The organism is Hymenobacter sp. 15J16-1T3B (genome assembly GCF_020711235.1).
GTDB lineage: Bacteria > Bacteroidota > Bacteroidia > Cytophagales > Hymenobacteraceae > Solirubrum.
Genome location: NZ_JAJFAV010000009.1, coordinates 171,496 through 229,166, shown reverse-complemented (window position 1 = coordinate 229,166; position 57,671 = coordinate 171,496). Strand labels below are relative to the sequence as shown.

Sequence of the window (57,671 nt, the reverse complement as noted above, 5' to 3'; positions counted from 1 at the left end):
ACTCACCCCGCTGGCCAGAATGGCCACCACCTCGGTGCGCGCCGCCAGCCGCGCCGTCACCAGCACCGTGGCAATGAACACGGTGATGGGGGAGAGCAGGTTGGCGTAGTACGGGAACAGGTTCAGGTAGTAGTCCCGGATAATCATCCAGGCGCCCAGGTCGTGCTTGATGAAGTCGTCGTTTTTCTCCGTGAAGTCAATCACGCAGATAACCATCACCAGCACCACCACCGTGAAGAAGAAGGTGGTGAGCAGCTTGCCGAGGACGTATTTATCGAGGAGACGAAGCATTGGCTTAAGCAGCTTCCTTTCTCAGAAAGGCGAATCCGCTGAAAGGATTGAGCATATTGTTTTTACTGTTTGAAAACAGACACTCTGCCTGAGCTGTGTCGAAGTCTTTGAAAGAGAAGGAGGCAAGGAACTCGGTCATAACGTTTGTAGCCCATTCCTCATCTTCTTCATTAGGCATTCTATCTAAATAGAAATACAGCTTTATGTACTTAATGGACGCACTGTAATCAAAGGCTACGGCACGTAAGTGCTGTTCTACTTCGCCTAACAGCGCGTTTTGGATGGCAAGCAAAATATCTGTTCGCAGCGGGCTCATGTCCGAAGTGAATGGTTCAGCGACGAGCGGCACCAAGCGAGGGTAACGCAGCAACGCGGACTATGCTTACAAACGTACCATCAGCTGCTTCACCATCTTTTCCTTCCACTCGCGGAAGGTGCCGGCCAGGATTTGCTCCCGGGCGTTGCGCACCAGCCAGAGGTAGAAGGTGAGATTGTGCACCGAAGCCGCCATGCCGGCCAGGTATTCGCTGGCGTGGAAGAGGTGGCGCAGGTAGGACTTGGAGTAGAACGTGCTGGCGTAGCCGCCGAGTTCTGCGTCGATGGGGGAGAAGTCCTGCTCCCACTTCTTGTTCTTGATGTTGATGATGCCCTGCGTGGTGAAGAGCATGCCGTTGCGGGCGTTGCGGGTGGGCAGCACGCAGTCGAACATGTCCACGCCCAGCGCAATGTTTTCCAGGATGTTGGCCGGCGTGCCCACGCCCATCAGGTAGCGCGGCTTGTCCTTGGGCAGGATGTCGCAGCAGAGTTCGGTCATTTCGTACATCAGCTCGGCCGGCTCGCCCACGCTCAGGCCGCCGATGGCGTTGCCCGCCCGGCCCTGCTCGGCAATAAACTCCGCCGACTTCACCCGCAGGTCCTTGAAGGTGGAGCCCTGCACGATGGGGAAGAGCTGCTGCTCGTAGCCGTAGAGCGGCTCGGTCTCGTCGATGCGCTGAATGCAGCGCTTCAGCCAGCGGTGCGTCATGTCCAAGGACTTGCGGGCGTATTCGTACTCGCAGGGCCAGGGCGTGCACTCGTCGAAGGCCATGATGATGTCGGCCCCGATGACGCGCTGAATGTCCATCACGCCCTCCGGCGTGAACAGGTGCTGCGAACCGTCGATGTGGGAGCGGAACTTGACGCCCTCCTCCTTGATCTTGCGCGTGTTGCTCAGCGAGTACACCTGGTAGCCGCCCGAGTCGGTGAGGATGGGCCGGTCCCAGCCGTTGAACTTGTGCAGGCCACCGGCTTTGCGCAGCGTGTCGAGGCCGGGGCGCAGGTATAGGTGGTACGTGTTGCCGAGAATGATCTGGGCCTGCACGTCGTCTTTCAGCTCGCGCTGGTGCACGGCTTTCACCGAGCCCGCCGTGCCCACCGGCATAAAAATGGGCGTCTGAATGCTGCCGTGGTCGGTGGTGAGCACGCCGGCGCGGGCCTTGCTCTGCGGGTCGTGGGCGACGAGGTCGAATTTCATCGGGAAAGTAGCGCGGCGGACGCAGCCGCACCTGAAGCTCAGGGCACCGGCCGCCAAAGAAGCCGCAAAGATAACCCGCCGCAGGTCTTAGGCGGGTTGTTATCTACAACAACGAGGCCGGTTTACCCCGCCGTCATTGCGAGGAGCCACGACGAAGCAATCCTGCCGCCCGCGGCACAACGGGCCCACTGGCACAAGCCGAAAACAGCACCGCTTGAAACTGGTATATCTGGTTTTGGGCGGCGCCATTTTCAGGTCGTGCTTCCCGTACCCTCGTGCCGCGAGCGGCAGGATTACTGCGCTTCGCTTGCAATGGCGGCTAGTGCCACCGATTGCCTCATATTTCTTCCCGTACCAGTTATACCCAGTCCGCCGTGGGCTACCTTTGCGGGCCGAATAAAAGCCGTCTTTGCCTTGCCCTTCCACCTCTCGCCCGTCTCCTGGCTGCTCGTGCTCAGCGTGCTGGTGCAGCTAGTGTACGCCGCGTATTACTTCTGGCCGTTTGCCCTGCGGCGCGTCGCCGAGGAGGTGGAGCCGGCGCCGGCCCACGAACAGGCGCACCCGGTGTCCATCATCGTAGCCGCCCGCAACGCCCTGGAGCAGCTGCGCTACCTCATGCCCGAGCTGCTGCAGCAGGACTACGCCCAGTTCGAAGTCGTGCTCATCGACGACCGCAGCGACGACGACACCGGCCTCTACACCCAGCAGCTGACCCAGTACTACCCCAATGTGCGCTTGGTCACCATCGGCAGCACCCCCGAGGGCATTGCGCCCAAGAAGTACGCCCTCACGCTCGGCATCAAAGTCGCCCGCTACCCCTACCTCCTCTTTACCGACGCCGACTGCCAGCCGGCCGGCAACCAGTGGCTGCGCCACATGGCCCGCGGCTTTGACGGCGGGGCCGATCTGGTGCTCGGCTACAGCCCCTACGCCGAAGCCGAAGGCTTTTTGAACAAGCTCATTCGCTTCGAAACGCTGCTTACCGGCCTGCAGTACCTCAGCTACGCCGAGCGCGGGCAGCCCTACATGGGCGTGGGCCGCAACCTGGCCTACACCAAGGCCACGTTCATGGCCACCAAGGGGTTTGCCTCCCACATTCGCCGCCTCAGCGGCGACGACGACCTGCTGGTGCAGGACGCGGTGCAACTCGGCAAGACGGCCCGCGTCGTTACCGCAGCCGCGGCCCAGACCATCAGCTACGCCCCCGACAGCTGGGGCCAGTGGTGGCGGCAGAAGCGCCGGCACCTTTCGGCCGGCACTCGTTACCGGTTTTCTGACCGGGTTCGGCTTGGAACCTTTATCTTAGCTAACGGCTTGTTTTATGTTGGAACTCTGGCGGCATTTGTAGTGCCTGAGCCTGAGTGGGTAGCACTGGCGGCGGTATGGGGAGTCCGAACCTCAGCCGTAGTTGCTACGTACGCGCAGGCCAGCCGCCGCCTCCACGACCGGCAACCTTGGTGGTTGATACCGGTTCTGGATGCGGGGTATTTTTTTGCCTACTCTCTCCTGACAGCCTCGTTAGTGCTCAACCGCAACCCCTCCCGATGGAAGTAAATAATCAGGACCTCCAGAAGCAGTTCTCGGCCAAGGCCAAGCACGACTTCAAGCTTATTCGCTCCGCCGTAGAAAAGGGCGACGAAAAAGCGTACGCCGAACTGATGCAGATTTACAAGAAGCCCGTGTACCACGTGGTCTTGAAAATGGTGCGCAACCCCGACGACGCCGAAGACCTCACCATCGAGGCCTTCGCCAAGGCGTTTCGCAACCTGCACAAATTCAACCCCGAGTACGCCTTCAGCACCTGGCTGTTTCGCATCGCCACCAACAACTGCATCGACTTTATTCGCAAGAATAAAATCAAAACGATGTCCATCGACTCGGCCATCAAGATTGACAACGGCGACGAAATCACCATTGATTTCCGCGACAACAACCTAAACCCGGCGGAGTCGGCCATCAAAAACCAGAAAATCGAAATCATGCAGCACGTCGTGTCGCGGCTGCCCGATAAGTACCAGCGCCTCGTGACTTTGCGCTACTTCGACGAGCTGAGCTACGAAGAAATTGCCCAGGAGCTGAAAGCCCCGCTCGGCACCGTGAAAGCCCAGCTGCACCGCGCCCGCGAGCTGCTCTACGACATGGTGAAAAACAAAAAAGAAATCATCTAGCCTTTGGGCTGATGCTGATTCCGACCAACGCCCCGCTCTGCAGAGCGGGGCGTTGCTGTTTAGAGCCGGTACACCGGTCGTCCTTGCAAAACGGCCTGACGGTTCACCGGCTGTCATTGCGAGCGAAGCGCGGCAATCGTTCCGCTCGCGGCACGACGGCCCAATGGGCAGCAGCAAAAACTGGTATCAGCGGCTTTGAGCAGGACCGGTTTCGGTTGGTAAGCATTGCCTCGGCGGTGCTACTATGAGGACCGATTGCCGCGCTTCGCTCGCAATGACGTGCTAGTGCAGCCGTCTGCCGGGGCGCCGCTGCTGGTCTTCCCGAGTAACTCCCAAGTGCCGCCGATACGGTGGGCGCTACCAGCGTCCCTTGCTTAGCGTACCTTTGCTAGCACGATGGAAATCCTCTTCCGCTACTTCCCCGACCTCACCCCGCGCCAGCGCGAACAGTTTCAGCAGCTCGACCACGAATTCCGCGGCTGGAACGAGCGCGTCAACCTCATTGCCCGCACCGACGTCGACAACCTCGCCGAGCGCCACTTCCTGCACTCCGCCGGCATTGCCAAGGTAGTGCAGTTCCCCAGCGGGTCCTCCGTGCTCGACGTAGGCACCGGCGGCGGCCTGCCCGGCCTGCCGCTGGCCATCCTGTTTCCGGAAGTGGAGTTTCTCCTCATCGACAGCATCGGCAAGAAGATCAAGGCGGTGCAGGACATGGCCCACGCCCTGAAGCTGCACAACGTGACGGCCGAGCAGATCCGCGCCGAGCAGGTGCGGCAGAAGTTCGACTTCGTGGTAAGCCGCGCCGTGACGCGCTTGGCCAACTTCCACCCCTGGATTGCCCAGCGCTACACCAACACCGCCGGCGCCAGCGAAACCCACGGCCTGTACTACCTCAAAGGCGGCGACTTGACCGAGGAAATCGAGGAATCGGGCCTGGTAGCGCAGGTGACCAACCTCAGCGACTTTTTCAGCGAGGAATTCTTCGAAACTAAGAAGGTCGTGTTCGTGCCCGCCAACAAAGCCCTGGCCCGCGGCAAGCGCACCAACAACGTATAGCACCCCGCCTGCGAACCGCGCCCTTTAGAAGCCCACAAGGCCCGCCCGGTTTCGGGCGGGCCTTGTTCTTTTTGCGAAGTCGGCTGCGCTCGGAGAGTCGCGCCGCGCGCAGTGGCCCAAGCTGGCTAAGCCGGTACCGTGGCCGTCAAAAACTCCACGGCGCGCCGCTCCGAGTAGTATTGCCCGTCGGAGGGCAGCCCTTCGGCAAAGCCCACGTGGCCGCCGGCCTCGGGCGTTTCCAGGAACACGTAGGGGCTGCGCTCGGCCGCATCCCGCGGAAAGCAGGCCGGCGGCAAAAACGGGTCGTTCTGGGCGTTGACGATGAGCGTCGGAATGCGGATGCCGTCGAGGTAACGGCCCGAGGAGCTCCGCTCGTAGTACTCGTCGGCCGACTTGAAGCCGTGCAGCGGAGCCGTGTACCGGTCGTCGAACTGCGGAAAGTCGCTGAGCTCTTCCAAGCCTTCCACGCTCAGCTGCCCGGGCAGCAGCTCGGCCTTGCGGCGGATTTTTTCGCGCAGGGTTTTCAGGAAGCGGTTTAGGTAGATGCGGTTTTCCAACCGGGAAATGTGCATGGAACCCGCTTTCAGGTCCGTGGGCACCGAAAACACGGCCGCGCGCTCCACTTGCGCGGGCACCCGCGCCGCGTCTTCGCCGAGGTACTTCAGCGTCATGTTTCCGCCGGCCGAGAAGCCCGTCAGAAACACGCGGCGGTAGCGGCCGGTGCGCAGCGCCTGCTGCACCACGAAGTGCAGGTCGTCGGTGTCGCCGAGGTGGTAGGCGCGCAGCAGGCGGTTCGGCTCGCCGCTGCAGCTGCGGTAGTTCCAGGCCAGCGCATCGATGCCGGCTTTGTTCAGGGCCCGGGCCATGCCACGCACGTAGGGCCGGCCGGCGTCGCCTTCGAGGCCGTGCGAGATGATGCCCAGCGTGTCGGCCAAATGCTCCGTGCGGGCCCAGTCGAGGTCGAGGAAGTCGCCGTCGGCCGTTTCCACGCGCTGGCGTTGGTAGTGCACCTCGGGTACTTCGCGCAGCAGGCTAGGCACAATGGTTTGCAGGTGGCCGTTGAAGAGGTAGAACGGCGGCCGGTAGCGGGATTCGGTGACGAGGGGCATGGCGGCGGGGTAGGGGAGGAAGAAAGTCCCGAAGCAGCAAAGGAAGATACGCAATTCTTTCGGCATGCATACCATTTTCGCGGCGGTTGTGCTAAATACTCCCTGCTGGATAAACGGCTGCTGCGTCGCGAAAGTGCCAGCTCTGCCGGGGCAGTTTCGCTAGCCAAAGGACGCACGGAATAGCAATAGTCGAGTTAGAAAAATACAAACAAGTAATGGCTGGGTGCCGTATCAAGCAGCTGTTGTTCACTCTATTGATTAAGACCCATGAAACGCACCGCGCCTTTTCTGTTGATTCTGCCCCTGCTGGTTAGTGCCTGCAGTTCGTCTTCTTCCACCACGGGCACGGCGGGCGCCAGCACGGCCGGCAGCTCCATCACCAGCACGTCTTCGTCCAACGACGCCACCTCGGGCGCCGCGGCCACCCCGCCCATCGTCGGCGGGTCGGGCGGCGTCATCATCGGCAGCGGCACCAACACGGGCACCGACGTCAGCTCCGGCCGCAGCGCCGCCGACGTGGCCAGCGACGTGAACCTATTTGCCGGCACTTTCGCCACCATGGACGACCCGACGTTCATGCTCACGGCCGCCAGCAGCAACATGCTGGAGGTGCAGATGGGGCAACTGGCCGCCCAGAAAGCCAGCAGCGCCGAAGTGCGCAAGTACGGACAGATGATGGTCGACCACCACACCAAAGCCACCCAGGATTGGCAGAGCGTGGCCTCCGCGTTGAGCGTGACCAAGCCGGCCGCGCTGATGCCGGTGCACCAAGCCATGCTGGACCGCGTGGCGGCTAAATCGGGCAAGGATTTCGACGAGGCCTACATGGACGCGATGGAAACGGCCCACAAGCTGGACGTGGCCATGTTCGAGGTGAAGAGCAAAGGCGCCCAGAACGCGGCCGTGCAGTCCTTCGCCTCCCGTACCTTGCCCATGCTTCGCTCGCACGGCACCATGGCCAATAGCCTGGAAAAGAAGGTGGACTAAGCCGCCATCGGGGCCCGGGCGCGGGCTGCGCCCGGGATAAGCGAAGCGCCCACGCCACCAACTACGGTTGAGCAAACGGCGTATGCACTTCCGACCACAACCACTTGATACCCATGAAACGCGCCTTTCTGCCGCTGCTCGCGGCCGGCCTGCTGCTAAGCTCCGCCTGCACCAGCACCAACCCCGAAACCGAACAGGCCTCGGCCGCCCGGGCCGATGCGGCCACCAACCGCCCACCCGGCAGCTCGGAAGTGCTCGGGGCCTACGACCCCGGCACGCCGGAGGCCATGAACCCGACCACCGCCGACGCGCTGCGCGGCTTTACCGATCCGGAGTTTCTGCTGACCGTCGCCAGCAGCAACGAAATGGAAATTCAGCTCGGGACGCTGGCCGCCCAGCAGGGCAGCACCGACGCCGTGAAGCAGTACGGGCAGATGATGGTGGACCACCACACCACCGCCAGCCAGGAGCTGAGCTCGGTGGCTACCCAGCTCGACGTGAAGCCCTCGGTGGCCATCATGCCCATGCACCAGCAGCTCATCGACCGGCTCAAAAACAAATCGGGCCGCGCCTTCGACGAGCGGTACCTGGACGTGATGGAAACGGCCCACAAGCTCGACATCGTCATGTTCGAGGCCAAGGAGAAGAAGGCGGAAACCCCGGCCGTGCAGGCCTTCGCCGCCAAAACCTTGCCCATGCTGCGCACCCACCTAGCCGAAGCCAACACCCTCGAAAAGCAGGTCGACTGAGGAGTTGCCGGTGCCGGCAAGGCAATTCTTCGTCAACGGGTTTGCTATTTCCGAGCCGACTTCCTACCTTTGCCAACCCAATTGACTAGGAACCTCGACAGAACCTCTGTTTTCTCGCTTTTCAAAACATGGCAAATCATAAGTCGGCTCTGAAGCGCATCCGCTCGAACGAAGCCAAGCGCGTGTTGAACCGTTACCAGCACAAATCGACCCGCACGGCCGTTAAGAAACTGCGTGCTACCACCGACGCCTCGGAAGCTCAAGAGCTGCTGAAGAAAGTGTCGTCGATGCTCGACCGTCTGGCCAAGAAGAACATCATCCACAAGAACAAGGCTGCCAACAACAAGTCCAGCCTGACCAAGTACGTAAACTCGCTGGCTGCCTAAGCAGCCGAGAGTTTAGTCGAGTTCTTGACGAAGGCCCCGCGCTACCGGCGCGGGGCCTTCGTGCGTTTGTGGCGGGGTTGGGCGGAGTAAGTATATATTGCTGCTGAATTATTTCCGTTGCATCCTATGAAATACCTGTACCGTTTACTGGTCCTGACGGGCCTTACCGCTTTGTCCTTTTCGGCCGCGCAAGGCCAGGACTGGCGCCCCTTCCGCCCCGGGCTGATTTACTCCTACAGCTGGAGCACCACCAACGCCACGCACACGCTGCGGCTGGACTCGGCCTACGTAGCCGGTACCGACTCGGTGTATGCCTTCAACCGGGTGCTGCGGCCCACCGCCACCAGCGCGTACCAGTTCCGGTCCTCGCGCAACAACATCATGGGCGCCCGCCTGATCTGCCGCCCGGCTCAGCGCGAGTACGCCCTGGAAACCCTGGCCGAATCTGGCTTGGCCGCCCAAACGCTGGTGCTGCGGCCCCGCGTGGCCATCGGCAGCAGCTGGGCCGCCACGCCCACGCTCACGGCCACGCTGACCAGCCGCGTGCAGCGCACCTGGGGCCTGGCCCCCAACGTGGTTACCGACTCGGTGGCCACCATCACGCTCAGCAACGGGCGCATCATCGAGCTGAGCCGGGCGCACGGCCTGCTGCGCGGCCCTTCCAACTGGACGACCACCGCGGTCGACTTGTTGCAGGGCAATACCCTGCCCGTGCCGTATCAGGAGTCGGTTTACAGCCCCTTGGTGCACTTTGACTTCCAGCCCGGCGACGAGTTCGGCTACATCAGCGAAGACTCCAACCCGCTGCCCTGCTTCCGCAACTTCGAATTGCGGCGCATCCTAACGCGCCAGCAAACGGCCGACAGCCTGATTTATACCTATCAGTCGCAAAAGGAATTCAACCGCTACGGCGGCCCCGGTCACCCCTGCGGTTTCACGGCTTCCTACACGCTGCAGCCGATGGTGGTCGGGCGCATGGCCGTGCCGCTGCGCCGGCCCCAGTGGAGCAACCTGAACTACTACTACACCCACAGCGCCCTGGGGCTGCTCACCTACGAGTACGCGCGCCTCTCGCCGGCGGCCGCCAATTCCCTGCTGATGGGCGAGGCCCTGACCACCGGCAGCGGCGGTTGCCCGCGCAACGGCCGCCAGCTGGTGTCCTACGCCCGCATGTACCTCAACGGCAGCGGCAGCACCAGCTTCTACACCTACGGCGTGGATGCGGCCGGTGGCACGCATACTTACGCCAGCGGCGTGGGCGAAGTGAACAATTTCGAATGGTACTTGCAGTACTACCGCAAGCTGCAGCCCGGCGGCACCTACGCCACCTGCGGCACGCGCACCAATTTCAACGCCCTGCTGCCCAGCCGCGAGGCCCAAAGTGCCGCCCGCCTGCAGCTCTACCCCAATCCCGCCGCCCACGAGGCCACCCTGCAGCTGCAGCAGCCCGCCCCGGCGGCTGCCCGCCTGAGCCTGCTCGACGCGCTGGGTCGGGAAGTACGCCGGCAAGCCCTTGGCCGCGGCGAAACCAAGGCCACGGTGCCGCTGACCGGCCTGCCCGCGGGCCTGTACGTGGTGCAACTGCAGCTGCCCGGCGAAGCGCCGCTGGTGCTGCGCTTGCAGCACATAGACTAGGCAAGTAGACTCGTAAAAAAGCCCGCGCTGCAACAGCAGCGCGGGCTTTTTGCTTGCCGGTCGGGAGTGATTAAGCCACGCTCAGCTTGATCATGTTGGTCTTGCCCTTCTCGCCGATGGGCATGGAGGCGGTGTTGATGAACACGTCGCCTTTTTCCAGGTTGCCGGTGGTCGTCAGGATGTACTTGATGTCCGACACCGAGCTGTCGGTGCTCACCATGCGGTCGTAGTAGAAGCCGCGCACGCCCCAGATCAGGCTCAGCGTCGTGAGCAGGTTGCGGTTGTCGGTGAAGATGAAAATGCTGGCTTTGGGGCGGTACTTGGCAATCTGGAAAGCCGTGTAGCCGCGGTGCGTCATGCCGGTAATTGCCTTGGCGCCGGTGTTCTTGGCCATGTGGCAGGCCGCCGACAGCACGCTGTCGACCATGAACGTGGGCGACTCCGGCGTGATAGAGTGCCAGCGGTGATACAGCGACTCGCGGCGCGATTCCACGCTCTGAATCGTACCCACCATCGAGCGAATCACCTCGGCGGGGTAGGCGCCCACGGCGGTTTCGGCCGAGAGCATCACCGCGTCGGCCCCGTCGATGACGGCGTTGGCCACGTCGCTGGTTTCGGCGCGCGTCGGGCGCGGGGCCGTGATCATGCTCTCCATCATCTGCGTGGCCACAATCACCGGCTTGCCGGCCTTGTTGCACTTCTCGATGATCATCTTCTGGGCCATCGGCACCTCTTCCATCTTCACCTCTACGCCCAGGTCGCCGCGGGCCACCATCACCGCGTCGGTCAGGGCAATGATGTCGTCGAGGTTCTTCAGGCCTTCGGGCGTCTCGATCTTGGCCACTACCTTGGCCTGCTTGCCGCTTTCGGCAATAATTTGCTTGATAAAGCGGATGTCCTCGCCGCGGCGGGCAAACGAGAGGGCAATCCAGTCCACGTCGTTTTCCAGGCCGAACTTGAGGTCCTCAATGTCCTTTTCGGTCATCGACGGGGCCGACACTTCCGAGTCGGGCAGGTTGATGCCCTTGCGCGGCTTCACCAGCCCGCCGTAAATCACCTCGCACACCACTTCCTTTTCGCGGTCGGTGCTGATGACGCGCAGCTCAATCTTGCCGTCGTCGATCAGAATCATGTCGCCGGCTTTCACGTCGCGGGCCAAACCCAGGTAGATAGTGCTGATGCGGCCGGGGCGGCTGATTTCCTTTTCGCCGCACACCAAGGTGATTTGCTCGCCGGCTTTGATTTCGAACGAGCCGCCTTCCACCTCGCCCAGGCGGATTTTGGGGCCCTGCAAGTCCTGCAGCAGACCCACGTGCGTGCGCAGGTCCTTGTTGAGGCGGCGCACGAGATTAATCACGTTCTGGTGCTCCTCGTGGGCGCCGTGGGAGAAGTTGAGGCGAAACACGTCCACGCCCTCGCGGATGAGCATGCCGAGCTTCTCGTAGGTGTTGGAAGCCGGCCCGACGGTGGCGACAATCTTGGTTTTGTTGAAGGTGGGACGATTTTCCATGTATTGATGGGTCTTGTACTGCAGAAGCAAAGCAACGATTAGTTGCGGAGTTTTTTTATGAAGCTGGGCGAGGCGCAGCCGAAGGACCTTAGTACGCGAAACGAGCGGCTGACGCCGTCATGCTGAGCGCGCGTGGGCTTCCCTCGACGGCGGCATCGGCGCCGGCCCCGCGTCCCGGAGTGAGCGGGGCGAGAAGCGGCCGGCGGATGGCGGCGCAGGGGAGGCCTAAGCAGCGCTCGGAATGACGGTGGGAGCGTCGTTCGGGCGTACTAAGGTCCTTCGGTTGGGCCGGCCGTGCGGGGAACACGGCCGGTTTGCGGCCCTAAAAGAGCAAGTTTTCTTTGAACTTAAGCGTATTCGGGTCGAAGCGGCAGGCGTATTGCACCTCCGGCAGGGCTGTGAGCTGCTCCAGTAACTGGTCGGCGTCGAGCGCGCCGGTGCCGTTTTGTACCTGAATCAGGTAGTCGTACTCCTTGATATCGGGCGCCAGAAACGGCTTTTTCAGCGGCGAGGGGTCCACCGAGCGGTTGCGCAGCAGGCGCAGCGTGGCCGTTTCGGTGGCGTGCAGATAGTTGCTGATGACCAGCCGCCCGCGGGTAAGCAAATCGTAGATCAGATCCTGCTGCTTGACCAGGCGCAGGCGCAGGGCGCGGTTCAGCGTCCAGGCCAGCTTATGGTCCCGGCTCGACGACACCACGCCGAACAGGTCGAAGTCACAATCGTAGTCGCAGTCGAGCGTGAGGGTTTTCATAGCGCAGCACGGAATCGGGTCCAACGGCCGTAAAACTACGCGTTTGCGGGGGCAAGACCAGCGCCCGCGGCGGGGCAAATGCAACCGTCCGGTTTGATAATGTTGAGGAAGATGGTGTTATTTGTGCCCGAGTTTTCTTTAAACCCCACGGAAATGTCTGAAATCGCAGAAAAAGTAAAAAGCATCATCGTTGACAAGCTGGGCGTAGAGCCGTCGGAAGTGACCCCGGAGGCAAGCTTCACCAACGACCTCGGCGCTGACTCGCTGGACACGGTTGAGCTCATCATGGAGTTCGAAAAAGAGTTCAACGTAAGCATCCCCGACGACCAAGCTGAAAACATCGGCACCGTGGGTCAAGCCATTGCCTACCTCGAAGAGCACGCCAAATAAGGCATCTTTACTTAGCTAAAGCAGAACCGCTTTGCCGGCCGGCTCGTGCCGGCCGTTTTCTTTTTCCCCGTTTTACCCCTTCGCACCTCTTTTATGGCGCTACGGAGAGTTGTTGTTACTGGTCTCGGAGCCATCACCCCGCTCGGCAAAACGGTTGCCGAATACTGGGACGGTTTGTCACGCGGCGTGAGTGGGGCCGCCCCCATCACCCGGTTCGACGCCAGCAAGTTCAAAACCCGCTTTGCCTGCGAAGTGAAGGGCTACAATCCCGACGACTACTTCGAACGCAAGGAAGGCCGCAAGATGGACCTGTTCACGCAGTTTGCCATCATCGCCAGCGACCAGGCCATTGCCGACGCCGGCCTGCAGGAAGGCGTGAACAAGGACCGCGTGGGCGTTATCTGGGGCTCGGGCATCGGCGGGCTGCGCACCTTCCAGGAGGAGTGCATTGCCTTCGGCCGCGGCGACGGAACCCCCCGCTTCAACCCCTTCTTCATTCCGAAGATGATTGCCGACTCGTCGTCGGGCAACATCTCGATCAAGCACGGCTTCCGCGGCCCGAACTTCGTCACGACCTCGGCCTGCGCCTCGTCGTCCGACTCCATCATCGCCGCCTTCAACTACATCCGCCTGAACATGGCCGATGTGATTGTGACCGGCGGTTCGGAAGCGGCCATTACCGAAGCGGGCGTGGGCGGCTTTAACGCCATCAAGGCCATGAGCGAGCGGAACGACGCGCCCGAGCTGGCCTCGCGCCCCTACGACAAGGAGCGCGACGGATTCGTGCTCGGCGAGGGAGCCGGCGCGCTGGTGCTCGAGGAGTACGAGCACGCCAAGGCCCGCGGCGCCAAGATTTACGCCGAGCTGCTCGGCGGCGGCCTCTCGTCCGACGCCTACCACATCACCGCCCCGGACCCCGACGGCAACGGCGTGGTGCTGGTGATGCAGAACGCACTGCGCGACGCGGGCATCACCCCGGCCGACGTGGACTACATCAACACCCACGGCACCAGCACCCCGCTGGGTGACGGGGCCGAGGTGAAGGCCATTCAGAAGGTGTTCGGCGAAGATGCCTACAACCTGAACATCAGCTCGACCAAGAGCATGACCGGTCACTTGCTGGGCGGCGCGGGCGGCATCGAGGCGCTGGCCAGCATTCTGGCCATTCAGCACGGCGTGGTGCCCCCGACCATCAACCACTTCACCGACGACCCGGAGCTGGACGCGCGGCTGAACTTCACGTTCAACCAAGCCCAGCAGCGCGAGGTGAACGTGGCGCTGAGCAATACCTTCGGCTTTGGCGGACACAACACGTCGGTGGTGTTCGGCAAGTTTCGCGACTAACGCCGCCAACCGAGCCAGCGGATACGCCAAGAACGTCATGCTGCGCCGGGTGGGAGTCGAAAACGATTGTCATGCTGAGCCCCGTCGAAGCATCTTTCCCGCTTCGCTGAAGCGCGGTAGGAGAGAGGCTTCGACGGGGCTCAGCATGCTGCTTTTTTAGCCGCCCGCAACCCTGCGGAGCGGCGGTTGGGTGGTCTCCGCCCGGCGTTTTACCAGTACCAACCCTTTCGCTTATGCCTCACCGCGGCGGGCGCACGTTACCGTTGTTCGGAATTTTTCGCCGCTTGCTGGGTCACGACCGGCAGTTTCGGCAGGCCATTGCCTCCGTGACGGGCCGCACCCCGGACAACGTGCGCCTCTACCGGCTGGCTTTCACCCACGCTTCGCTGGTGCGCCAGCAGGGCCAGACGCGCCACCTCTCCAACGAGCGGCTGGAGTTCCTGGGCGACGCCGTGCTCGGCGCGGTGGTGGCCGAGTACCTGTTTCTGAAATACCCCTACGAGCCGGAGGGCTTCCTGACGGAAATCCGCTCGCGCATCGTGAACCGGGAAAGCATGAACCAGCTGGCCCTGAAGCTCGGCCTCGACGCGCTGGTGCAGCTCGACCCCGGGCAGAGCCGCTCGGCCCGTTCGCGCTCCGTCAACGGCAACGCGCTGGAGGCTCTGGTGGGCGCGGTGTACCTCGACCACGGCTACGAGCAGGCCCGGCAGTTCGTGCTCAAGCGCCTGATTCGGCCCTACGTGGACGTGAAGGCGCTGACCTCGACCACGGCCAACTTCAAGAGCAAGCTCATCGAGTGGGCCCAGCGCCACGGCAAAGCGGTGCGCTACGAGCTCAACGGGGAACAGCGCAGCGGCGGGGTGATGGAGTTTTCGGCCACGGTGATGATTGACGAGGAAGCCGTGGCCACGGGCATGGGTCTCTCCAAGAAGCAGGCCGAGCAGCAGGCCGCCGAACGGGCCCTGGCGGCGCTGGGGGTCTAACGCCTACCCAACTACGCGCCCGTAATTTTGGGCCGCAACAACCCGATTAGTGCCTCCGGCGGCTAGCTTTGGGCCTTTCGTTTATTTCTCTTCTGTAATCTACTCGCAGTTGAAAACCATTATGACCGCGGCCGCACTGGCCGTAGCCGGCTTGTGGCCGCAACAAACTATGGCGGCTCCAGGGCCCGCAGCCGACTCGCTCCGCCACCGCTGGACCGTCGGGCTGCGTTACGCCGGCGAACCGAACTTCTACGGCTTCGGCAAGTTCTTGCCAACAGTGGGCTACCAATGGCGACCCCGCTGGGAGGTGGAAGTGGGCGGTGCGTACCGGAACAACCGGTACGAAGGCTCCGCAACCGGCTTCACGGTGGACGGCAAGCAACTGGACTACCAGTACCACGGGCAAACCCGGTGGACGGTGGTGCCCGTGCGGGTGCGCTACACGCTGACGCGCCGAGCCGAGCGGCGGCTGCAATTCGACGCGCTCGGGGGCGTGGCCCTTTCCTTCGGGCGCAACAGTTGGGAGCAAATTGAGCTGGAAAATGCGGTCGAAACCTACCGTTACCAAGCCCAAGCTCGCTCCTTCTACGGCCTGGTCGGCTTGGGCCTGGGCGGGCGTTACGGTCTGGGCCCAAGCCGCCGGCTGGAACTGGCGGCCGAATGGACCCTGCACCAGCAACTCGTCCACCGGTTTCGCCCGGATTACGGAACCAACCGGTCGCGCTTCGGCCCGGTGGGCTACTGGGGGCTGGGCCTGCGCTACAAGCTATAAAGCAACGGGCTTAAAGCACCGGCCGCCTCCCTTGGAGCGGCCGGTGTTTCGCTGGCAGTAACCCGACTCCGCCATTTGGAGTTACTTGCAGGACGAATTCCAACCACCCTGCCCCTAGCTTATGCGACTTGCCGGCGCCGCCCTGAACCAGACTCCGATTGATTGGGAAAACAACCTGCGCACCATCTGCGAGGCCATTCAGCAGGCCAAAGACGCGCAGGTAGAGCTGCTGTGCCTGCCCGAGCTGTGCCTGACGGGCTACGGCTGCGAGGATTTGTTTTTGCACGACTGGCTGAGCGAAACCGCCCTGCAGCACCTGCAGACGGTACGCCAGTGCTGCACCGACCCCAACATGGTGGTGTGCGTGGGCGTGCCCGTGCGCCTCGACGGGCGCACCTACAACACGGCCTGCGTTATCCGCAACCAGCAAATTCTGGGCTTCGCGGCCAAGCAGTGGCTGGCCAACGACGGGGTGCACTACGAGCCGCGCTTTTTCACCTCCTGGAAGGCCGGCAATGTGCAAGAATTCGACTTCGGGGGCGAAACCTACCTCATCGGCGACCTGACCTTTGAGCACCAGGGCGTCACCTTTGGCTTTGAAATCTGCGAGGATGCCTGGCGCCCGGCCCAGGACCGGCCCGCCGGCCGCCTGAAGGCACGGGGCGTGCAGCTCATCGTGAATCCTTCGGCCTCGCACTTCGCCATGAGCAAGACCGACGTGCGCTACCAGCTGGTGCTCAAGGCCTCGCGCGACTACCAGGTGACCTACCTCTACGCCAATCTGCTCGGCAACGAAGCCGGCCGTATTACCTACGACGGCGAAATTCTCATTGCCCGCAACGGGGAGCTGCTCAAGCGCAACCAGCTGCTCAGCTACAAGGACGTGGACCTGGAGTTTGCCGACGTGGACTTCAGCCAAGAGCCGCCCGTCACCGAGCACATCACCCCGCTGCCCACGCCCGACGAGTACCGCGAGCTGAACCAGGCCCTGAGCCTGGCCCTGTTTGATTACCTGCGCAAGGCCCGCAGCAAGGGCTTCGTGCTGAGTCTCTCGGGCGGGGCCGACTCCTGCATGTGCGCCGTGGGCGTGGCCGAATTGGTGCGCCTGGGCGTGCTGGAACTGGGCGTGGAAGGCTTCATGCGCAAGGCCGGCGCCTACACCGAGGACGAAATCCGCTTCGCCGTGGACTACCAGCAGCTGCCCGGCGGCCCGGTGCAGGAGCCGCGCAAGGAAACCGATGCCGGCCGCGTGCAGGGCGCCTCGCACCCCGGCCTGCAAACCACCGGCAACGAGCGGCGCACCCTGAATCAGCAGCTCACCCGCCGCCTGCTCACCTGCGCCTACCAAGGCACCGTCAACTCCTCGGACGACACCTACCTCTCGGCCAAGGAGCTGGCCGACGACACCGGGGCGGTGTTCTTTAGCTGGGACATCGACCAGGAAGTGAAGGGCTACACCGGCAAGATCGAGCACGCGCTGGGGCGGGAGCTGAGCTGGAAAACCGACGACCTGACGCTGCAAAACATCCAGGCCCGGGTGCGCGCCCCCAGCATCTGGATGCTGGCCAACGTGCTCAACTGCCTGCTCATCACCACCTCCAACCGCTCGGAGGCCGCCGTGGGCTACTGCACCATGGACGGCGACACGGCCGGCTCCATCTCGCCCATTGCCGGCGTCGACAAGGCCTTCGTGAAGCAGTGGCTGGTGTGGGCCGAAGCGGAACTGAACTACCCCGGCCTGCACCGCGTCAACAACCTGCAGCCCACCGCCGAGCTGCGCCCCCTGGAAGACAAGCAGACCGACGAGCGGGATTTGATGCCCTACCCGCTGCTCAACCGCATCGAGCGGCTGGCTTTCTACGAGCGGCTGAGCCCGCAGCAGGTGCTGGCCCGGCTGGAAGGCGAGCTGGAAGACGCGGACGTGGAGCAGCTGAAAGTGTACGTGAAGCGCTTCTACTCGCTCTGGAGCCGCAACCAGTGGAAGCGCGAGCGGTACGCGCCCTCCTTCCACCTCGACGATTACAACCTCGACCCGCGCTCCTGGCTGCGCTTCCCCATCCTGAGCGGGGGCTTCGCGGCCGAGCTCGGGGCGCTGTAAACGCGCTGGCTTCCGTGTGGGCGCCGCCGGTGCTGGCGTTTGCAAATAATTGCGCTGTAAGCCAAGTGTTTGCAAACTGCTGGGGCCGGCGGCGCAAGTTTTAGCTGCGGACAGGGCCTAAGTCATGGCAAGCCCGGTAGCATCACCCCGCCCGCCGGCAGCGTCTCTACTTTTCCAGCTCTTCAGCCCTTCAGTCCCTTGGTGTGTCCACTGCCGTTATCCGCTGTTTCGGAGCTCCGGGCTGAGGCGGCGCCGCCAACCGCCGATGCCGAGCTGCTGCGGCAGTTGCAACAGGGCAGCGAGGCGGCGTTTCGCACCTTGGTCGAGCGGTACCAGCACCGGGTATACCGCACGGTGCTGGCCTTGCTCCGCTCCCCCGAAGAGGCCGAGGACGTGGCGCAGGAGGTGTTCGTGGAAGTCTACCAAACCGTCGGGCGCTTTCGGGGCGAGGCCGCGCTGAGCACCTGGCTGTACCGGCTGGCCACCTCGCGGGCTCTGAAGCACCGCCGGCGGGCCCAGGCAAAAAAGCGCTTTGCCTACTTCACCCGCTTGCTGGGCTTCGGCAACCACGTGCTGCACGACCCGGCCGACCACCTGCACCCGCAGGCCCAACTGGAAGGGGAGCAGCAGCTGCAGCTGCTGCTGGCCCACATTGCCCGCTTGCCCGACAAACAGCAAGTGGCTTTTACGCTGCGCCACGAGCAGGAACTCAGCTACGAGGAAATAGCGGCCGTGCTGCAAACCACCGTCCCGGCCGTGGAGTCCCTGCTGTTCCGGGCCCGCCAAACCCTGCGCACCCACCTTCAACCCTCGTTTCGCCATGCCTGATCCGGCCCCTCGCCCCAGCGCCGATGAACAGTGGGAGCAGCTAGTGCACCGCTGGCGCCCGCCGGCTGCGGCCCAGCCGCGGCCTTACTTCTACCAGCGGGTGCGGGCCCGGCTCGACGACGCGTCGGCCGCGCGGCCCGTGTGGCCGGCCTGGCTGCGCCGGCCGGCCTACGCGGCCCTGCTGGGCCTGCTCGGCGTGGCGCTCAGCGGCGACTGTGCCGCCCTGCCGTCGGCCGCCGCCGACGCTGGGCCGCAACCCGAAGCCTCGGGCCGCCCGCTACCAGCGGCGCCGGGGCGCTAAACGGCCGCCTGCCGCCCCCGATAACGGCCCCGCTGCCTCGCAGCATTCGGCAAGCCGAATGTCTCAGTACCTTTGACTCCCCTCACCGCGCCTTTGCTCTATGCTCGCTTTCATCACCTGGGACGTTTCGCCCATCATTGCCCAACTCGGCCCGCTGACGCTGCGCTGGTACGGCCTGCTGTTCGCCGCCGGCTTCATCATCGGCTCGTTCATCCTGACGCACATCTACAAGTCGGAGAAAGTGTCGCCGCGCTGGGTCGACGTGATTACCGTGTACATGCTTATCGGTACGGTGCTGGGCGCCCGCCTGGGCCACGTCCTGTTCTACGACCCGGACTACTACCTCACCTCCGAGCACTTCCTCGACATCTTCAAGATCTGGGAGGGCGGCCTGGCCAGCCACGGCGCTACGCTCGGCATCTTGCTGGCCACTTGGCTGTTTGCGCGCAACAACAAGTTCGACTACCTCTGGGTCCTGGACCGCATCGTCATCGTGGTGGCTACCGGGGGCATGTGCATCCGCCTGGGCAACCTGATGAACTCGGAAATCATCGGCAAGCAGACCGACGTGCCCTGGGCCTTTAAATTCGTGCGCTACAACGAGATTCACCACGAAATGACCAACGTGCCCAACGAGCTGCACCACCCCACGCAGATCTACGAGGCGCTGTTCTGCGTGTTCCTCTTCGTGCTGCTCTACTCGCTTTGGAACCGCTGGAAGGCCACGGCGCCCCGCGGCTACCTTTTCGGGCTGTTCGTCACGCTGCTCTTCACCTTCCGCTTCCTGGTGGAGTTCCTGAAGGAAAACCAGGAAGGCTTCGAAAGCACCTGGGCACTGGCGCCGCTAAACATGGGCCAGGTACTGAGCATTCCGCTGGTGTTCGTAGGCCTCTGGGTGCTGCTGACCGCTGGCCGCCGCCCCGGCCGCCCCGAAGACGCCCCGCGCGACCTGGGCTTGGAAGACCTGCCCAAGCAGCCCCTGCCGGTGCAGATGAAGCGTTAGAAATAACCGCCAACAAAAAGGCCCGCTGGATAACTCCAGCGGGCCTTTTTGTTGGCGGTTATTTCTAATACGTCCTGTCGAGCGCAGTCGAGACGTCTCGCGGGCTGATGTGGGATAGTGACGCAACGATTGATATTACTATCCAGCGAGATACCTCGGCTTCGCTCGGAATGACGTTCTGGGTGAGTCGTGCTGACTACTCGGCCGAAGGGCGACGGTTCACGGCGTTCAGGTCTTCGAAGGCCTGCTTCAGGCGGGTGACGAAGGTCTTCTCGCCTTCGCGCAGCCACACGCGCGGGTCGTAGTACTTCTTGTTCGGCGAATCTTCGCCGGTGGGGTTGCCGATCTGGCCCTGCAGGTAAGCTTCGTTCTTCTTGTAGAAGTTCTTGATGCCGTCCCAGAACGCCCACTGCAGGTCGGTGTCGATGTTCATCTTGATAGCGCCGTAGCTGATGGCCTCGCGGATTTCCTCCTGCGACGAGCCCGAGCCACCGTGGAACACGAAGTTGATGGGGCGCTCCTCCGTCAGGTTGTACTTCTCGCGCACGTATTCCTGCGAGTTTTTCAGGATGACGGGCTGCAGCTTCACGTTACCGGGCTTGTACACGCCGTGCACGTTGCCGAAAGCCGCGGCGATGGTGAAGCGCGGGCTCACCTTCAGCAGTTCCTCGTAGGCGTAAGCCACTTCCGAGGGCTGGGTGTAGAGCTTGGAGGAATCCACGCCGGAGTTGTCGACGCCGTCTTCCTCGCCGCCGGTCACGCCCAGCTCGATTTCCAGCGTCATGCCGATTTTGTCCATGCGCGCCAGGTACTCCTTGCAAATCTCGATGTTCTCCTCGATGGGCTCCTCGGAGAGGTCAATCATGTGCGAGGAGAACAGCGGGCGGCCGTACTGGGCGAAGTGCTTTTCGCCGGCTTCGAGCAGGCCGTCGATCCACGGCAGCAGCTTTTTGGCGGCGTGGTCGGTGTGCAGAATGACGGGCACGCCGTAGAGCTCGGCCATCAGGTGCACGTGCTGGGCACCCGAAATGGCGCCGGCAATGCTGGCCTGCTGCTTGTCGTTCGGCACGCCTTTGCCGGCGAAGAACTGGGCACCACCGTTCGAGAACTGAATGATGACGGGCGAGTTCAGCTCGCGGGCGGCTTCGAGCACGCCGTTCACCGTATCGGTGCCGGTGACGTTGACGGCGGGCAGGGCGAAGCCTTGCTCCTTGGCGTAGTCAAACAGTTGTTGTACCTCGTCGCCGAAGAGGACGCCGGCGCGCAAAGTGGAAACGGCAGTGCTGCTCATACTGTGAAAAAGGGAAAGTCGCCGCGGGGCGGCGGGGGTCAAGGGATAAACAAAAGTAAGCGGCGAACGGTGCCGCTCCCAACGAAATCGGGATACGGTACCGTTCGCCGCCCACAATAGGGCAGGTCGGAGCTACCAGCTGCCATCCTCGCACCCATCATGCTCTATCTGGCGTCCGCAGAGCGAAGGACCTTGCTCGCACCCTGCTCCGCCGCTGATACCAACGAACTGACGCTTTTTAAACGTCGAAGCGCAGCCACCGCGGCCCGAGCTGGGCGTTGGTAGCTGCGCTTCGTAGTGAGTACAAGGAGCGAGGAAGTTTCTTCGCTGCGCGTAGGCCGGATCAGGATGACCGTTTCTGGTTCCCTCACTGAGCCAGCTCGTAGCGGTACACGTTGCCTTGCTCGGTGCTGATGATAAGCGTGTTGTTGCCCTGGAACACGGCGCCCTCGGTCTGGCCCGCGCCGGGCAGGCGCACCGCGCGCGGGGTGGTCTGGGTGAAGTTGCCGCCCGACACGGGGCAGAGAAACAGCTCCTCGCGGCCCAGCAGGGCCAACGTGCGGCCATCGGGGCTCAGGGCTGCGTCGGTTACTTCGCCGGCCACGGCAATCTTGCCCAGCAGCTTGGCTTGCTGCTTGGCCGGGCCGTCGGCCTGCAGGCGGTACACCTTGCAGGTGCTGCCCTGGCCGCGGTCCTTGGTAAACAGGTAAATGCCGCCGTCGTACCAGAGCGAGGCCTCGCAGTCGAAGTTGCGCTCCTTTTTGCCCGGCGGAAATTCCTGCTGGTCGGGGTAGGTGAAGCGGATGCTGCGCGGCACGGCGTCGGGCTGGCGCGGATCGTAGCGGTAAATGGTCAGGTCGCGCCGGTCGTTGTTGTTGTTGCCGCAGTCGCCGATATAGAGCACGCCCTGCGGGTCCTGGGCCAGAGACTCCCAGTCGACCTGCCGCACGCCGGGCACGGGCAACGACTTCACCAGGCTGCCGTCTTCGCGGATGAGGTAGAGGGTAGGCTCGGCGCCGTCGTCGCCGTGGGTGTAGTAGGTGCCGGCTTCGGGGCCCAGGGCCAAGCCGGAGCTTTCCTTGACCTCGCCGCCCATGTGGCCCACCTTGGTCAGGCCGGCAACGGGGTTGAGCAGGGTGGTTTTGTCCTTTTTCTTCCCGCCTTTTTTGCCGCCGCCCTTCTTGCCGTCGTTTTGCGCCTCCGAGCAGGCCGCCGAGGTCAGCAACGCCAGGCTCAGCAGCAGTGCGCTGATTGTTCTCATAACTGCACGCGTCCAGTGAAAAAAAGCCCGGCCGCAGCCAGAGGTGCGGTCGGGTAGTGGGATTTATACGGAACACCGGCCGTTGGGGTATCCCCGGGGCGGCATTACGGTAATTTGTCCGGCACCGGGTCGTAGCCAAAGCCGCCCCAGGGGTGGCAGCGGGCTATGCGGCGCAGGGCCAGCCAGCCGCCGCGCCAGGGGCCGTGGCGGCGCAGCGCCTCGGTGGCGTAGGCCGAGCAGGTGGGCTGGTAGCGGCAGGTGGCCGGCTTGAGCGGCGAAATCAGGTGCCGATACACCCACACCAGGGCCAGAAAGAAGTACTTGAACAGCGCGGACACGGCAAGGTAGGAGCGGGGGAAGCGGGCAAAGTTCCGAACGAGCGTTAGGCAAACAACGCCGGTCTTAGTAAGTTTGGTTCGGCGTTGCCCGCGGGCAAGTTGCGCCGTTTCACTCACTTATTTCCCCTTCGATGTTCAAATTCAACTGGCTGAAAGGCCTCGTGCTGGCGCTGCTGCTGCCGGCCGTGGCCCGCGCCGACGAAGGCATGTGGCTGCCGCTGCTGGTGAAGCGGCTCAACCAGGCCGACATGCAGAAGAAAGGCCTGCGGCTCACCGCCGAGGAAATCTACGACGTCAACAACGCCTCGCTCAAGGACGCCATCGGCCAGCTCGGCGGATTCTGCACCGGCGAGTTTGTGTCGGGCCAGGGCCTGCTGCTCACCAACCACCACTGCGGCTACGACGCCATTCAGAGCCACAGCACCCCGCAGAACAACCTGCTGCAAAACGGCTTCTTCGCCGCCACCAAAACCGACGAGCTGAAAAACCCCGGCCTCTACGTGGATGTGCTCGTGCGCATGGAAGACGTGACCGGCAAGGTGCTCGAAGGCATTACGCCGCAGACGCCCGAGGCCACGCGCGTGGCCACCGTGCAGCAGCGGCAGCGCGAACTGGCCGCCGCGGCCAAGGACAACGGGCAGTACGTGGCCTACGTGCGCGACTTTTTCGGCGGCAACGAGTACTACCTCTTCGTGTACCAGCGCTTCGGCGACGTGCGCCTGGTGGGCGCCCCGCCCGAGGCCGTGGGCAAGTTCGGCGGCGACACCGACAACTGGATGTGGCCCCGCCACACCGGCGACTTTTCCATGTTCCGGGTGTACGCCGACCAAAACAACAAGCCCACCGCCGGCTATCAGGAAGGCAACCAGCCCTACGTGCCCAAAAAGCACCTGCCCGTGAGCTTGCAGGGCGTGAGCGAGGGCGACTTTTCGATGGTGTTCGGCTTTCCGGGCCGCACCCAGCGCTTCTTGCCCGCCGCCGGCCTGCAGATGACCCTGGAGCAGAGCAACCCGGCCCGCATCAAGCTGCGCGACACCCGGCTCAAGCTCTGGAAAGAGGACATGGACCGCGACCCGGCCCTGCGCCTGCAGTACGCCTCGAAGTACGCCAACATTGCCAACTACTGGAAGTACTACATCGGGCAGAACGAGGGCATGAAGCGCCTCAAGACGGTGGACCAGAAGAAAGCCGAGGAAGCCGCCCTGCAGCAGTGGATTGCCCAGGACGCCACCCGCACCGAGCAGTACGGCAAGGTGCTCACCGACATCGACCAGGCCTACGCCGGCCTGCGCGAGTACAACCTGAGCAGCCAGTACGTGAACGAGGCCGCTTTCGGCACCGAAATCATTACCCTGGCCGCCCGCATGCTGCCGCTCTACAATGCGCTGAAAGGGGACGGCAAAACGCCCGCCGACCCGGCCGCGGCCAAGAAAGCCGCCGAGGACCTGCGCGAGCCGGTGGCTGAATACTTCAAGGACTACAGCGCCGCCACCGACAAGAAGGTCTTCGCCGCGCTCATGGGCCTCTACATGCAGGACGTGCCCAAGGAGCAGCTGCCGGAGGTGTTTCAGCTGGTGCAGAAGCAGTACGGCGGCTCGATGCAGAAGTACGCCGACTACGTGTTTGCGGGCTCCTTCCTGACTTCGAAAGCGAAAGTCGATGCCTTCCTGGCCGCGCCCACCCTGGCCAAGCTGGAGGCCGACCCGGGCTTCAAGACCTACCAGTCGGTGTACCAGAACTACGTGCAGAACATCCTGCCGAAAATGCAGGGCCTGCAGGCCGGGCTGCTGCGCGCCAACCGCCTCTACGTGGCCGCGCTGCGCGAGAAAAACGCCCCGAAAGTGTACTCGCCCGACGCCAACTCCACCCTGCGCCTGAGCTACGGCACGGTGCGCGCCTATAAGGGGCGCGACGCGGTGAACTACAACTACTTCACCACCGCCCAGGGCATCCTGGAAAAGCAGGACAACTCGAACCCGGAGTTTGTGGTGCCCGCCAAGGAGGAGCAGTTGCTCGCGGGCAAGGACTACGGCCGCTACGCCGACAAGGACGGCACGCTGCACGTGGGCTTCATCACCGACAACGACATCACCGGCGGCAACTCCGGCTCCCCGGTCATCAACGGCCGCGGGGAGCTGATCGGCCTGGCCTTCGACGGCAACTGGGAAGCCATGACCGGCGACCTGGCCTACGACCCGGAGCTGAAGCGCTGCATCAACGCCGACATCCGCTACGTGCTCTGGTGCATCGACAAACTCGGCGGCGCCAAGCACATCGTGGACGAAATGACCATTGTGGACCGCGGCCCGAACCCGAATGCCAGCGTGGCCGCCCCGGGTGGGGCCGAAGTGCCGGCCAAAATGAAGGTGAAAACCAAGCAGAAAGGCAAAGAAGCGGCCCCGGCCAAGTAAGCCGGCCCGGTTTCTGCTCCAATAAAAAAAGCCTCGGTGCGTTCAGTGCCGGGGCTTTTTTAGGACCTGCATGATGAGCTTACCTCCGGCCCCCGGTCGGCCGGAGCTACCTTTGTCGTCGATTCGCTTGCCAATTATTAACGCCTTCGTTCGCGTATGAAACACGTTTTCCGCCGCCCCGCCCGGTGGTTGTTCGGCACCCTTTGCTGCGTGCTCGGCGCCGCCACGGCGGGTTGGGCCCGGCCCATTCTCAGCACCTTGGCGCCGGCCAGCGGGCCCGTGGGCACCGCCGTCACCATCACCGGCACCGGCTTTGGCGCCACCGCCGCCCAAAACGCGGTGTACTTCGACGCCGTGCGCGCGACGGTCACGTCGGCCTCGGCCACGCAACTGCGCGTGACGGTGCCGGCCGGGGCGGCCGCGGCCGCCGCCGTGACGGTCATCAACACCGCCGACGGGCAGCAGGGCTCCTCGGTGCAGGACGGCGCGGGTGCTTTCCGCGTCACGTTTGCGGGCGGCAGCCTGACCTCGGGCTCCTTTGCCCGCACCGACGTCACGCTCGGCATCAATTACAGCACCTCGTCGCCCTACGTGCTGTCGTCGCCCTTGGTGCCCGCCGATTTCAACCAGGACGGCCACCTCGACGTGCTGGGGCTGACCAACGGCGTGGTGGTGACCTACGGCAACGGCAACGGCACGTTTCAGGCGCCGGCGCTGCTGGCCGCCGGTTTTCAGCCCATCAACGTGGCCGTGGCCGATTTCACCGGGGACGGCCTGCTCGACATCGTGACCCTGAACAACGGCAGCCAGGACCTCTCGCTGCTGGCCGGGCGGGGCAGCAGCGGCTTTGCCGCGGCCCAGACGTTTTACAGCAACACCAGCACCTCGGAGTTTCTCTCGCAGGCCTTGCTGGCCAAGGACCTGGACGGCAACGGCCGCGTGGACCTGCTGCTGACCATCCTCGACGTTACCGGGCCGAGCGTGCGCTACGAAGTGCTCTACAACCAAGCCACCGGCTTTGTGCCCGCCGCGCTGACCCTGCCCGGCGGCACCAACGCCTACCCGAGCAACGCGGATAACTTCAGCGCCGACAGCCGGCCCGATCTGCTGGGTACTGCGTTTGTCAGCGGGGGCGGAGGCGGCAACGCCGATTCGCTGGCCGTGCGCGTGTGGCGGCGCAACGCGGCCAATACCGGCTACGAGGCGCCGGAAGTGCTGCCGGCCGTGACGCTGAATAACTGGTACAAACTGGTGGTGGCCGACGTGGACCTGGACGGCCTGCGCGACGTGGTGCTGGCCACGATGAACTCCGCGCAGCCTACCGCGCCGATTCGGGTGCACGTGTGGCGGCGCAACGCCACCAACACCGGCTTCCGGCCGGCCGACATCTACTACACCCCCGGCCTGCCCAGCGGGGTCATCAGCGGCGGCAACTCGGCCCTGACGGACCTGCAAGTGGCCGACGCCGACGGCGACGGGGCGCCCGACCTGGTGCTGGGCGTGTACGCGCGCCTGAGCGTGCTGCGCAACAACGGCAGCGGCACCGGCTTTGCCGCGGCCGTGAACTACACCTCCAGCAACGGCGTGAAAACCGTCGGCACGGGGGACTTCAACGGTGACGGACGCACGGATTTTATCACGCACAACCTCAGCGTGTTCGGTAGCTTTGATTCGTCGCTGTTTCTGAACGCGGCCGGTTCCACCGCCGCCAACAACCCGCCCACGCTCAACGCCCTGAGCAATCTGACCATCGACGAGGACAGCGGGCTGTACACCGTGGCGCTCAGCGGCATTGGCACCGGCGGCGAAGCGGGCCAGACCGTGACGCTCACCGCCGTCAGCTCCGACGTGAGCGTGCTGCCCAACCCCACCATCAGCTACATCAGCCCGGCCAGCACCGGTACCCTGCGGCTGCGGCCCGCCACCAACGCCTTCGGCACGGTGACGGTGACCGTGACGGCCTCCGACGGGCAGACGCAGAACGGCAGCCTGACGCGCAGCTTCCAGGTCACCATCAACCCCGTCAACGACGCGCCCACCCTGGACTCCATTGCCGACATTGCCGTGATGAGCAACGGCCTGCAACCGGTGCCGCTGTGGGGCATCACCTCGGGGGCGCCGAACGAAAACGAGACGCTGACCGTGACGGGCATGGTCACGTTTGCCGGCAACGGCTCGGCTGCGCCCACCCACACCGTCTATTACAACTCGCCGGATTATTTTGGCGAGGTGCGGGTGAACGTCAACGCGCTGACGCCGGGCCTCTACAGCACCAACACCGTCACCGTGACCGATGCGGCGGGGGCCGCGGTCACGCGCACCTACCGCGTGTATTACCGGGGCAATACCCTGCCGGGCAACCCGACGCTGGACCCCATTGCCAACCGCACCGCCGACCGCAGCCTCACGGCGCAGCCGCCCGTGGCCCTAACCGGCATCAGCGACGGGGACCCGCTGCTGACGCTGCCCCTGACGATTACGGCTACCAGCAGCGACCCGGACCTGATCAGCATTACCTCGTTGAGCTACACCAACCCGAGTACCACCGGCACCCTGCGCTACGCCCTGGCCGACCCCACGCGCAGCGGCACCGTTACGATTACGGTGGTAGCCGGCTTGGGACAGACCGGCCCTTCCACCTACCGCAGCTTCACCGTGACGGTGCCCACCGTGACGGCCGCCAAATCGGCTACCGCCCTGGCCGCGCTGCAGCTGTTTCCCAACCCCTCCGCCGACGGCCGCTTCACCCTGCAAACCGAGCCCGTGGCCGGCCCGGCCACGCTCAGCGTACTCGATGCGCTGGGACGGGAGGTGTGGCAGCAACGCCTGGCCGCCGTGCCCGCCCGGCTCGCGGTGCAGCCCGTCGGCTTGCAGCCGCGGAGCGTGTACGTAGTGCGCCTGACCACGGAGCGCGGCACGGCCAGCCGCCGCCTGCTGCTGCAGTAACAGCGGCGAAATGCTACACCTAAGAAACGCCCCGGCACCAAGCGGTACCGGGGCGTTTTTGCTGGGTTGACTCCGCGGATAATCCAATAAAATATTCGCTGGGTTGGGTAGTAGCTAATCCGTTGCGGGCCAATTATCTTGCGCCGATAGCCCGCGCCTATGCCCAAACTCTACGTTGCTTTAGGATTCCTTTTTCTTGCTGTTGGTAGCGCCCACGCTCAGGGCAACGGCCCCGGCGTGCGCGGCGCCCGGGCGGCTGGGCTCGGCACCGCCGCCGCCACCCTTTCCGACGTGTGGGCCATTGGCAACAACGTAGCCGGGCTGGGCCAGCTCACCCGCCCGGAAGTGGGCGTGTACGCCGGCAATCAGTTTTTCATCCGCGAGCTGAGCAACGCCGCCCTGGCCGCCGCCGTGCCGCTGGGCCGGCAGCCCGAAGGCGCCAAAGCGGCCCGCAACGGCGTGGTGGGCGTGGAGCTGCAGCGCTTCGGCAGCAAGCTCTACAGCGAGCAGCGCGTGGGCCTGGGCTACGGCTACCGCCTCGGGCTGGTGAGCATCGGCGCCCGCGCCGACGTGCTGCAGGTGAGCATCGAGGGGCTGGGCAGCCGCCGGGCGGTGGCCCTCTCGCTGGGTGGGCAGGCCGAGGTGATTCCGCAAAAGCTGACCTTTGGGGCCTACCTCTACAACCTCAACCAAACCAAGCTGGCCCGCTACCAGGACGAGCGGGTGCCCACCGTGCTGCGCGCCGGGCTCGGCTACCGCCCCGCTGCCAAAGTGCTGCTGGTGGTGGAAACCGAAAAGGACATCGAGCAGGCGGCCGACTTCAAGGCCGGGCTGGAATACCAACTCATCGACGCGCTGACGGTGCGCGCGGGCTTTGCCACGCTCTCGGAGCAGGCCACCGGCGGCCTCGGCCTGCGCCTCGGCCGCCTGCGCCTCGACTACGCCGCCGGCTACCACAACGTGCTCGGCCTGAGCCAGCACCTGAGCGCCAGCCTGCGCTTCGACGCCAAGCCGGAGCCCCAACCCGCCCCGCAGCCATGACGCGCCGCTTCGACTTCGCCCTGAGGCTGGGCGGTAGGAGTGGGGCCGGTGCCGCCGGGCTGCTCGCGGCCGTGCTACTGCTCAGCGGTACGGCCCGCGCCCAGGTACAGGACTACCCGCGCCCCCGCGCCGACCTCGACAAGCTGGTGCAGGAGCTGTTTGCCGAGCCGCAGAGCGACCAGGAAAACTACGAGGACCTCTACGAAAACCTGCTACAGTACCTGCAAACGCCGCTGAACCTGAACACGGCCAACCGCGAGGAGCTGAGCAGCCTGCTGCTGCTTTCGGAGCCGCAGATTACGGCCCTGCTCGAGCACCGCCAGCTCAACGGCCCGCTGCTGGCGCTGTACGAGCTGCAGAGCATCCGCGGCTTCGACGTGCGCACCATTTACCGCGTGGCGCCCTTCGTAACGGTGGGTACCACCGACCCCAACGCCGCCCGCGGCCCGCTGTGGAAGCGCATCTGGCAGGAAGACAACAATGCGCTGTTTTTGCGCTACGAGCGGGTGCTGCAGGACCGCCGCGGCTACGCGCCCGTCGTGCCCAACAGCAGCGGCGAGCTGCCGTCCCATTACCTGGGCTCCCCCGACAAGATGCTCGTGCGCTTCCGCACCAGCCACGCCCGCGACTTTTCGGTGGGCTTCGCGGCCGAAAAAGACGCCGGCGAGCAGTTTACCTGGGACTCGAAAACCCGCCGCTACGGCTTCGACTACTACTCCGCGCACTTCGCCCTCTTCGACCGCGGCCGGCTAAAATCGGTGGTCATCGGCGACTACCAGCTGCAATTCGGGCAGGGGCTGCTGCTCTCCTCGGGCCTGCAGGTGGGCAAGGGCGCCGAAACCATCACCACCCTGCGCCGCTCCAACGTGGGCGTGCGGCCCTACTCCTCGGTGCTGGAAACGGCCTTTTTCCGCGGCGCTGCCGCCACCGTAGCCCTCACGCCCGCCCTGAAACTGACCGGCTTTGCCTCGCGCAAGCGCATCGACGCCACCCTGCGCACCAGCACCGTAGCCGACTCGCTGCGCCAGGCCGACGACTTCAACGACTTTGCCTCGGGGCTGCCCATCACCGGGTTTCACCGTACCGCCAGCGAGCTGGCCAACCGCCAGAGCCTGCCGGAAACCGTCACGGGCGGCGACCTGAGCTTTGCGCCCGGCACCGGCCGCCTGAACCTGGGCCTGACGGCCGTCAATACGCTCTTCGATAAGCCCATTCAGAAGCGGCCCGAGCCCTACAACTTCTATGAGTTCAGCGGGCGCCACAACCTGGCCGTGAGCACGCACTACAGCTACGGCTGGCGCAACGTGAGCCTGTTCGGCGAAACGGCCCGCAGCCAGAGCGGCGGCATCGGCACCATCAACGGCCTGCTGGCCAGCCTGGGCCCGACGGTGGACGCCTCTGTGCTCTTCCGCCGCTACGACCAGGACTTTCACACGCTCTACGGCAACGCACTCAGCGAAAACACCCGCAACATCAACGAAAACGGTCTGTACCTGGGCCTGAAGCTGCGCCCCATTGCCCGCTGGGAGCTGTCGGCCTACTACGACCAGTTTCGCTTTCCCTGGCTGCGCTACCAGGTGGGCGGCCCCAGCAGCGGCTACGACTGGCTGCTGCGCGTGAGCTTCGCGCCGACCAAAACCAGCCAGCTCTACGCCCAGATTCGCACCCGCCTCAAGGAATACGACGACGCAACCAGTACCCGCCCCATGCCCGAGCCGGTGCCCGTCATGCGCCGCTCCCTGCTTTTGTTCTACGACACCAGCCCGACGCCGACCTTGAGCTTGCGCACCCGCGTGCAGGGCGTGCGCTACCGCGAAAACAACGGCCCCGTGCAATCCGGCTACGTACTAGCCCAGGACGTGACGGTGCAGCCCTGGCAGCGCCTGCGCCTCACCGCCCGCTACGCCCTCTTCGACACCGACGGCTACGACACCCGCCAGTACGTGTACGAGCAGGACGTGCTCTACGCCTTTTCCATCCCGGTGCTCTACGGCCGGGGCACGCGCTACTACGCGCTGGCTGAGGTCAAGCTCAACCGCCGCCTGACGCTCTGGCTGCGCTTCGCCAACACCCGCTACCGCCACCAGCAAACCGTCGGCTCCGGCCTCGACCAGATTCAGGGCGCCGAGCGCAGCGACGTGAAGGCCCAGTTGCGCGTGGCGCTGTAACTACGGCGTGGCGATTAGCCGGGCGCCGGCGCAGCTGATGTGGAAGGTGCGGCCGCTTTCCAAGCCCAGCAGCAACTCGTAGTCGTCCTCGTCGGTGGGCAGGTAGGCGTACCACAGCTGCTGATCCAGCGCGGCCGCCTGCCCGGCCGCGGCCGGGGTGATATGCAAGGCATCGACCTGGGTGCACTGCAGCGTGAGTTGGGCGGGCAGCCAGGTACCGGCGCCCGCTTTGCGCCGCCAGCGCAGGGTAAGGCTGTGCTTCTCTTTTTGCTCGGTGTAGCCCTCGAAGCGGTAGTCCCGGTCGAGGCGGTATTGCTGCGCGCCCATCAAGTTCGCGTCGCCAGATACGGTGAAATTGTGCTTGAGCGGCGCATCCCGGCGGTCGGGGCTGATAAGTACGCCGCCGCCCGTCAGCAACTCCTCCACGGTCTCGGCCAGGTGCGTGGCGCGGGCAAACAGCGTCTTCTCCGCCGGCACGGGCAGCTGCGCCGCGGCGGGCAACTGCTGATTCAGCTGCCGCAGCAGCCGCACGACGCGCCGGGCCAGATCTTGCTCTTCCTGGGCGTAGAAAGCCTTGCGTTGCTCATCCGTTTCCAGGCGCGGTTCGGGCCAGGCTTTGGGCTCAAACTCCATGAACCGGAAATAATCTTGGTCGTCGCTGCCCCGCACGGCCCGAAAGGGGGCTTTCGGCTGCCGCAAGGCCGCGTCAATGGCCTGAAACTGGGCCGGCGTGAGGTCTTGCACCCAGTGCAGCATGTTGGGGTTGGGGTTTTCGTGGCCCGTACGCAGGTACAGCTGGCGGCGAGTGATGTACAAGCACAAAGAGCCATCGACGGTGAAGTAAGGCCACTTAAACCAGTAGCCTCGTTTCGTCGCCTTGCCCTTATGCTTGGAATGCGGATAATCGTCGTAGACCAGCAACCCCGTGACGGTTGAATCCAGGGCGTAGGGCGGCATTACCGTTACGCCGTCAACCGAATCACGCCAAGCGCGGCGTAGGTGCACCAGATGTTGTGCCGTGGCCGATTGAGCCAGCAAGCCGAGCATTAGCAGTAAAACGGAGCCACGGATACGCATCGGGAAAAAACAAAACCGGCCGGCTTCACCTGAAGCCGGCCGGTTAAGATAGAGCCGAAGCCTGTAACGCTTACAGCTTCATCAGCTTCTCGACAGCCGTACCGCCGCCGGGCAGCGAGAGGTGCAGCTGGTACATGCCGCGGCTGAGCTTGCTCAGGTCGAGGCGCTCGTTCAGCTGACCGGCCGTCTTGCGCAGCTCCTTGGTCAGCACCACGCGGCCCAGCGCGTCGGTTACCGATACGCTCAACTGGCCGCTCACGCCATTGTCCACGTTCAGGTAGAAGTCGCCGGTGCTCGGGTTCGGGTATACCGACACGCCCTGCAACTGCTGCGCGCCTTTCTGGCTCGTAACCGCGTCGCGGGTGGTGCAGATTTCCAGGCCCCAGCCGGTCAGGTCGCCGCCGTTGCCCGGCACTACGTCCGACACCAGTAGCGTCCAGTTGCCGAAAGGCGTAGTGCCCAGGTAGCCGGCCAGCGGGTTGGCGGGCTGGTACGAAGCACCGGTGTTGGCGGGGCAGCTCAGGGCCGCGGCCGCGTCGTCGAAGCTGGCATTCAGGTTCGCGGCGCCGTTGCAGGGCACCGAAGCCAGCGTGATCCGACGGCCGGTCGGGCCGCTCAGCGAAATAATCAGCTCACCCGTGTTGGGGTGGGTGATGGCCACGTTGCGCACGCGGATGGCGCTGATAACGTCGCCGGCCACCAGTTGGGTCGCGGGGTTGGTGCCCTGCGGTACGCTGATCGACGAAAGCACCAGAGCCGAGCCCGTAGCGGGGATGCTCTGCGGTACATCGGTAGCCGTAAACACGGCCGGGATGCAGAACTGACGGCCCACGGCGAAGGTGCCCGTCGTCGTCCACGGGCCGGTGCCGCAGTCGGCAATGCCGCGCACGCGCCAGTAGTACGTGGTGTTCTGCGTCAGTGCAGTGGTGGGGGTGTAGGCGTTGTTCACCAGGCCGGTTTGGTTGATAACCACGTTGGTGAAGGCCGCGTCGGTAGCCACCTGCAGGTCGTAGGAGCTAGCCACGGTGATGGGCGTCCACTGGAAGTTCGGCGTGGGCAGGGCGCGCAGCGAGTTGGCTGCCGGGGCGGTCAGCGTCGGCGCGATGTTGGCCGCGTTGCGAATCGTCACCGTGATGTTCTGCGTTTCCGTCTGCGAACCGCTGGTGCCAATCACGCTCACGGTGTACGTGCCCGAAGGAGTAGCCGTGGTCGAGGTCAGCGTCACCGACGACGAGGCGCCGGCGGCAACGGGGTTGGCGCCGAAGCTGGCCGTCATGCCCGTGGGCAGGCCCGTGGCCGACAGCGTTACTTGGCCGGTGAAGCCCAGCAGCTGACCCACCGTTACGCTGCAGGTAGCCGAGCTGCCGGGGCAGAACGTGGGCGCGGTGCTGGCGCAGCCGCTGGTCAGGTAGAAGCCCGGGGCGGTGGGCGTCTGCAGGGCGAAGTTGTTGTTCGAAATGTCGAAGAACACGTTGCCGCTGGCCTTCACCTTGAGGCGGCAGGTAGTGGAGGACGGTACGGTGGCGGGCACGGTCACGGCCTCGCTGCCGTCGTTGGGGGTGCCAGCCAGCAGGGTGTAGGGGTAGGTTTGCCCACCGTCGGTGGAGAGCAGGATGTCCACGTTGGCGGCGCTGATGGGCGCGGCCGTGGTGTTGGCCACGTCCCAGGTCACTTGCTGGGGCACGGTGGCGCGCCAGGTGATGCCGCTGGCGTTGGGTTGGGTCACGAGGAACGGACCCGCCGTACCCACTACCGGCACCGATACGGTGTCGTAGCTGGTGCCGCCGCCGTTCACGCGGTTGTCGCGCACGGTGAGGCGGAAGTTCAGGCGGCGGCCGTAGCTGGGCAGGATTTCACCCATGGTCTGGGTGTTGGCCAGCAGGTCGCTCAGGCGCGGGAAGGTGCGCGAGGGGCTGGTGACGGGGTTGAACGAGCGGAAGATGGGCGCGTCGCCCGAAGGCGAGTTCGGCGCACCGCCCGGGCCTAGGTCGTACTGCTCCCAGCAGTAGGTCAGCGCGTCGCCGTCGGCGTCGGTGCCGGTGCCGGTCAGCTCAAAGGGCGTGCCTTTGGGAATGATGCGGCGGGTGCCGGCGCTAACCGTGGGCGGGGTGTTGTTGGTGGCCGTGAGGGTGGCGCAGTTGCCCGTGCCGGTGATGTGGGCAATGATCTGCTCCAGGCTCTTGGCGTGGAAGTACGGGTCGGAGTGGGGCTGGATGTTGCTCGGCGAGCAGATGCCGGCGTAGGCCATGATGGTCGTGCCCGAACCCGGCTCGTAGGCAGCCAGGGAGCTGCGGGTGCCGTTGGTAACGCCCGGAATGGGGCCCGTGCAGTTGCCGTCGGCAATGGAGTTGAAGGTGTGCGCGCCGCCGAACTGGTGGCCCATTTCGTGGGCTACAAAGTCGATGTCGAAGGCGTCGCCCGTCGGGTTCGGCAGGCCGGTTACGCCGCGGGCTTTGTTGCCCGCCACGCACACCACGCCCAGGCCGGCAATGCCGCCGCCGCCCGTGCTGAACACGTGGCCGATGTCGTAGTTGTTGGCGCCAATGATGTTGGTCACCGTCGTCTGGTTTTCCCCCAGCATGGTCGGCCCGTCGTTGTTGGTGTACGGGTCGGAGTTGGCGTTGAGGAACACCAGTTGGTCGTTGTTAGCCACCAGCTGGAAGGCCACCGACAGTTCCGTGGTGTACACCCCGCTCACGCGGTTAACGGACGTAGTGATGCCGGCCATAGCCCCGGCCAAGGTGCCGCCTTTGGTCGCGGCGTACTCACCGGTGCAGGCCATAGCCAAGCGGTAGAGGCGACGCTGGGTGCCGTGCGACCCGATGGTGGCCGCCGAAGCGGTGGTCGGGTTGTCGGTGGGCGAGAGGCGCTGGCCGATGCCGGTCGGCGTGTTCACGCCGCAGACGGCGCGCGTCAGCACGGCTTGGTTGATGTCGCGCTTGTAGAACACCAAGTGGTTGACCCCGTCGGCCGTGGGGTCCATGTACACCGTGTTGCCCGGCGAGAGGATCATGGTGTGCAGGCCGGCCGGCGACACGTCGAAGTACGCAACGGCGCTCGGGTCGTCGATGCCCTGGCCGGCGTAGGTCTTGATCTGTGGGAACTTGGCGGCCAGCGCCGGGTGCATTACCTGGGTTTCAACCACGCGGAAACGGCCGGCCGTGCCGTCGGGCAGCGGCAGCGAAACCACCGTGGCTGATTGGCGGGCCCCAGCACCTTGCTCGGCCGGAGCCGCCGCCAGGGCGGCGCGCAGGTTGGCGGTCTGCACGCTGACCACCCGGTACCGATCAAGGGCTTGGGTGGTGCTGTGGGCAGCGGCGGGCAGGCGCTCGGCTTTGGAATCAGCCCAGAGCACGCGCTGCGCGGAGGCAGCAAACGGCGAGGCCAGACCCAGCAGCAACAGGCCCCCCAGCAGCGAGCTTCGCAGCGTACCGGTCGGGGTAGAAGATGTGCGCATAGGCAATAAAAAGGGAGTGGGTGTGATGAGAAAAGGGAAAGTCAGGTTGGAAGCCCCCAAGTTACAGCATTTCGATGGCTGCTGGAAGCGGTTCGGGGCAGAATGTTGCCCCCGTCAGCGCTTTAGGGGCGCGGGCTCCGACCACTGCTTGCTGCCCGCCGGCATGGCCGCTTTGTCGAAACAGATGTAGTGCTGGGTATCGCCCTGGCGGTAGGGCTCGATGAGCTGGGTGCGGCCGTAGCCGATGATCTGGGCGCGCAGGCCGGTGGGCGTCAGCTCCAGGCGCAGGGAGGCAGTGGCATCGGCCGCGTCCTGGCCGGCGAAGGTTTGCAGCTCGGGAAACTTGGCGGCCAGCTCGGGCGCCATCACCGAGGAGCGCCGCACCCGAAACTGGTGCTTCGAGCCGTCGGGCAGAGGCAGCACGAGCAGGGTAGGGGCGTCGCCCTCGGCGGGCACCGCCTTGAGGTAGCGCTGGGCAGCGGGCAGGTTCAGCTTCAGCGTGCGGTAGCGCGTGGGCTGAATGCGCGGCGGCCCCAGCTTGCGCCCGGCCGCGGCCGGCACGTCGGTCCAGTAATCGGCGGGCGGCGGGGTGGCCGAGCCGCCGGTAAACGGCGCGAGCAGCAGGGGCAGCCAGAGGGCAGAGGCAAACATGGCGGTAAGGTAAGACGAGGCCGCCGGAGCAGCATGAAGACTGGATGAACCCTGGCAAACAATAGACCAACGGCCGCCGGGAAGGTTGTTTCGGGTGGGCAATTCCTTTTGCGCCGCCGGGCCGGGCCGCCCTCCCCAGATTATCGGTTCGCGCGTGCGGCTTAGGCGAAGGGCCGCCCGGCGCCCCGGCTTTGTGGCTAAGGTAGGCTGCGACACCCGCGCCGGGGCACTTCGACTGCAAGCGTTCCTTGTAGCTAGTACAATGCAAAACGCAGCCACCTGGCCCGGATAATGGAGCGTTGGTGGCTGCGCTTTTAGTTGGTGCGGGGTGGAGGAAGGTTCTTCGCTTGGGCTCAGGATGACGTTCCTGTTATTTGCCCTGCTCCATCGTCCTTATCATCCGCTCACGACTCCGGCTGCACGAGCACCAGCTGGGCGCGGTCGGCTTTGCTGATGCGCTGGCGGAAGGCTTCGTAGGCTTCGTAGTCCTTGGGCTCGAAGCGGCCGGCGGGCATCTGCAGGCGGCGGATATACTGCACGGTGCCGTCGGGCAGCACCTGCGTCTGGGCGTCGTAGGAGCCGAAGGCGGTGCGCAACTGCACCGGCGCCGGCACCGACTCGGGCTTGTAGCCGGCCGGCACCCGGTAGCGAATGGTATCGGCGTCGACGAAGGGCAGATTCAGCTGCAGCGGCGCTTGGCGGGCGCCCACGTGGGGCGCCGGCGGGGGCAGCCGGTTCAGCAGGTTGGGCGTGAGGAAGAGGCGGCGGCCGGTGCGCGAGGCGTAGCTGGGCAGGGCCAGGGTGAGGCGCTCCGTCATGGCCGGGCGCGGGCCGCGCAGGTCGGGCTGCAGCGCGTGCTGCTCGATGGTGACGGCCGGCAGGGCCAGTTGCTTGTACACGTATTTGCGCTGCTCGTCGGCCGAGAGCTGGTGCAGCACCTGGCTGAGCTCGTCCTGCTGCAGGCCCGTGCTGCGGGTGCGCACCGTGGCGCGGCCGTGGCCCTGCTCGTCGATCTGCACCTCGGCCCGGCGAAACTGGCGGTTTTCGTCGGGGGTGGTGTAGCGCGGGGTGCGCACCAACTGCCCGCCTTGGGGCGTGAGCAGCAGCGCCTGCCGGCCGCCGGTGAAGGCGCCCATGTAGCCGAAGGCCTCGCTCTGGGAGGTGCATTCCAGCCACACGGTGTCCTGCTTGAGCGGCACGCACAAAATCATGTGGTTGAATTGGTTGCTCGGAAAGCCGGTGCGCAGGGCGGCCCGGTTGCGGCCGGCGCCCACCAGGGCGCAGTAGCTGGGCACTTCGGCGGCCTTGAGCAGGGCCATGCAGTAGTTCGACAAGGCCTTACAGTCGCCGTAGCCGGTGCTGGCCACGGTGCTGGCCGGAAAGGCTTGGTAGCCGCCGATGCCCAGCTGAATGGACACGTAGCGCGTGGAGCTTTGCAGGTACTGGTACACCCGGCGGGCACGCTCCTTCGGGTCCGCAATGCCCTTGACCAGCTCGGCGACTTTGGCCGTGGTTTCGGGGCTGAGCTGGCCGCGGTCCTGGTTGAGCTGGTATTCCCACTGACCCAGGCCCTGCCAGCTGGTCAGGTCGCCGCGCACGCCCTGCACCTCGAAGGCGGTTGGGGCGGTGTACACGGTCGGCACCAGCTCTTCCAACGGCGGGCTTTGGGGCTCCAGTTCGGTGGCGGGCAACTCCTGCAGCTGCCAGGTGTATACCAGCTGGCTGCCCTGCTGGCTTTTGGCCACGGCGCTGCCGCTGGGCAGGCGCTCCTCCAAGTAGCGCAGGGGCAGCTCGGCCGGCGTCACCACGCGCAGGGTGGCGTGCTCCACGCTCACGTGCTCCTCGTCCTGGGGGCGCCAGGTGGGAAAGTGCAGGGTGTTGGTGGTGCTGACCTCGTACTCAAACTCGGCCGTGTAGGGGTAGCGCGATTGGCGCAGATCAGCCACGCGCACCCGGTTGTCGGTGTAGAGGCTGAAGCCGTCGTGGGCGCTGTAATCCTTGGTGTCGGCGGCACGCAGGCCGCGCAGCAGGCGGCCGTCGGCGTCGTACACGTTGCCGCGCAGGTAGCTCAGCTGCATGAGCTTGTCGTAGCCCACCACGGCCTGGCCCCAGTCGTCGCCCTGCTCGTCGAGGATGGTGGCCACGCAGTGCACGGTGTGCAGCAGGCGGCCGGCGCTTTTCACGGTGATGATGTCGTCCTGCTGGCGCACCACCACGTGGGCGTTTTCGCGCAGGGCGGCCGGAATGGCCGCCACCGGCCAGTGGGGCTCGTTGCCGGCCTGGGCCGGGCGGGCGCCGAGCAGCAGCCCGCTGCCCAGCGCCGCCGCGTGGAAAAGGGAGGAAACTCGCATGATCAGGATTTGCGCTTGAGCACGATTTTTTCGGCCTGCTTGGCCAGCATCCGCTCGTAGAACTCGCGCAGGCTGGCGTATTCATCGGCCAGGTACATGCTGCGGTTCAGCGTCATGCGGCTCATGATCTGCAGGCTGTTGCCCACGGGCGTGACGCTGAAGAGGAAGCGCCCACCGCCGTTGGGCAGGTCGATAACGGCGTTTTTGGGCATTTCTTCCACCGTGTAGCCGGCCGGCAGGGCCAGCGTTACCATGCTGGTTTCCTCGCGGCGGGCGCCGAAGTCCACCGGGAAGCGGCGGTCGGCGAGGCGGAAGGGGTTGGTGGCTTCGTTCAGCGTCTGCAGCAGGCTCAGGTAAATCGTGCCGAGCGGCTGCTCGGCTTCGCTGGGCACGCGCAGGTCCAGGTCCAGCATCAGCGGCTTGGTCAAGGTCGTGGTGTTCTGGAAGGCAAACTTGTCGATTTTCCAGCCCTGCTGCTGTTTGAGCAGGTTTTCCACGTACTTCTTCTCGCCCTGCTGGCGCAGGTCAGCGCGCTGTTGCAGGGCCCGGTAGCCGCCTTGCTCGTCGCGCAGCTTGCCCGAGAGGTTGCCGCGCTCATCCAGCGTAAGCTGGGCCGAGCGGTAGCTCACGTGGCGGAAGGGCGAGTTGAGCTCCACCCAACTGCCGTGGGCGGCGTCCTGAATCAGGCGGCCCTGGCTTTGGCTGCTCAGGCAGGCGGCGGGCAGCATGCCGAAGGGGGCAAACGGCTCGGTGGCGTCGGCCAGCACCTGGGTGCTGTCGTTGAGCTGCACGGCGGCCACCACGTAGTTGAAGCGTGTGAGCAGCGGAAAGTTCGTGTCGACGCGGCCGTGCTCCCGGGTGCTGAGGATAACCGGGTAGGCGCGTAGCCCCGCCTCGCGCAGCGCGGCGATGAGCAGCAGGTTCACGTCGGCCGCATTGCCCTGGTGCTGGTCCCAGGCCTTGCGGATGCCCGCGTCGCTGAACAGGCTGGTCTGGCCGTTGGCCTTCACGTTGTCGCGCACCAGCGCGTGCACGGCGGCGGCGCGGTCGGCGGCCAGCGGGTTTTGCGCGGTAAGGGCGCTCAGCTGCGCTTTGAGGAAGCCGCCGCGGTTGAGCTGCCCACCGAACTCATCGGCGTTGAGCAGTTCCATCTGCATTTTCTCCCAGGTGCCGCTCACGTTGCGGTAGGCTTCGTTCGGCCACTTCACGCCCTCCAGCTCGAAGTTGATTTGCGTCACGTAGTCGCGGGCGGTGGTCATAAACGGCTCCTCGCGCAGGGCGGGCACGTTCTGGGTGGCCCAGCGGTGGTTGACCACCTGCGCTACCACCGCCTGGCTGCTGGTGCCCTGGTGGGAGGTCGTCCAGTTGCCGCCGACCGAGCCGCCGCTGCCGCGCACCACAAACTGGGTGCTGCCGTCGGTGCGCTCCTGCACGGCCAGCGGCTCGTAGCCCTGCCACAGCTGCTTGTAGTGGAAGTACTCCGGGATGCTGGCGCGGTACTCGCTCCAGCGCGTGGGCACCTGGTGCTGGAAGGTCCAGTCCTGCAGGTTAAACAGGAAGTCCGATGTGACGGTATAGGCGTACTCCACCACCGAGCCCTCGCGCACGTTGGGCATGGTGAACTTGCGCCGGGTGAGGGTGCCGGTGACCTGCTCCGTAAACACGGCGCTGGTTTCGAGCTTGTCCTTGGTGATTTCGCCGTTGGCGCCGAGGTTGTAGGTGAAGCCGCGCAGGTTGCTGAGCTTTTCCGTGTCGGCGCCTTTGTGGTAGAGCATCACGGCGCCGTCGCCCCACTCGTAGCCGGCTTTCTTGAGGATTTTGATGCGAATAACGCGGTCGAACACGAGCACGAAGCCGCCCTGGGAGCCCATGTCGAAGCGGGAGCGGCCGTAGTCGCAGAGGATAACCGCGTTGGCGGCGGAGTCGCCCGCGAAGGCGGCTTTGTCGAAGTCCTTCGAGTCGATTTTGCCGAATTTGATGGGCTCGGGAGCCTGCGCGCGGGCCGGCAGGCAGGCCAAGGCGCTGAGGCCCGCGGCCAGCAGTGTGGTGCGTAAAACGTGTTTCATGCGGAAAATAGGGAGTGACGAAAAAGGCAGGAACCGCCCGCAGGGGGCACCGGCGGCTCAGGGGGTGCGGTGCAGCACCAGCGGCTCCTGGTGCTTGGCTAAGGCGCGGGTAAACAGCTCGCGCAGGCCCGGGTATTCGCCGGGCTGGTACTGCGTTTTGCGCAGCTGCAGGCGGCTGGTGAGGTAGAGCACGTTGTCGCGCAGGGCGGCTTCGAAGGAGTAGCGCCCGTCGCCGTTGGGCAGGCTCAGCACCACGTTTTTGGGCAGCTCGTCCATGCGGTAGCCCTTGGGCAGCGCCAGCGCCACCGACAGCACGTCCTCGTGCAGGGTGCCGAAGTCAACCGGGTAAATGCGCGAGTCGGGCTGAAGCGGGTTTTGGCGGTCGGTGACGAACTGCAGCAGCGGCAGGTACACCTGCGCCGCGCCGGTTTCCAGGGCCGGCAAGCTCAGGTCCACGTCGAGCACCAGCGGCTTGCTGAGCGAATCGACCTGGGCCAGCGCGGTGCGCCGCAACTGGCAGTCGACGTACTGCTTCTGCAAGGCCCCGAGGTAGGCCTTTTCGCCCAGCTCGGCCAGCTGGTTGCGCTCGGCCAGGGCGGCGTAGCCGACGTATTCGCGGCGCACCGTGCCCTGCAGGCGGCCCTGCTCATCGAGGCTAAACCGGGCGTTGGTGACGCGCGCGTGCTTCTGGCTGGGCACCAGCGAAACCCAGCGGCCGTTGGCGGCCACCAGGCGGCCCTGCCCGTTGAGGCAGCGGGCGGGCAGCGTGCCCGCGGCGGCCGTGGGTTCGGTGGCGTCGAGCAGCAGCTCCGAGCCGTTGGCCAGGGGCACGGCCGCCACCACGTAGTTGAACTGGCTGATCAGGGGCAAATCGGTGAACACCCGGCCGTGGCCGCGGGTGCTCACCAGCACCGGCCAGCAGGGCAGGCCCGCGTCGCTCAGGGTGCGCACCAGCAGCAGGTTGATTTCGGCCGCGTTGCCGCGCTGCTGCTCCAATACCCGGCGCAGGGGCTGGTCGGCGTAGAGACGCTCCTCGCCGCTGTAGCGCACGGCGCGCTGCACCAGCGTGCGCACAGCCGCCGCCCGGGTGGCCGGGTCCGGGTAGGTGCGGGCCAGGGCTTCGGCCGGGGCCGAAAGGGCCGTGCGCCCGTTGATCCAAGCCCCGAACTGCTCGTCCTTGGTCAGCTCCGCGCTGATTTTTTCCCAGGTCGAGGTGACCGGGTGCGGCCGGGCCGGGTCGAACTGAATCAAGTCTAGCTCGAAGTCGATGCCGGCCAGGTAGTCGCGGGCCGTGGTCATGTAGGGCTCGTCGTGGAAGGCGGGCACGTGCTCCATGGCCCAGCGGCAGCGGATGGCCTGGGTAGTGAGCATGGAGGTGTTGCCGCTTTCGGTGAGCAGCGTGCCGTAGCCGTCCTTGGTCGAGGCGTGGTAGGTGGTGTGGTAGGGCACCACGGTGGTTTCCTGAATCTTGTAGGGCAGGAAGCCGCGCTGAATCTGCTTGTATTGGTAGAAGCTCGGCATCACGGCCCGGTACTCGCTCCACTCCACCGGAATGTCGCGCTGAAAGCGCCAGTCCTGCAGGTTGAACACGAAGTCGGACTTGATGGTGTAGGCGTACTCCACGATGCTGCCTTCGCGCACGCCCGGCAGGGTGAACTTGCGCAGGCTGCGGTGCTCGTCGAGCCGCTCGCCGAACACGGTCTTGGAGTCCAGCTCCTGCTTTTCCAGCTTGCCGCCCACCAGGTTGTAGGTGGCCCCGCGCAGGTTCACCAGCTTTTCCTCGTCGGCCTCGCGGCGGTAGAGCGGAATCTGCACCGTGGCCTGCTCGTAGCCGGCTTTGGTGAGCACCAGAATGCGCGTAACGCGCTCGAACACCACGCGAAACCCGTCGTCGGCCCCTTCGATGCGCGAGGTGCCGTAGTCGCAGAGCACCACGGCCGGGGCCCCGGCGGCGGTCGGGTACTGCGCCGGGTCGAAGAGCTTGGCGTCGACCTTGCCGTACTTGATGGGTTCGTTTTGGGCGCGGGCGGTTAGGGCACCAAGGGTTAGCAGCACCGCCATGCCGGCGCGGCGCCAGGGTAGAAGTACACTCATCTTCAAAAACCGATAAAAGCTATTCAATCGGGCAGTTTCAGGGCTAATTGGCCCCAAAACCCACTTTTGGTACCTTAAAAGTACCAAGCGGCCTGCATATTCTGAAGATAAGATGAAAAAAATTAATCCGCCAGCCTGGTGGGCCGCTGCACGGGTTGCCGGTACAGGTACACCAGCGCCCCGAGCACGCAGGCCGCGCTCAGGGCGTACACCAGCGGCAGGCGGGAGGCGTCGTTGGAGTATACCCAGCCGGCCAGCAGCGCCCCGAACATAATGCCCACTTCCAGCGCAATGTACATGGTGCCCACGGCGCGGCCCCGGTGCTCGGGGTGGCTCAGGTCCACCGTCCAGGCGTAGAGCGTGGGCGAGTTCAGCCCCGAAGCTAGCCCGAATAGCCCCGCCCCGACCAGAAACACCAGCGGGGTCCGCGCCAGCGTGAGCACGGCCAGCGCCAGCACCAGCGCCAGGGTGGAGAGGCGCAGCACCGGCACGCGCCCGTACACGTCGGAGGCGCGGCCGGCCACCAAGCGCACGGCCAGGGTGGAAATGGTGTAGCAGATGAAAAACGAGCCCTTGGTGAGGCCCGTCAGGCCCAGCAGCTGGCTTTGGTCGGGCACGATGGTGACGATGGCGCCGTAGGGAAACAGGCAGAGCAGCGTGACCACGGCCGGCTTGAGCACGCGCGGCTCCAGCACCTCGTGCCACTCGATGCGCAGCAGGCCCCAGTGAAATTTCTGCCGCTGCGCGGGGTTCAGCGTCTCCGTCATCGTGCCCTGCACCAGCACCGAAAGCAGGGCCAGCCCGGAGGAGACGTAGAACAGGGTGTTGAGGGAGAAATACTCGGTGATGGGCCCGCACAGGGCCGGGCCCACGGCCATGCCCAGGGTGCCGCACACGCCCAGCAGGCCCATGGCCTCGCCGCGGCGCTCCACCGGGATGATGTCGGCAATGAAGGCGGCCGTGCCGGTGGGCTTGAAGCCGGTGCTGAAACCGTGCAGCAGGCGCAGGGCCAGAAAAGTGAAAACGGTGGTGGCCCAGGCGTAGAGGAAGCCGCACACAAAGCACACCAAGGTGCCAATAACCATCACCGGGATGCGCCCCACCGTGTCGGCCAGCTTGCCGCTGAAGGGGCGCGAAATGGCCGCCGTGACGGTGAACAGGGCAATGATGTAGCCCTTGTACTCGCCGCCGCCTAGGCTGGTCAGGTGGGCCGGTAGCTCGGGAATCAGCAGGTTGAAGCTCAGGAAAAACAGAAAGGACGACAGGCACATCAACCAGAAACCGGTTGTGTACACCTTGCCCGGGGCAGCAGTGGACATGGGAAGCGGTACGCGAAACGAGCCCGCAAAGGTAGCCCGCAGCGGGCAGTGCCGCCCGGTATGAAGACGCGGCTTCGGGCCCGCGGCCGTAACACCGATTCATCCCGCCCTCCTTGCAGGAAGGCTGCGCCGTCTCCCCGCCGTCGTTGCGAGGAGGCACGACGACGCAATTCTTCCGCTCGCGGCACAACGGGCCCACTGGCACAGACTTAAAACGGCCCCACCAAAACCGATGACGCTGGTTTCGAGCGGGGCCGGCTGCGGTTGGCAGGAACTGGGCGGCGGTGCTACTAGCAGAAGGCTTGCCGCGCTTGACTACGTCGACCGTCGGTTCGCTCGCAAGGACGGGCGACACTACTGGCGCTACTGGCGGGCCGGTTCGCAACGACGGCGCACCGCAGCAGCTGCCCGAATTCGTCCTGATTTGTTATACATCCGTTCAACTGCCCATCATGAGTTTCTGGACGGATCTTTTCCAACGCGTATCGGCCAAGCGCCCGCGCCCCGACGGCAAGCCCGCCGTGAGCGTGCGGGAGCGGTTTTCGGCCCTCAAAAACCTGCCCGAGTTTCTACGACTGATCTGGCAGACCTCGCCGGGCCTCACCCTCGGCAACGTGGCCCTGCGCCTGCTGCGGGCTGCCCTGCCCGTGGCCATGCTCTACGTGGGGCAGCTCATCCTCGACAGCGTGGTGCAGCTGAGCCGGCAGCCCGCCGCCGAGCGGGCCCTCACCCCGGTGCTGGAGCTGGTGGCCCTGGAGTTCGGCCTGGCCATCCTGTCCGACGCCCTGGGCCGCGGCGTGGCCCTGCTCGACTCCCTGCTCGGCGACCTGTTTGCCAACCAGACGTCTATCCGCCTGATGCAGCACGCGGCCGAGCTGGACCTCGACCAGTTCGAGGACGCGGCCTTTTACGACAAGCTCGAACGGGCCCGGCGCCAAACCCTCTCGCGCACCGTGCTCATGGCCCAGGTCCTCTCGCAAGCTCAGGATTTCATCACCATGGCGTTTCTGGCCGTGGGCCTGGCCGCCTTCAATCCCTGGTTGCTGCTGCTCTTGCTAGTGGCGGTGGTGCCGGCCTTCCTGGGCGAGTCGCACTTCAATGAGCGCAGCTACTCGCTGGTGCACGGCTGGACGCCCGAGCGGCGCGAGCTGGACTACCTGCGCCAGACCGGCGCCTCCGACGAAACGGCCAAAGAGGTCAAGATTTTTGGCCTGTCCGGGTTTCTCATCGATCGGTTCCGCCTGCTCTCCGACCAGTTCTACCAGCAGAACCGGGCCCTGGTGATTCGCCGCGCCGGTTGGGGCACCTTCTTCGCCGCCGTGGGCGCGGCCGGCTACTACGCGGCCTACGTGTACATCATCAGCCAGGCCGTGCGCGGGCAAATCAGCATCGGCCAGCTCACCTTTCTGGCCGGCTCGTTCGGGCGCATGCGCGGGCTCTTGGAAGGCATTCTGAGCCGCTTCAGCTCGGTGGCCGACGGCGCGCTCTACCTGCAGGACTTCTTCGACTTTTTCCACCTGCAGCCGCGCATCCGCCGGCCTGAGGCGGGGCAATCGGTGCGGCCCTTTCCGCGGCCCATCCGCGAAGGGTTTACCTTCGACAACGTGGGCTTCAAGTACCGCAACGCCGAAAAATGGGCCCTGCGCCACCTCAGCTTCCACCTGCGCGCCGGTGAGAAGCTGGCGCTGGTGGGCGAAAACGGCGCCGGCAAAACCACCCTCGTCAAGTTGCTGGCCCGGCTCTACGACCCCACCGAGGGCCGCATCCTGCTCGACGGCCACGACCTGCGCGAGTACGACCCGGCCGAGCTGCGCCAGGAAATCGGCGTCATCTTCCAGGACTTCGTGCGCTTTCAGCTGCCGGCCGGCCAAAACCTGGCCGTGGGCCGCATCGAGGAGAAAAACAACCGCCCGCGCATCGAGCAGGCCGCCCAGCAAAGCCTGGCCGACTCCGTCATTGCCAAGCTGCCGCAGGGCTACGAGCAGATGATTGGCCGGCGCTTCAACGGCGGCGTGGACCTCTCGGGCGGGGAGTGGCAGAAAATTGCCCTCGGCCGCGCCTACATGCGCGACGCGCAGCTGCTCATCCTCGACGAGCCCACCGCCGCCCTCGACGCCCGCGCCGAGTACGAGGTGTTTCAACGGTTCAAAGACCTGACCCAGGGCAAAACCGCCGTGCTCATTTCGCACCGCTTCAGCACCGTGCGCATGGCCGACCGCATCCTCGTCATCGAGCACGGGCAGTTCGTGGAGTTGGGCTCCCACGCCGAGCTGCTGGCCCGCGGCGGCCGCTACGCCGAGCTATTCCGGCTGCAAGCCGCCGGCTACCAATAAACGCCGCCCCGCCACGAACGGCCTGCCGGAAGCTTTTGTCAACAACACGTCGCATTCCGAATACGCCCGCGTACCCGCTCCCAAGGCCGCTGCTACTGGCGGCGCCGGGCTGCCGGATGGCGACAAAAGCTTGCCGGCGCTAACTGCGCGGCTTGCTTCTGGGCCTGAGAACGACTTGGGGCCCGCGGACTGGCCCGTTTCCCGCCCGTGCGGACCCGCCGCCGTTCCGGGTACGCCGCCGGCCTCGTCAACAAGAAGTGCAGACCGTAGAAGGGGAATTATGAAGCGTAAGGGTCTGATAGCCTGCAGGCATCCGCAGTCGACTGAAAAAATTTATAGGTCATTGCAACCTGGTGGGGTAAAGTAGGATCATGGGAGGCAGAGGCAGCTGCCACGGGCCATTATTGCCAGTGGTTCGGTCGCTGTCTTTAGCTACTATCCTTACCCACCGTGAAGTTGTTGACTATTTCTGCCAGCCTGATGGTCGTGCTGCTCAGCACGAGCTGCCAGCACGATTCGGCCACCGCCCCTCCGGGCGGTGGCACTTATGCTTCAGCTGCCAGTTACGAGGAATTCTTGACCGCCGGGCAGGCCGAGGCGAATACCGACGAAAACGCCCGTGAAGCCGCCCGCTTGGCTTACGCCGAGGAAGTGCTGCGGCACAAAAGCACCCGCCAGCTGCCCAGTCACCTGCGCCGCCGCCGCTACCAAGCCCTGAAAATGCTGCACGCCTACCGCACGGCCGGGCAGGTAGCTCCGCCCGATACCGGGCCGCAGCCCACTCTGCTCGATGAACACGGCCGGCCCGCTGCCCTCGGGTACTTGCTGCAACAAACCGGCCGCCCCGACTTGCAGCAGCAGCTCGACAGCCAGTACCGCCACGCGCCCATCTCCAGCATCAACGACGCGGCCCTGCGGCACTGGGTGCGCATGTCGGGCCTGACGGTGGAAGAATGCGCTCTGATTCAGGGGGCGCGCTAGGACGTAGCGTTGGGGCTGGCGTCGTTAGGCGCGCGGCGCGTTACGCACGCGAATCAGCTCGGCGGCTACGCTAATGGCTATTTCTTCGGGCGTGCGGCTGTGAATGGGCAGCCCGATGGGGGCATGTACTCGGGCCAGTTGCTCCTCCGAATACCCTTCGGCGAGTAGCTCTTGGCGCATGGTCGCAATTTTGGCGGCGCTGCCCATCACGCCCAAATACGCAAACGGCCGCCCAATCAACTGACGTAGTGCCACTGCGTCAGTGCGGTAGCCAAAGGTCATTACCACCACGTACTGGTGCGGCCCATCGGCCAGGGCCGGGCCCAGGGCGGCGTAATCCAGGGTGCGTTTCTCGTGGGCGTAGGGGTTGAGCTGCAGGGTATTCAGGCCGGCGCGGTTGTCGAGCACGGTGAGGCGAAAGTCCAGGTTGGCCACCACCTGCGAAAGGGCCAGTCCCACGTGGCCCCCGCCCACGATGGTCAGCTGGTCGCGAAACCCAAGGCGCTCAATGTACTGCCAGTCCTCGCCAGTGGCCGACCCGTGCAGGCCCGGCGCAAGGGGCGGGGCACCGTCGGCGGCAAACAGCTCCCCGGCGGCCGTGCAGCGCAGCCAAGCCGGGCGGTGCTGCTGCAGGGCTTCGGCTACAAAGCGCAGGGTGGGCAAATGCGCTTCGGTCAAGGGCAACAGCAGCAGCGTCTGCTCGCCCGAGCAAATCATGCCCGAACGGTTATGCGGGGCTTCGCCGCGGTGAATCTGCTCGCGCAGCAGCACGTCGCGGCGGCCCTCGCTCAGGCCGCGCCGCGCCAGCTCCACGAATTTGTGCTCCATGATGCCCCCGCCGATGGAGCCGACCATGCTGCCCGGCGCCACGCTCATTTTGAAGCCTTGCCGCCCCGGGCTGGAGCCGCTGCTGCGCGCTACCAGCAGCAAACTAACCGGAATGCCGGCGCGCAGACACGCCATGGCGTGCTGCCATACCAGCAGGTCGCGTGGAACGGAGGGCGAAACGTTAAAAAGGTCCAAGGTGGTGGGTGAATCCAACTGCAAGGAAGCATTTTATGAGCATAAAATAGGATAGCGGCACGAGCATTTTCACCTTGTCGAGACGCTGCCCCTCCCTGCCGCAGCCCTGGTCGTCAATCATAAACACACCGCGCCCGCCCAGGAATACCTGGACGGGCGCGGTGGGACCGGCCGGAGCGCGTTTATTACGAGGTTGTGGCCGGCTCGTGGCGGGGGGCTGGCACTGCGGCCGGGGCGTAGAGGCTGGTCAGCACTTTTTCCGGCGTGATGGGGGCCGAAAAGGCCGGGCGCACATCGGGGCGGAAGGCGCGTACGGCGTTGCGAATGGCGAAATAGGCCCCCAGGCCGTACATCAGCGGCGGCTCGCCCACGGCCTTAGCGCGCAGAATGGCGTTGGGGTGGCCCGGGGTTTCCAAGAATTCCACGTCGACCACGGCCGGCACGCTGTAGAGGTCGGGTACTTTGTAAGTGCTGAGCGCATTGCTGAGCAGGCGGCCCTGCTCGTTGTAAATCAGCTCTTCCATGGTCATCCAGCCCAGGCCCTGCACCAGCCCGCCCTCGATCTGCCCGCGGTCGATGCCCGGGGTGAAGCTCTGGCCAAAGTCGTGCACCAGCCGCACCGCGTCGACGTCGTAGGTGCCGCGCACGACGTCGACCGTGGCCTGCACCAAGGCCGTGCCGTAGACGTGGTAGGCAAAGGGGTGGCCCTTTTCCTCGGTCTGGTCAAACCACAGATCGGGCGTGGCGTAGTGGGCGTTTTCCGTCAGGCTCACCCGCTTCCAATAGGCCGAGGACACCAGCTTTTCCCAGTCCGTCTCGGCGGGCTTGCCGGCGGCCAGCACCTGCTCGTCGCGGATTTCCAGGCCTTCGTATTCCAGCTTTAACTCGTCGGCGGCGTGGCGCATGAGGCGGGCGCGCAGCTCCCGGCAGGCCAGCTCCACGGCCTTGCCGTTGAGGTCGGCGGTGGCCGACGCGGCCGAGGGCGAGGTGTTGGCCACGCGGGTGGTGTTGGTGGCCTCGATGCGCACCCGGTTTGGGTTGATGCCCAAAGTGCGGGCGGCCACCTGAATCATCTTGGTGTTCACGCCCTGCCCCATTTCCACCGCTCCGGTGCTGATGCCCACCGAGCCGTCGGTGTAGATGTGCACCAGGGCCCGAGCCTGGTTCATGGCCGTTTTGGTGAACGAGATGCCGAAGCAAATCGGCATTACCGCCAAGCCGCGCTTTTTCGTCGCGTTCTGCGCATTAAAGGCGTCGACTTCGGTCTGCCAGCCGGCCAGCTCAAACTTCTGCTCGGCCGTTTGCCAGCTCAGCCCGGCGTTGCAGTCGGCCACGCGCTGCCCGTAGGGAAACACCTGCCCGTCCGCGAGCAGGTTGCGCCGCTGGATTTCGTAGGCCGGCACGCCCAGCTGCTCGGCCGCCTGGGCAATGGCCGACTCGATGACGAACATGCCCTGCGGCCCGCCAAAGCCGCGGAAAGCGGTGTTGGGCGGCAGATTGGTGCGGCAGCTGTAGGCCGTGGCCCGCACGTTTGGGATGAAGTAGGTATTGCAGGCGTGAAACAGGGTGCGCTCCAGCACGGCCGGCGAGAGGTCGGCGGCGGCGCCGGCGTTCTGGTAAAACGTCACCTCGTAGGCCAGCAGCTTCAGATCGGCCGAGAGGCCCAGCTTGAAGTCGGAGGAGTAGGGGTGGCGCTTGCCGGTCATGCGCAGGTCGTCGTGGCGGGGCAGCACCAGCTTCACCGGCTTCTTGAGCACGTGGGCGGCCAGCGCGGCCAAGGCGCCCCAGGTGGTGGCCTGGTCTTCCTTGCCGCCGAAGCCGCCGCCGAGGCGCACCACGTCAATTTCCACCTTATGCATGCCCAGGCCCAGCACCCGCGCCGTGTGGCGCTGCACGGCGGTCGGCCCCTGCGTGGAGGAGTGCACGCGCACCCCGCCGCCGTCGGTGGGGTAGGCGTAGGCGCCCTGCGTTTCAATGTACAAGTGCTCTTGCCCGCCGTTTTCGGCCGTGCCCTCGATGATGTGGGCGCAGTCGGCCCAGGCCGTGGCCGGGTCGCCGAGGCGGAAGGTACGCGGGGGCACAATCAGCTCGCCCTGGGCCTGCGCCACGCGCGGGTCGGTGATGACGGGCAGCGGCGTAATGTCGGCCTCGATGAGCTTGACGGCGGCGCGGGCCTGGGCCTCGGTTTCGGCCAGCACCAGGGCCACCGGCTGGCCCTGGAAGTGCACGTGGCCCTCGGCCAGCAGCGGCTCGTCGGGCACGATGCCGCCGATCTGGTTTTCGCCGGGAATGTCCTCGGCCGTGAGGATGCGCACCACGCCGGGGGCGCGGCGGGCGGCTTGCAGGCTGAGCCCGTCGAGCACGCCGTGGGCCAGCGGGGAGCCGAACACCGCCGCGTGCAGGGTGCCGCGCTGCGTCGGAATGTCGTCGAGGTATTGCGATTCGCCGCGCACGTGGCCGGCAGCGTCGAGGTTGTGCATGGAAGGGGCGTGTTTCGTTGTTCGTGCGTGCTTGGGCGGCCCACTCAGTGACCAATACCTAGCAGGGCCGCAACCCCGGCTGCCGAGCCGCCGCTCAGGGCCTTCTGGCTGCAACCGGGCGCGGCCGGCGGAAAACGAACAACGGGTAACGAGAAAGATTAAAGCAGCTCGGCCAGGGTCAGCTGCTGCGGGAAATGCTCCAGGAAGTGCGCGTACAGCAGCTGGCGCAGCAGCAGGCGCTTGTACTCGGCCGTGCCGCGGGCGTCGCTGATGGGGCTGATTTCCTGCTGAGCCAGCTCGCCGGCCGCGCGCAGGGTCTCGGGCGTCAGCGGCTGACCGCTGAGCCACTCGGAGGTACGGCGCAGGTAGAGCGGCGTGGGGCCGACGCCGCCGGCCGAGAGGTGCGCCTCCTGAATCACCGCATCGTGCACGCGCAGGCGGGCCGCCGCGTTGACGCTGGCAATGTCCAAGTGGGTGCGCTTGCTGACTTTCTCGAAGTTGAACACCTCGCCCTCCGCCGGGGGCAGGAAGCTGATTTCCACCAGTTGCTCGTCGGGCTGGCGGTTGAGCTGCTTGTAGCCCCGGTACAGCTCGCGCAGGGGCAGCTGGCGCTGCTCTCCGGCGGCGTTTTGCAGGGTCAGGCGGGCGTCGAGGGCCAGGAAGAAGATGGTCAGGTCGCCAATGGGGGAGGCGTTGACGAAGTTGCCGGCCACGGTGGCCATGTTGCGGATGGGCGTGCTCGACACCAGCTTCAGGTGCTGGCGCAGGCGCGGAAAACGGCCCAACAGCAGCTCGGAGCTGCGCAAATCCTCCACCGTGGTGGCGGCCCCCAAGCTGATGCGGCCGTCGGCCTGCTCGCGGATAAAGCAGCGCTCGGCGTGGCCGTAGAGCAGCTGCACCTCGGCGGCCAGCACGTCGTCGGCGCGCTGCACCAGCAAGTCGGTGCCGCCGCCGAGCAGATAGGTCAGGGGCGGGGTTACGGCCGGGTCGTTGGCGTCGGGCAAGTGGCCCCCGGTGCGGGCGGCCACGTCGGCCACGGTCTCGCGGCGCAGCTCGGCCAGGCGCGCGGCCATGCGCTCAAAGTAGGCTGGCACGTAGCCTTGCTGCACCAGCCAGGGCAGCCGCTTGGGAGCCGCGTCGCGGGTCAGCAGCTCGGCCGTGAGCCGGTCGGTGGCCCGCTCCAGCGACTTGTAGCCCGTGCAGCGGCAGATGTTGCCGTCGATGCTGGCGCGGGCGGCCTCGGGGGTGGCGGCGCCGTGCAGGCAGTGACCGGTCATCGACATCACGAAGCCCGGCGTGCAAAAGCCGCACTGCGTGCCGCCTTCGGCCACAATGGCCTGCTGCACCGGCGTGAGCTGTCCGGCCGCCTGGCTGAGGCCTTCGACGGTGACGATGTGCCGGCCGTGGGCGTTGCCGAGCGGCGTGAGGCAGCTGGTCATGGATTGGTAACGCACCACGGGCTGCCCCTCGGCGTCGGGGCGCAGCTCGCCCACCAGCACGGTGCAGGCGCCGCAGTCGCCCTCGCGGCAACCGATTTTGGTGCCGGTCAGGTGCTGCTGGTAGCGGATGTAGTCGAGCAGGGTGCTGCCGGCCGGGTGAGCAGGCCGCACGAGCTGGTCGTTGAGGTAAAACTGGAGCATAGGGGAATGGCCGCCGCGGGGCGGATTAGCAATATAGCAATTCCGGGAGCGGGGAGTAAGCCCGGCGGTTTAAACTTTGAGAATCAAGCGCTATATTTTTTGCGTAAACAGAAATATGCCTAACTTCTAAACCCCAACACCTCATTGCCCGCCCTGCGCATATGAAACCTACTGCTACTGCTGCAACTGTTTCCTTGGCCCTGCTGCTCAGCAGCTGCTTTACCGCCCGCGAGGGGCGCATTGAGTCCGATTACAGCTACGCGGGCAACTTCCGCCACTACCGCACTTTCGCCTTCCTGCAGGGCGCCGACGGCTCCCCCCGCGACAGCGCCGCCGTGCTCGACGAGACCGTGCGCGACGCTATTCAGACGCACCTGCGCGCCCAGGGCTACAAGCTCAACCAGCGCCGCCCCGACCTGCTGATTTCCTACCGCGTGTTTGACGGGGCCATGCGCTTCACCGGCTACAACCAGCCCGACCTGATGCAGTGGGTGCGCAAAGAGGCCGTGGAAGACGACGAAACGCCCACCGACGAGCGACAGGGCTACGACCGGGTGCGCTACTTGCTCAACGACGGCACCCTGCTCATCACCCTCATCGACCACAAAAACGGCCGGGCCGTGTGGCAGGGCTACGCCTCGAACGTAACCGCCCGCCAGGGCGCCCAAGCCAGCATCATCATGCGCCGTGCCGTGCGCTCCATCTTCGACCGTTACCGCGTGCTGTCGGAAGACTACCAGAACGAGCCGCAGATGCGCTAGGGGCAAGTGCTAGGCAAAAGGAAAAAAGCCATTCCGGACCGTCCGGAATGGCTTTTTTGTGGTAGTGTCGGCAGAAGCTGACTTAGCGGTTTTTGCCGGCCGGAATGCGGAACTGCAGGCCCATCGTCGGAATGACGGTGAGGCCTTTGAGCCGGGTTTCCTTGTTGTTGAGAATCTTGTAGGTGCCGAAATTCTGGTAATAGATGGCCAGCGCGGGCAGGAAGTAGGCGTAGCGGTAACCCAGCTTCAGGTTCACGAAGCCGCCGATGGCCCCGTAGCTGCGCCGCTCCAGCAGGTTCGGAATGCGGTCGGTGACGCGGTTGGAGCCGGGAATGTAGTTGAAGATTTTGCCGGGCTGAAAGCCATATTTGAGGAAGGTGCGGCTGTACACCAAGCCGTACGACACGTTGCCGACTTGCTCCTCCGGGCCGAACGAGGTGCTGAACACCAGCGGCACCAGCACGTCGACGCGGCGGGCGGTGAAGCCCAGCAGCTTCTCGGTGTCTTCGAGGAACGGAATGCTCGGCAGCTTGGCCTTTTGGGTGGAAAACTGCACGCCCACGCTGCCGTACATGTCGCCCGACTGGCCCTGGGGCTTCTCGGGCGTGCCCAGCGGGCCCATAAACTGGTACATGGCGTCGAAGCTGTGCGCCCCGAAGGAGTACTTGTAGCCCACGTCGACGCGCTTGAGCAGGCCGTAGCGCACGTAGAGGTCGGACGTGGCCACGGTCGGGTCGAGTACGTAGGCCAGGGCCGCCGACTGCACCTTATCGAGGCCTTCCTCGTAGCGGATGGTGTCGCGGTTCAGGGCCTGGGTCACCAGGTCCTTGGCCGCCCCGGTGATTTTGCCCACGGAGGCCGTGCCGACGTTGAAACCCAGGTTGCCGCCGGCCTTGAACTGGCCCTGGGGCGTGACTTTGCCCGAATGGATGATGGAACGCGGTGCCGAACAGGCCGTGGCGGCCAGCAGCAGCGCCACCGGCAGCAGGCGGCGGAGAGAAGAAAGAAGCATAGCGTAGGGGAGAAAGTCAGCGGAAAGCAAAGCGCGAATATCCAAAAAGCGGGCCGGTGTTGGTGCGGCAGTGGCGCGCCCCAGCGGTTTTCGGCACCTTTGCGCCCAATGATACTCGTCGTGCTCGTTTGGTTGGTTGCGGCCGTCGGCTCCACGGCGCTGGGCGTGGGGGCGTGGCGGCTGGCCGCCCGCCTCGGCCTCGGCGGAGCTTCGGACCTACCCGCCCCCGAGTGGCTGAGCCTGACCGGCCTGGCTCTGCTGACGGCCGCCCTGCAAGTTTGGTCGCTGGCGGCTCCGGTGGACGGGCGGGCCCAACTGGTATTCGGCCTGGGCCTGGGCGCCGTGCTGCTGCTGAACCGCCGCGCCTGGGTGCGGGCCGTGCGCGGGCCGTGGCCCCGCCGCTGGGGCGCGGCCGAACGAGTAGGCGCGCTGCTGCTGGCGCTGTTGCTGGGCTGGCTGCTGACCTTCGCCGCGCAGGTGCCCATCAACTACGACGTGGGCCTGTACCAGCTGCAGACGCTGCAGTGGACCGAGCGGTTTGCCGCCGTGCCGGGCCTGGGCAACCTGCACGGGCGCTTGGCCTTCAACTCCAGCCTGTACCTGCCGCTGGCCCTGTTTCGGGTGGGCACGCCCGCCGGGCCGGCCTATGCGCTCAGCTCCTACCTCTACGCCCTGCTGGCCGTGGCCGCCGTGCGGGCCCTGGTGGCCGGCCTGCGCGCCCCGCAGCCCGATGCCCGCCCGGTGTGGGCGCCGCTGTTGCTGCTGTTGCTGCTGGTGTATTCGTTTCAGGTCTGGCTCTCGTCGGTTACTTCCGATTGCACCACCGCGGCCCTGATGGTGCTGCTCTTCCTCTACTACGCCCAGCACCCGCCGCAGCGCGCCACCGAGGCCCAGCGCCTGCTGCTGACCTTGCTGGCCGCCTGGGCCGTGACGCTGAAGCTCTCGGCGGCGCCGGTGCTGCTGCTGCCGCTCTACGCCGTGTGGGCCGCGCCGGGGCGGCAACGCGTCGGGCGCCGCTGGGGCGGGCCGCTGGCGCTGGGCCTGCTGCTCGGGCTGCCTTGGCTGGCGCGCAACGTGGTGTTGTCAGGCTATCTGGTGTACCCGCTCCCGGCACTTGATTGGTTCGCCGTCGACTGGAAGCTGCCGCGGGCCTACGCCCGCATGGAACACAACATGATTGTGAACCTGGCCCGCAACTCGGCCCAAAGCCCCTACGCCGCGCCCCACCAAACCTTGTGGGAGTGGTGGCCGAACTGGTGGGCACCGATGGCGGGCTTTCCCGGAGCGGTGGTGGTGGCCGCGCTGGCCTCGCCGCTGGTGGCCGCGTGGCGCTGGCGCCGGCCGCGGTCGGCCGCCGAGCAGGGCTGGGCCGGCGGCTGGCTGGTAGCCTGGGCGGGCAGCGTGTTCTGGTTTGTGGCCGCGCCCGATTACCGCTTCGGCGTGGGCTTTCTGCTGGTGGCGGCGCTGTGGCCCTGGCTGGGCCCGCGCTGGCCCGGGCCCGCCCAAACCGGCCGCCTGCGCTACTTGCCCGGCCTGCTGCTGCTGCTCTGGCTGCTGCAGCAGCTGCGCGACCCACTCTACCAGCTGCGCCACGACCCGGCCCGCTTTGCCCTTCGCGCGGTGTGGCCCGAACTGCCCGCCGTGCCCGCCACCGTGGCCGTGCCCGTCGCGCCCGGCCTCTTCGTGCGGGTGCCGCGCGAAGGGTTTCAGTGCTGGGGCGCGCCCTTGCCCTGCGCCCACTGCGCCGAAGCCGGCCTGCGCCTACGCGGCCGCACCCTCGCCGAGGGCTTCCGCCGTACGGAATAGTAGAGAGGCAGCCGCACCGACGGCGGTTCACTGGCAGTCATTGCGAGGCGCAGCTGCGGCAATCTTTCCTCTAGTAGCACCGCCGACCCAATACCTACTGCCCGAAAACGGCCTCACCCGAAACCCCGCTTCTGCAGGTGTGAGCGGGGCCGGTTTTCGGTTAGTGCTTCTCGTCGCGTCGTGCCGCGAGCGGAAAGATTACTTCGCTCCGCTCGCAATGACGGCTAGTTGTGGGTAGCGGTGCTTGGATGCTACTTCCTACTCGTAGGAGCTACGGCGCTGCCGCGGCTTCTGCGCGGCAGTTCGTTACTTGCTCGTCCGTACTTATTCTCGCACTAGATGAACATTCTCTACGGCGTCCCCGGCGAGGGGCTCGGCCACGCCACCCGCAGCAAAGTTGTTATCCGCCACCTGCTCGACGCGGGCCACGAGGTGCAGGTGGTCAGCAGCAGCCGGGCCTACAAGCTGCTGGCCGATACTTTCCCGGGCCGGGTGCGCGAAATCAAGGGTTTTCACCTCGCCTACAAGGAGCTGACCGTGTCGAAGAGCCGGACGGCGGCCCTCACGCTGCGCGCGGCGCCGGAAAATCTGCAGCTGAACTTCCGGCGCTACCGCGACCTGCTGGCCGACTGCTGCCGCTTCGACCTGGTCATTTCCGACTTCGAATCGTTCAGCTACTTCTTCGCCAAAACCCAACGCCTGCCGGTGGTCAGCATCGACAACATGCAGATCATCAGCCGTACCCAGCTCGACGTGGCCATTCCGCGCGAGGAGCGCGGCAACTTCGAGGTGGCCCGAGGCATCGTGCGCGCCAAGCTTCCCCGCTCGCGGCACTACTTCGTCACCACTTTCTTCCGCCCGCCCGTCGCCAAGCCCGATACCACGCTGGTGCCGCCCATCATTCGGCCCGAAATCCTGGCTCAGACGGCCACCCGCGGCCAGCACGTGCTGGTGTACCAGTCGAGCACCAACCAGCGCGACCTGGTGGGCCTGCTGCAACAGCTGCCCGGGCAGGAGTTCCGCGTCTACGGCTTCAACCGCGACGAAGAGCACGGCAACGTGCGCCTGCGGCCTTTTTCGGAGCAGGGCTTTATCGACGACCTGGTCTCGGCCCGCGCCGTGGTCACAAACGGCGGCTTCTCGCTGATTTCCGAAGCCGTGTACCTGCACAAGCCCGTCTGCGCCATTCCCATTCCGGCCCAGTTCGAGCAGTGGCTGAACGCGGCCGAAATCGAGCGGCTGGGCTACGGCCGGCACTTCGCCGCGCTGACGCCGGATAATCTCAAGGCG

44 protein-coding genes (2 of these 44 only partly in view) are annotated in these 57,671 nt (G+C 65.4%); 24 read left to right on the top strand and 20 right to left on the bottom strand.

From position 1 onward, the window contains the following. The 3 genes in view from LJ737_RS16585 to tgt are tightly spaced (at most 33 nt apart) and all read right to left on the bottom strand, a layout consistent with a single transcriptional unit that may run on beyond the window. On the bottom strand, window positions 1–291 hold the beginning of the coding sequence (locus tag LJ737_RS16585) for an LptF/LptG family permease (RefSeq protein ID WP_227767722.1). The gene continues 792 nt to the left of window position 1, outside the view; only the first 291 of its 1,083 coding nucleotides appear in the window; its start codon is at window positions 289–291; its stop codon lies off the left edge, out of view. A 4-nt stretch (window positions 292–295) separates the two neighbouring features. Next, on the bottom strand, window positions 296–640 hold the full coding sequence (locus LJ737_RS16580) for a MafI2 family immunity protein (RefSeq protein WP_227767721.1): 345 nt from the start codon (window positions 638–640) through the stop codon (window positions 296–298). Window positions 641–673: 33 nt separating this feature from the next. Beyond that, entirely contained in the window at window positions 674–1,804 is a 1,131-nt protein-coding gene (gene tgt / locus LJ737_RS16575) for a tRNA guanosine(34) transglycosylase Tgt (protein WP_227767719.1), read from the bottom strand. A gap of 414 nt (window positions 1,805–2,218) precedes the next feature. On the opposite strand from tgt, the gene LJ737_RS16570 reads away from it, so the two are divergent. The 3 genes from LJ737_RS16570 (at window position 2,219) to rsmG (ending at window position 5,028) form a co-directional block, all read left to right on the top strand. Further along, window positions 2,219–3,358 (top strand): glycosyltransferase, encoded by a 1,140-nt coding sequence (locus LJ737_RS16570; RefSeq protein WP_227767718.1) that lies wholly within the window; start codon window positions 2,219–2,221, stop codon window positions 3,356–3,358. Next, a complete protein-coding gene (locus LJ737_RS16565) occupies window positions 3,349–3,972 on the top strand; it encodes an RNA polymerase sigma factor (protein ID WP_078013685.1) in 624 nt (207 codons plus the stop codon). The genes LJ737_RS16570 and LJ737_RS16565 overlap by 10 nt, the downstream gene beginning before the upstream one ends. Before the next feature lie 396 nt (window positions 3,973–4,368). Next, a complete protein-coding gene (rsmG, locus tag LJ737_RS16560; protein WP_227767716.1) occupies window positions 4,369–5,028 on the top strand; it encodes a 16S rRNA (guanine(527)-N(7))-methyltransferase RsmG in 660 nt (219 codons plus the stop codon). Between the two features lie 125 nt (window positions 5,029–5,153). On the opposite strand, the gene LJ737_RS16555 is transcribed toward rsmG, so the two are convergent. Further along, the gene (locus LJ737_RS16555; RefSeq protein WP_227767714.1) at window positions 5,154–6,137 is read right to left on the bottom strand and encodes a YheT family hydrolase; all 984 of its coding nucleotides are present in this window, start codon (window positions 6,135–6,137) and stop codon (window positions 5,154–5,156) included. A 267-nt stretch (window positions 6,138–6,404) separates the two neighbouring features. On the opposite strand from LJ737_RS16555, the gene LJ737_RS16550 reads away from it, so the two are divergent. From LJ737_RS16550 to LJ737_RS16535, 4 genes are all read left to right on the top strand, one after another. Beyond that, entirely contained in the window at window positions 6,405–7,124 is a 720-nt protein-coding gene (locus LJ737_RS16550) for a DUF4142 domain-containing protein (protein ID WP_227767712.1), read from the top strand. Window positions 7,125–7,237: 113 nt separating this feature from the next. Continuing rightward, window positions 7,238–7,873: a DUF4142 domain-containing protein gene (locus LJ737_RS16545; protein WP_227767711.1), complete on the top strand. Its 636-nt coding sequence runs from the start codon at window positions 7,238–7,240 to the stop codon at window positions 7,871–7,873. A gap of 128 nt (window positions 7,874–8,001) precedes the next feature. After that, on the top strand, window positions 8,002–8,259 hold the full coding sequence (gene rpsT / locus LJ737_RS16540) for a 30S ribosomal protein S20 (RefSeq protein ID WP_111478633.1): 258 nt from the start codon (window positions 8,002–8,004) through the stop codon (window positions 8,257–8,259). A gap of 126 nt (window positions 8,260–8,385) precedes the next feature. Further along, window positions 8,386–9,894, top strand: a complete 1,509-nt coding sequence (locus tag LJ737_RS16535; RefSeq protein ID WP_227767709.1) for a T9SS type A sorting domain-containing protein — start codon at window positions 8,386–8,388, stop codon at window positions 9,892–9,894. Between the two features lie 70 nt (window positions 9,895–9,964). Here the strand turns inward: LJ737_RS16535 and pyk are convergent, their stop codons facing one another. Both pyk and LJ737_RS16525 read right to left on the bottom strand, forming a co-directional pair. After that, the gene (gene pyk / locus LJ737_RS16530) at window positions 9,965–11,404 is read right to left on the bottom strand and encodes a pyruvate kinase (RefSeq protein ID WP_227767706.1); all 1,440 of its coding nucleotides are present in this window, start codon (window positions 11,402–11,404) and stop codon (window positions 9,965–9,967) included. Window positions 11,405–11,726: 322 nt separating this feature from the next. After that, window positions 11,727–12,155 (bottom strand): IPExxxVDY family protein, encoded by a 429-nt coding sequence (locus LJ737_RS16525; RefSeq protein WP_111478636.1) that lies wholly within the window; start codon window positions 12,153–12,155, stop codon window positions 11,727–11,729. A 153-nt stretch (window positions 12,156–12,308) separates the two neighbouring features. Between LJ737_RS16525 and LJ737_RS16520 the strand changes: the two genes are divergently transcribed. From LJ737_RS16520 to lgt, 8 genes are all read left to right on the top strand, one after another. Next, complete coding sequence (locus LJ737_RS16520; RefSeq protein ID WP_059067513.1) at window positions 12,309–12,545, top strand: acyl carrier protein; 237 nt, start codon at window positions 12,309–12,311, stop codon at window positions 12,543–12,545. 93 nt (window positions 12,546–12,638) lie between these two features. Beyond that, window positions 12,639–13,889, top strand: a complete 1,251-nt coding sequence (gene fabF, locus LJ737_RS16515) for a beta-ketoacyl-ACP synthase II (protein ID WP_227767703.1) — start codon at window positions 12,639–12,641, stop codon at window positions 13,887–13,889. Between the two features lie 263 nt (window positions 13,890–14,152). Further along, the gene (gene rnc, locus LJ737_RS16510) at window positions 14,153–14,872 is read left to right on the top strand and encodes a ribonuclease III (protein ID WP_227767701.1); all 720 of its coding nucleotides are present in this window, start codon (window positions 14,153–14,155) and stop codon (window positions 14,870–14,872) included. A 169-nt stretch (window positions 14,873–15,041) separates the two neighbouring features. After that, window positions 15,042–15,644, top strand: a complete 603-nt coding sequence (locus LJ737_RS16505; protein WP_227767698.1) for a hypothetical protein — start codon at window positions 15,042–15,044, stop codon at window positions 15,642–15,644. Window positions 15,645–15,765: 121 nt separating this feature from the next. Next, the gene (nadE, locus tag LJ737_RS16500) at window positions 15,766–17,742 is read left to right on the top strand and encodes an NAD(+) synthase (protein ID WP_227767696.1); all 1,977 of its coding nucleotides are present in this window, start codon (window positions 15,766–15,768) and stop codon (window positions 17,740–17,742) included. Window positions 17,743–17,943: 201 nt separating this feature from the next. Next, a complete protein-coding gene (locus tag LJ737_RS16495; RefSeq protein WP_227767798.1) occupies window positions 17,944–18,570 on the top strand; it encodes an RNA polymerase sigma factor in 627 nt (208 codons plus the stop codon). Further along, window positions 18,563–18,871, top strand: coding sequence for a hypothetical protein (locus tag LJ737_RS16490; RefSeq protein WP_227767694.1), 309 nt, complete (start codon window positions 18,563–18,565; stop codon window positions 18,869–18,871). The genes LJ737_RS16495 and LJ737_RS16490 overlap by 8 nt, the downstream gene beginning before the upstream one ends. Window positions 18,872–18,971: 100 nt before the next feature. Further along, window positions 18,972–19,874 (top strand): prolipoprotein diacylglyceryl transferase, encoded by a 903-nt coding sequence (gene lgt, locus LJ737_RS16485; protein ID WP_227767692.1) that lies wholly within the window; start codon window positions 18,972–18,974, stop codon window positions 19,872–19,874. A gap of 196 nt (window positions 19,875–20,070) precedes the next feature. On the opposite strand, the gene fbaA is transcribed toward lgt, so the two are convergent. From fbaA to yidD, 3 genes are all read right to left on the bottom strand, one after another. Further along, a complete protein-coding gene (gene fbaA / locus LJ737_RS16480; protein WP_227767689.1) occupies window positions 20,071–21,165 on the bottom strand; it encodes a class II fructose-bisphosphate aldolase in 1,095 nt (364 codons plus the stop codon). Window positions 21,166–21,532: 367 nt separating this feature from the next. Next, on the bottom strand, window positions 21,533–22,426 hold the full coding sequence (locus LJ737_RS16475) for an SdiA-regulated/phytase-like domain-containing protein (RefSeq protein WP_227767688.1): 894 nt from the start codon (window positions 22,424–22,426) through the stop codon (window positions 21,533–21,535). Between the two features lie 104 nt (window positions 22,427–22,530). Further along, a complete protein-coding gene (gene yidD, locus LJ737_RS16470) occupies window positions 22,531–22,764 on the bottom strand; it encodes a membrane protein insertion efficiency factor YidD (protein ID WP_227767686.1) in 234 nt (77 codons plus the stop codon). A gap of 131 nt (window positions 22,765–22,895) precedes the next feature. Here yidD and LJ737_RS16465 point away from each other — a divergent pair, with 131 nt between their 5' ends. From LJ737_RS16465 to LJ737_RS16450, 4 genes are all read left to right on the top strand, one after another. Continuing rightward, window positions 22,896–25,175 carry a S46 family peptidase gene (locus LJ737_RS16465; RefSeq protein WP_227767684.1) on the top strand — a complete coding sequence of 760 codons (2,280 nt, stop codon included), beginning with the start codon at window positions 22,896–22,898 and terminating at the stop codon, window positions 25,173–25,175. Window positions 25,176–25,331: 156 nt separating this feature from the next. Then, the gene (locus LJ737_RS16460; RefSeq protein ID WP_227767682.1) at window positions 25,332–28,121 is read left to right on the top strand and encodes an FG-GAP-like repeat-containing protein; all 2,790 of its coding nucleotides are present in this window, start codon (window positions 25,332–25,334) and stop codon (window positions 28,119–28,121) included. A 159-nt stretch (window positions 28,122–28,280) separates the two neighbouring features. After that, complete coding sequence (locus LJ737_RS16455; protein WP_227767680.1) at window positions 28,281–29,162, top strand: hypothetical protein; 882 nt, start codon at window positions 28,281–28,283, stop codon at window positions 29,160–29,162. Then, window positions 29,159–31,330, top strand: a complete 2,172-nt coding sequence (locus tag LJ737_RS16450; RefSeq protein WP_227767678.1) for a ComEA family DNA-binding protein — start codon at window positions 29,159–29,161, stop codon at window positions 31,328–31,330. Before LJ737_RS16455 ends, LJ737_RS16450 begins: the two co-directional genes overlap by 4 nt. On the opposite strand, the gene LJ737_RS16445 is transcribed toward LJ737_RS16450, so the two are convergent. The 7 genes from LJ737_RS16445 to LJ737_RS16415 form a co-directional block, all read right to left on the bottom strand. Beyond that, the gene (locus LJ737_RS16445) at window positions 31,331–32,377 is read right to left on the bottom strand and encodes a hypothetical protein (protein WP_227767676.1); all 1,047 of its coding nucleotides are present in this window, start codon (window positions 32,375–32,377) and stop codon (window positions 31,331–31,333) included. A 100-nt stretch (window positions 32,378–32,477) separates the two neighbouring features. Next, entirely contained in the window at window positions 32,478–35,864 is a 3,387-nt protein-coding gene (locus LJ737_RS16440) for a zinc-dependent metalloprotease (RefSeq protein ID WP_227767674.1), read from the bottom strand. A gap of 114 nt (window positions 35,865–35,978) precedes the next feature. Then, the gene (locus LJ737_RS16435) at window positions 35,979–36,515 is read right to left on the bottom strand and encodes a hypothetical protein (RefSeq protein WP_227767672.1); all 537 of its coding nucleotides are present in this window, start codon (window positions 36,513–36,515) and stop codon (window positions 35,979–35,981) included. 404 nt (window positions 36,516–36,919) lie between these two features. Further along, window positions 36,920–38,866 carry a DUF3857 domain-containing transglutaminase family protein gene (locus tag LJ737_RS16430; protein WP_227767671.1) on the bottom strand — a complete coding sequence of 649 codons (1,947 nt, stop codon included), beginning with the start codon at window positions 38,864–38,866 and terminating at the stop codon, window positions 36,920–36,922. A 2-nt stretch (window positions 38,867–38,868) separates the two neighbouring features. Then, on the bottom strand, window positions 38,869–40,932 hold the full coding sequence (locus LJ737_RS16425) for a DUF3858 domain-containing protein (RefSeq protein WP_227767669.1): 2,064 nt from the start codon (window positions 40,930–40,932) through the stop codon (window positions 38,869–38,871). A gap of 57 nt (window positions 40,933–40,989) precedes the next feature. Then, window positions 40,990–43,026: a DUF3858 domain-containing protein gene (locus LJ737_RS16420; RefSeq protein ID WP_227767667.1), complete on the bottom strand. Its 2,037-nt coding sequence runs from the start codon at window positions 43,024–43,026 to the stop codon at window positions 40,990–40,992. Window positions 43,027–43,148: 122 nt separating this feature from the next. Further along, complete coding sequence (locus LJ737_RS16415; RefSeq protein ID WP_227767664.1) at window positions 43,149–44,345, bottom strand: MFS transporter; 1,197 nt, start codon at window positions 44,343–44,345, stop codon at window positions 43,149–43,151. Window positions 44,346–44,797: 452 nt separating this feature from the next. Between LJ737_RS16415 and LJ737_RS16410 the strand changes: the two genes are divergently transcribed. Then, window positions 44,798–46,678: an ABC transporter ATP-binding protein gene (locus LJ737_RS16410; protein ID WP_227767663.1), complete on the top strand. Its 1,881-nt coding sequence runs from the start codon at window positions 44,798–44,800 to the stop codon at window positions 46,676–46,678. Window positions 46,679–47,134: 456 nt separating this feature from the next. Then, window positions 47,135–47,659, top strand: coding sequence for a hypothetical protein (locus LJ737_RS16405; RefSeq protein WP_227767661.1), 525 nt, complete (start codon window positions 47,135–47,137; stop codon window positions 47,657–47,659). A 24-nt stretch (window positions 47,660–47,683) separates the two neighbouring features. Here LJ737_RS16405 and LJ737_RS16400 read toward each other — a convergent pair whose 3' ends face one another. The 3 genes from LJ737_RS16400 to LJ737_RS16390 form a co-directional block, all read right to left on the bottom strand. Beyond that, entirely contained in the window at window positions 47,684–48,682 is a 999-nt protein-coding gene (locus tag LJ737_RS16400; protein ID WP_227767659.1) for an XdhC family protein, read from the bottom strand. A 185-nt stretch (window positions 48,683–48,867) separates the two neighbouring features. Beyond that, a complete protein-coding gene (locus LJ737_RS16395; protein ID WP_227767657.1) occupies window positions 48,868–51,162 on the bottom strand; it encodes a xanthine dehydrogenase molybdopterin binding subunit in 2,295 nt (764 codons plus the stop codon). 158 nt (window positions 51,163–51,320) lie between these two features. After that, the gene (locus tag LJ737_RS16390) at window positions 51,321–52,802 is read right to left on the bottom strand and encodes an FAD binding domain-containing protein (protein ID WP_227767655.1); all 1,482 of its coding nucleotides are present in this window, start codon (window positions 52,800–52,802) and stop codon (window positions 51,321–51,323) included. 161 nt (window positions 52,803–52,963) lie between these two features. On the opposite strand from LJ737_RS16390, the gene LJ737_RS16385 reads away from it, so the two are divergent. Continuing rightward, the gene (locus LJ737_RS16385; RefSeq protein ID WP_227767652.1) at window positions 52,964–53,563 is read left to right on the top strand and encodes a DUF4136 domain-containing protein; all 600 of its coding nucleotides are present in this window, start codon (window positions 52,964–52,966) and stop codon (window positions 53,561–53,563) included. 82 nt (window positions 53,564–53,645) lie between these two features. Here the strand turns inward: LJ737_RS16385 and LJ737_RS16380 are convergent, their stop codons facing one another. Then, the gene (locus LJ737_RS16380) at window positions 53,646–54,575 is read right to left on the bottom strand and encodes a hypothetical protein (protein ID WP_227767650.1); all 930 of its coding nucleotides are present in this window, start codon (window positions 54,573–54,575) and stop codon (window positions 53,646–53,648) included. Window positions 54,576–54,683: 108 nt separating this feature from the next. Here LJ737_RS16380 and LJ737_RS26945 point away from each other — a divergent pair, with 108 nt between their 5' ends. Both LJ737_RS26945 and LJ737_RS16370 read left to right on the top strand, forming a co-directional pair. Beyond that, on the top strand, window positions 54,684–56,381 hold the full coding sequence (locus LJ737_RS26945; RefSeq protein ID WP_262907955.1) for an LIC_10190 family membrane protein: 1,698 nt from the start codon (window positions 54,684–54,686) through the stop codon (window positions 56,379–56,381). Between the two features lie 339 nt (window positions 56,382–56,720). Then, window positions 56,721–57,671, top strand: partial view of an MJ1255/VC2487 family glycosyltransferase gene (locus LJ737_RS16370; protein ID WP_227767649.1) — the 5' portion only. The gene runs 117 nt beyond the window's last position; only the first 951 of its 1,068 coding nucleotides appear in the window; its start codon is at window positions 56,721–56,723; its stop codon lies off the right edge, out of view.

Bases quoted from the DNA above. Each gene is read 5' to 3' on its own strand.
- tgt (WP_227767719.1), bottom strand. From the start codon at position 1,804: ATGAAATTCGACCTCGTCGCCCACGACCCGCAGAGCAAGGCCCGCGCC.
- LJ737_RS16565 (WP_078013685.1), top strand. From the start codon at position 3,349: ATGGAAGTAAATAATCAGGACCTCCAGAAGCAGTTCTCGGCCAAGGCC.
- rsmG (WP_227767716.1), top strand. From the start codon at position 4,369: ATGGAAATCCTCTTCCGCTACTTCCCCGACCTCACCCCGCGCCAGCGC.
- LJ737_RS16555 (WP_227767714.1), bottom strand. From the start codon at position 6,137: ATGCCCCTCGTCACCGAATCCCGCTACCGGCCGCCGTTCTACCTCTTC.
- LJ737_RS16550 (WP_227767712.1), top strand. From the start codon at position 6,405: ATGAAACGCACCGCGCCTTTTCTGTTGATTCTGCCCCTGCTGGTTAGT.
- LJ737_RS16545 (WP_227767711.1), top strand. From the start codon at position 7,238: ATGAAACGCGCCTTTCTGCCGCTGCTCGCGGCCGGCCTGCTGCTAAGC.
- rpsT (WP_111478633.1), top strand. From the start codon at position 8,002: ATGGCAAATCATAAGTCGGCTCTGAAGCGCATCCGCTCGAACGAAGCC.
- LJ737_RS16535 (WP_227767709.1), top strand. From the start codon at position 8,386: ATGAAATACCTGTACCGTTTACTGGTCCTGACGGGCCTTACCGCTTTG.
- pyk (WP_227767706.1), bottom strand. From the start codon at position 11,404: ATGGAAAATCGTCCCACCTTCAACAAAACCAAGATTGTCGCCACCGTC.
- LJ737_RS16525 (WP_111478636.1), bottom strand. From the start codon at position 12,155: ATGAAAACCCTCACGCTCGACTGCGACTACGATTGTGACTTCGACCTG.
- LJ737_RS16520 (WP_059067513.1), top strand. From the start codon at position 12,309: ATGTCTGAAATCGCAGAAAAAGTAAAAAGCATCATCGTTGACAAGCTG.
- fabF (WP_227767703.1), top strand. From the start codon at position 12,639: ATGGCGCTACGGAGAGTTGTTGTTACTGGTCTCGGAGCCATCACCCCG.
- LJ737_RS16505 (WP_227767698.1), top strand. From the start codon at position 15,042: ATGGCGGCTCCAGGGCCCGCAGCCGACTCGCTCCGCCACCGCTGGACC.
- nadE (WP_227767696.1), top strand. From the start codon at position 15,766: ATGCGACTTGCCGGCGCCGCCCTGAACCAGACTCCGATTGATTGGGAA.
- LJ737_RS16490 (WP_227767694.1), top strand. From the start codon at position 18,563: ATGCCTGATCCGGCCCCTCGCCCCAGCGCCGATGAACAGTGGGAGCAG.
- lgt (WP_227767692.1), top strand. From the start codon at position 18,972: ATGCTCGCTTTCATCACCTGGGACGTTTCGCCCATCATTGCCCAACTC.
- fbaA (WP_227767689.1), bottom strand. From the start codon at position 21,165: ATGAGCAGCACTGCCGTTTCCACTTTGCGCGCCGGCGTCCTCTTCGGC.
- LJ737_RS16475 (WP_227767688.1), bottom strand. From the start codon at position 22,426: ATGAGAACAATCAGCGCACTGCTGCTGAGCCTGGCGTTGCTGACCTCG.
- LJ737_RS16465 (WP_227767684.1), top strand. From the start codon at position 22,896: ATGTTCAAATTCAACTGGCTGAAAGGCCTCGTGCTGGCGCTGCTGCTG.
- LJ737_RS16460 (WP_227767682.1), top strand. From the start codon at position 25,332: ATGAAACACGTTTTCCGCCGCCCCGCCCGGTGGTTGTTCGGCACCCTT.
- LJ737_RS16455 (WP_227767680.1), top strand. From the start codon at position 28,281: ATGCCCAAACTCTACGTTGCTTTAGGATTCCTTTTTCTTGCTGTTGGT.
- LJ737_RS16450 (WP_227767678.1), top strand. From the start codon at position 29,159: ATGACGCGCCGCTTCGACTTCGCCCTGAGGCTGGGCGGTAGGAGTGGG.
- LJ737_RS16445 (WP_227767676.1), bottom strand. From the start codon at position 32,377: ATGCTCGGCTTGCTGGCTCAATCGGCCACGGCACAACATCTGGTGCAC.
- LJ737_RS16440 (WP_227767674.1), bottom strand. From the start codon at position 35,864: ATGCGCACATCTTCTACCCCGACCGGTACGCTGCGAAGCTCGCTGCTG.
- LJ737_RS16435 (WP_227767672.1), bottom strand. From the start codon at position 36,515: ATGTTTGCCTCTGCCCTCTGGCTGCCCCTGCTGCTCGCGCCGTTTACC.
- LJ737_RS16430 (WP_227767671.1), bottom strand. From the start codon at position 38,866: ATGCGAGTTTCCTCCCTTTTCCACGCGGCGGCGCTGGGCAGCGGGCTG.
- LJ737_RS16425 (WP_227767669.1), bottom strand. From the start codon at position 40,932: ATGAAACACGTTTTACGCACCACACTGCTGGCCGCGGGCCTCAGCGCC.
- LJ737_RS16420 (WP_227767667.1), bottom strand. From the start codon at position 43,026: ATGAGTGTACTTCTACCCTGGCGCCGCGCCGGCATGGCGGTGCTGCTA.
- LJ737_RS16415 (WP_227767664.1), bottom strand. From the start codon at position 44,345: ATGTCCACTGCTGCCCCGGGCAAGGTGTACACAACCGGTTTCTGGTTG.
- LJ737_RS16410 (WP_227767663.1), top strand. From the start codon at position 44,798: ATGAGTTTCTGGACGGATCTTTTCCAACGCGTATCGGCCAAGCGCCCG.
- LJ737_RS16395 (WP_227767657.1), bottom strand. From the start codon at position 51,162: ATGCACAACCTCGACGCTGCCGGCCACGTGCGCGGCGAATCGCAATAC.
- LJ737_RS16390 (WP_227767655.1), bottom strand. From the start codon at position 52,802: ATGCTCCAGTTTTACCTCAACGACCAGCTCGTGCGGCCTGCTCACCCG.
- LJ737_RS16385 (WP_227767652.1), top strand. From the start codon at position 52,964: ATGAAACCTACTGCTACTGCTGCAACTGTTTCCTTGGCCCTGCTGCTC.
- LJ737_RS16380 (WP_227767650.1), bottom strand. From the start codon at position 54,575: ATGCTTCTTTCTTCTCTCCGCCGCCTGCTGCCGGTGGCGCTGCTGCTG.
- LJ737_RS26945 (WP_262907955.1), top strand. From the start codon at position 54,684: ATGATACTCGTCGTGCTCGTTTGGTTGGTTGCGGCCGTCGGCTCCACG.